Below are 56628 nucleotides of genomic sequence, written 5' to 3' on the forward strand. Positions count from 1 at the left end.
GAAACTCGATCACCTGGGCCCTGGCCTGGGCGTCGTCCGTCGCGATCGGCAGCGCGCGGCGGTCGAGCGCGGCCTGGGGTCGGCCGTCCTGCAAAAGGTCCTGGGCGAGAATGGCGTTGAACACCTTGACCACCCTCGATTGTGCAAAGTGCTCGGCGAGCAGGCGGCTGGTGGTGGTTTCAAAGCGATCCAGGACGGCGATATGGCCGTCGCGATCCGGATAGTAGTTGTTGGCGTCCCACAGGGTTTTCCCCGCCAGCCATTCGGGGTCAATGCTGGCGTAATGCTCGAAGGGAATCGCCACCAGCACCACCTCGCCAAACCGCGCCGCCTCCTCGGCCGTGCCCACCTCGCAGCCGCTGATCCCGCTGAGCACGCTGCTCATGGTGTGCGGCCCCCGGGAATTGCTGAGCATCACTGAATGCCCGGTCTTGAGCGCCAGTTGCGCCACGGCGCGCCCGATAAAACCTGCTCCGATAATGCCAATACGCATGTTGTTCTCCGCTGTTGGGGTAAGAAGGCCCTATGATGATTGGCTACCATAAGCAGATAAATCGTCACCCCTTACTTAGACTCATTACCAGGAGTATTGAATGGATCGCCTGACCAGCATGGGCGCCTTTGTGATGGCGGCCGACACCGGGTCCTATGCCCGCGCAGCCGAGCGCCTGGGAATGTCGGCGCAAATGGTGGCCAAGCATGTGGCCGCGCTCGAGCAGCGGCTGGGCGCGCGGCTGCTCAACCGCACCACTCGACGCCAGAGCCTGACTGAGCTGGGCAGTGCCTATTACGAGCGCTGCAAACACATTGTCAGCGAAGCCCAGGCCGCCGATTCCCTGGCGCAGATCATGAACGACACCCCTCGCGGCAAGCTGAAAATCAGCGCACCGGTGACCTTTGGCTCCTACAGCCTGATGCCCCTGGTCACCGACTTCTTGCGCCTGCACCCGGAGGTGGAGATCGATCTGCACCTGACCGATCGCTTCGTCGATCTGGTGGAGGAAGGCTTCGAGGTGGCGTTTCGCATCGGGCCCCTGGCCAACTCCAGCCTCACGGCGCGGCCGTTGGCGCCTTATCGACTGGTGGCCTGCGCCGCGCCGCGCTACCTGGCCGAGCGCGGCACGCCCCAGGTGCCGAGCGACCTTGAGCAGCATGAATGCCTGGGGTACGCCTACTGGTCGCGCCCGGCCGACAGCGAATGGACCTTCAACCAAGGCACCAACGTGCACCGGGTCCAAGTCAGCAGCCGCTTGCACGTCAACGAGAGCAGGGCACTGATGAGCGCCGCGCTGGACGGCTTTGGCGTGGTGCTGGGGCCGGAGGATTTTTTGGCGCCGGCGCTGCAACGGGGCGATCTGGTGCGCCTGCTGAGCGACTTCAGCGCGCCGAGCCGGCAGATGCATCTGCTGTACACGGCCCATCGGCAGAAGACCGCCAAGGTGCGGCACTTTATCGAGGCGGCGCTGGCGCGCTTTGGCGGGCGCTGATTCTGACAGGCATGCGCTTGGCCGGTTTTTTGTTGCGCTTGGCATGGCGCCTGCCCTTGCGCAGGTTTAGGCTGGCAAGCGGCGAGTTTCAACGCGCCTCTTGCCACCAGGATGCCGAACCGACATGGATTTTCGCCAACGCTTCACCCTCGCCGCCACCCTAATCCTCGCTGCCCTGCCGGCCTGGGCCATGGAAGGCCGAGGTTCCCCCTCCGACAGCTCCACCCTGTACAGCATCGGCGGCACCTTGCTCGCCAGCGCCTTCACCACCGAGCCGCGAACATTCCTCAGCTTCGCCAAAGACGACGCCACCAGCTTCGTCGCCTCGAACGGCGCGATTCGCGGCGCACAATTTGAACGCGCCGTGCGCGACTACCACAACCACTACCCCGCGCCGCACATGAGCGACGACCAACTGGCCCAGGCGATTGCCGCGCGGTAGATGCCACCGAGTCATGACGAATTCTGTAGCCGCTGCCGCAGGTTTGGGCCGCGTTCAGACGCGGTCCCTTTCACACGCCGGAGGTCCACCTGGAAAAACGAATCCCAGGGCCCATTACCACACCGCAATATGGGAATCCGCACGCGGTTCGGTGCCGCCACAGAGCACGCCGCTGTCCGGGTCGCGCAGGATGATCTGACCGCGGCCGTAGTCGGTCAGGTCGCTGGCGATTTCCACCTGGTGCCCGCGGCGGGCCAGGGCGTTGGCCAGGTCGCGGGAGGCGCCCTGCTCGATGCCGACTTTCATCTCCCCCAGCCATTGCCAGCGCGGGGCATCCAGCGCGGCTTGCGGGTTGAGGCCGAAATCCACCAGGTTCATGACCATTTGCACATGGCCCTGGGGCTGCATGTAGCCGCCCATGACCCCAAACGGCCCGAGGGCCTCGCCGCCCTGGCTGAGAAAGCCGGGAATGATGGTGTGGAAGGTCTTTTTGCCCGGGGCCAGGCAATTGGCGTGGCTCGGGTCGAGGCTGAATTCCTGGCCGCGATTCTGCAAGGCGATGCCACTGTCGGGCAGCACCACGCCGGAGCCGAAGCCGTGATAGTTGCTCTGGATAAACGACACCATATTGCCCTCGGCGTCAGCCGTGGCCAGGTACACCGTGCCGCTGGCATGGGGGTCGCCAGGCTTGGGGGGCTGCGCCTGTTCGCCGATCTGCTCGCGGCGCCGGACGCTGTAGGCATCGCTCAGCAGGTCGGCCACGGCCACGCGCATATGCTGCGGATCGGTGATGTAGTGCAGGCCGTCACTGTAGGCGAGCTTCATCGCCTCCAGCTGGCGATGCCAGGTCTGTTGGCTGTCGCGGTGATCGAAGTCGAAGCCTTCAAGGATCTTCAGCGCCATCAGCGCCACCAGGCCCTGGCCGCTGGGGGGGATTTCCCAGACGTCGACCCCACGGTAATTGATGTGGATCGGCTCGACCCACTGCGCCCGGTAGTCCGCCAGGTCAGTGGCCCGCAGGTAGCCGCCGGTGGCGCGGGAGTGGGCATCCAGGCGCTGGGCCAGCGGCCCGCGATACAGGCTTTCGCAAGCGCTGGCCGCCAGTTCCTCCAGGGTCCGGGCCTGGGCCGGGTTGCTGAACAGTTCGCCGACCCTGGGCGCGCGGCCGTCGATCAGGAAGGTGTCAAACCAGGGTTCCAGCAACGCGCTGCGGTGGGGGCTGAATTCATCCAGAGCGATCTGCCATTGATGGGCGACCACCGGCGACAGCGGGAAGCCGTCCCGCGCCAGGCTGATGGCCGGTTGCAGCAGGTCGGCAAACGGCAATTTGCCAAAGCGCCGCGACAGCTCGGCCCAGGCCGAAGGGCAACCGGGGACGGTGACCGGTTCCCAACCGTAGAGCGGCATCTGCTGATGGCCGGCGGCTTGCACCGCCTCGATGCTCAGGGCCGCCGGGGCGTGGCCGTTGGCGTTCAAGCCATGCAACTGGCCCTGGGTCCAGACCAGGGCAAAGGCATCGCCCCCCAGGCCGCAACCGGTGGGTTCGACCACGGTCAGGGCCGCGGCCGTGGCAATCGCGGCGTCGATGGCATTGCCGCCCTGGCGCATGATCTCGATCCCGGCCTCGGCCGCCAGGGGTTGCGAGGCGGCAACCATGCCCCGGCGAGCGAACACGCTCTGGCGCTGGGAGGGATAGGGGTACTCGTGGGCAGAAAATTTCAACATGGCAAACACTCGTCAATTCATTGGCCGGACTTGATCCGGTTCCACTCGCGGGTGATCAGGCGCTGGATCGGGTCCGGCAGATCGGCGGAAACAAAGGTGTGGCTGATCACCTCATCGCCGGGGTACACCCCGGGGTTGCCACTGACCTTGGGGTCCATCAGCGCGGTGGCGTCTTTATTCGGGTTGGCGTAGCCCACGTAATCGCTGATCGGGGCGATCACCTCGGGGCGCAGCAGGTAGTCGATCAGCTTGTGCGCATTGGCGACGTTGCCGGCGTCCTTGGGAATGGCCAGCATGTCGAACCACAGGTTCACCCCCTCCTTGGGAATCAGGTAGCGAATGTCGGTGTGCTTACCGGCCTCCCTGGCCCGAGTCTGGGCCTGCATCACGTCGCCGGAATAACCGATGGCCACGCAGATATCTCCGTTGGCCAGGTCGGCGGTGTATTTCGACGAGTTGAAGTAGGTCACCGACGGCTTGAGTTTGATCAGCAGCGCCGAGGCTTTTTTATAGTCCTCGGGGCGGCTGCTGTTGGGGTCCAGGCCGAGGTAGAGCAAGGCCTGGGGAATGATCTTCACCGGCGCATCGAGAAACGCCACTCCGCAGTTCTTGAGTTTGGCCAGGTTGGCCGGGTCGAACACCATCGACCAGGAGTCGAGCACCACGTCCTTGCCCAGGGCGGCGCGGACTTTCTCCTCGTTGTAGCCGATGCCCACGGTGCCCCACATATAGGGCACGGCGTATTGATTACCCGGGTCGGCGGCCTCCAGGCGCTGCATCAGACGCGGGTCCAGGTGCGGCCAGTTGCCCAGCAGATTGCGCTGCAACGGCTGGTAGGCTCCGGCGCGGATCTGCTTCGACAGGAACTGGCTGGAAGGCACCACCAGGTCGTACCCCGAGTGCCCGGACAGCAACTTGGCCTCAAGCATTTCATTGGTGTCGAAAATGTCGTACTGGACCTTGATCGCGCTGGTCTGCTCGAAGTTTTTCAAGGTGTCCGGCGCGATGTAGTCGGACCAGTTGTACACCTTCACCACCTGCTCGGCGGCCTGCACCTGGGGCAACACGGCGGCCATGCACAAGGCCGCGGCAAGACTGGATAAACGCATGGTCAACTCCCTGGAAAAGATCACAGCACACGGCTGAGAAAGGCTTGGGTACGGGGATGGCTGGGGCGGCTGAAGATCTGCTCCGGCGGCCCCTGTTCAATCAACTCGCCCTGGTCGAGCACCACCACGCGGTCCGCCACTTCCCGGGCAAAACCCATTTCATGGGTGACCACGACCATGGTCATGCCCTCCTCGGCCAGCTCCTTCATCACTTGCAGCACCTCGCCCACGGTTTCCGGGTCCAGGGCGCTAGTGGGCTCGTCGAACAGCATGGCCTGGGGTTTCATCGCCAGCGCCCGGGCAATCGCCACCCGCTGCTGCTGGCCACCGGAAAGCATCGACGGGTAGTGCCCGGCCTTGTCCGCCAGGCCGACCCGCGCCAGCAGGCCGCGTGCCTGCTCCAGGGCCTGGGCCCGCGGCACGCCGAGCACCTGGATCGGCGCTTCGATGATGTTTTCCAGGGCGGTCATGTGGGGGAACAGGTTGAAGCGCTGGAACACCATGCCGATGTCCCGGCGCTGGCGGGCAATGTTGCGTTCCGAGTCACGCACCAGGCTGCCGTCGGCGCGCTCGCGGTAGCCCATGGCCCGGCCGTTGACCCGGATACGCCCGCCCTGGATGTCTTCCAGCAGGTTGATGCAGCGGATAAAGGTGGTCTTGCCCGAGCCTGAGGCACCGATCAGCACCACCACTTCGCCGCGCCGCACCTGCAGGGAAATGCCCTTGAGAATCTGCAGCTCGCCAAAGGACTTGTGAATGTCCTGGGCATCGATGATCAGCTCTTCGCTCTTGTGCGCCATGCTTAGCGTCCCCGCAGCAGTTTCAGGGTGTGGCGGCCGAACATGCGGCTGCTGGCAGGCGGCGGCGTGGGCCGGTCCGACTGGCCGAAGCGTTGTTCCAGCCAGCGCTGGAAGAAGCCCCACAAGGTGGTGAGCATCAGGAAGTAGATCGCCACCACCAGGTACAGCTCGAAGACGCGGAAGGTGGCCGAGGTCACCATCTGCGTACTCAGCAGCAGCTCCTGCACGCCGATCACGCTGACCAGGGTGGTGTTCTTGAGCATCACGTTGAATTCGTTGCCCAGGGGCGGAACGATCACGCGGAAGGCCTGGGGCAGCACGATGCGCCGCATCAGCTTGCCGAAGGTCATGCCCAGGGAACGCCCGGCCTCGTACTGGCCCTTGTCCACCGCGCCGATCCCGGCCCGGATGATCTCGGACATGTAGGCGCCTTCATTCAGGCCCAGGGCGATGATCGCCGCCTGGATATTGCCCGGCACCACCAGCCCGAACAGCTCCAGGTCTTCGAAGCGGAAAATCCCCCCCGCCGCCAGGGCGGTGTAGAGAAAGACGATCTGCACCAGCAGCGGCGTGCCGCGCATCAACCACACGTAAAAACGCACCGGCAGATGCAGCAGGGGGTTGCGCGACAGGCGCATCAGCGCCGCCACCAGCCCCAGCGCACAGCCCATCAACATCGCCAACACACTGATCAGGCAGGTCAGCCAGAGCCCGGTGAGGTACACCCCGCTGGGCTGCAACAGGTACTGCCAGAACACATCCCAATTGAAATTCATCAGGGGCACGCCTCAGTCGAGTTGGTCGCTGGCCACATGCCATTTGGCCAGCAGTTGGCTGTAGCTGCCGTCGCTGCGCATGTCACTGATGACGTGCTGCACCGCCGCCGTCAGTTGCGGGTCATCCTTGCGAATACCCAGCCCGGTGAGAATCCGGCTGAAGGCCGGCACCCCTTCCTCGAACAGATCCGGGGCCATGGCCGCGTAGTAGCCGGCGGTTTCCACGGTGGTGCCGTAGGCGTCGACCTGGCTGATGCGCAAGGCCTGGAAGGCGTCGGTGTCGGTGTTGTAGACCACCAGCTTCATGGGCGGCTTGCCGGCCTTGGTCAGGGTCTCGTTGTGTGCGTCGAGCAGGGTCTTGATGGTCGAGCCGTTGAGCACCGCCACCTTGTGCGTGGACAGCGCGTCCAGGGTCCTGATGCCTTTGGGATTGCCCTTGGGCACCACCACCGACTGGCTGGAATACATGTAGTTGACGATGTCGATCACCTCGCGGCGCTCGGGCTTGTCGAACAACTGGTCGACGATCATGTCGCACTGCTGGGCCAGCAACGCCGGCAGCAGCCCGGAGAACGGAATCACCCGCCACTGCACCTGCTTGTTGCCCAGGCGCTTGGCGATCTCCAGGCCCAGGTCCACGGTCAGGCCCTTGGGCTTCTGCGCCTCGTCGAACGACACCAGGGGTGGCGAATCCATGCCCGAGCAATAGGTCAACTTGTCGACCTTTTGCAATCGCTCCGGCACCACGGGCGCGGCGAGCGCCCACTGTGCACAAAGTCCAAGGGATACCGCGGCAAGCAAGGCGCTTGTTTTGTGCATGACCAGACACTCCAGTTCGGTTAGTAACGGGGGCAGTACTCAAAGTCACAACAGGGTCGGGCTCGGGGCCCGCTTCTTGGCTTATTTTTCGGCTTGCAGAAACTTGATCAGCTCGGGGACCGTGCCTTCGATGTGCTCGCGCACCACGGCCTCGGCCTGATCGGCATCGCCGGCACGAATCGCGTCGAGGATCACCGCGTGCTCCTGGCGCGCGCTCAGGGGTTTATCGACGTGTTGCAGCCACAGGCGCATGGGCGCCTCGATCAGCGAATACAGGGCCGAGATCTGCTTGAGCAGCCGAGGCCGACCGCTGAGGCTGCACAGGTATTCATGGAATTTGCGGTGGCGGCTGACCCATTGCGCGCTCTCGTCGCGGTAGTCATCCATCTCGTCGAGCAGCCGCTCCAGGGCCGCCAGCTGGCGCTCGCCGATATGGTTCACCGCCACCCGCACGGCCAGACCCTCCAGGGCGCTGCGCATCTCGAACACTTCATGCAGCTCGGCGATATCCAGGCCACTGACGATCGCTCCCCGGTTGGGCCGCAACGTCACCAGGCCCTGGGCATCGAGGCGGCGAAAGGCTTCACGCACCGGCATCCGGCTCATGCCGATTTCACCGGCAATATCCTCGGCAATCAGCCGATCGCCCTTGCAGTAACGGCCGCAGCAGATCGCTTCGAGGAGAAAGTTGTAAGCCTCCTCCTCGGCGGTCAGGGGCTGACGTTCAACGTAAGCGGGAGCGAATTGCATGGCGGGCACCTTTTGTATTTTTGTATCCAATTATCCATAAATTCAAAAATGCAGAAGCCGTGCCAGGTTGCCCTGAAAACATTCAAGTGACTGATTTGCAATGGTTTAGACCCGTGGGCCAGGCGCGACGGCCCTGACGGGATACCCAGAAGACGGGAGATTTGCTACCAAATGGCCCAGCGAGCGGCCCATAAGTGGGCAGGAAAGTGCCTGAGTAACAGCCAGCGACAGGAGCGCGCAAAAACACAAATCCCGTAGCCGCTGCCGAGCTTGGCGAGGCAGCAGCTACAGACACTGACGTTCAATACACCCGATCTTCGGCCTTCATTGAGGCAATCCGATTGATCGTCCATGCCGAGATCCCCAGAAACAGCAGCACCAACAGCAATGCAGTGGCCATGATGTAAAAGCTCATGCGGTAGGTATGCAGTGCCGAGGACAGGCTGCTTACCGACGGAAACCAGGCCGAATACTGGATATCAATGGGGCCACCGACGTCGTATGCAGGGTGCTCATCGTAATAAGCATCGAAGTAGCTGTTTTCGTGAACCTGGCCGTCATGGTCGGTGTAGGTGTAATGAATGGTGGCGAAGCGGCTGTTTTTCTCGAATCGCTCAATCTGGGCGACTGTGCCCACCGCCTCGTTAGGGCTTAGATGAATGGCACCGTAGATAACACCTGACCCTCGGGCCATGAAGGCGAATGCCAGCAGCACGCAGCAGGCAATCGTGAGGAGGATGACCCGATTGTAGAGATGATCTTTTTCGGCTTCGCGGGGGTAGTACATGAACCGTCCTTATTCGTGAAAGCTGACTGTTTATCAAGCGACCGGCAATGACGATCAACGTCCCTTCTTGGCCCTTGTATCAGGCCCGACCGTTCAGGTTGCAGACCCTAAAGTAGCGGCACTTTGATTTCAACGATTCCCCCATCAAAAACCTGCCCTACTGCGCCCTTTCCCCACCCGCTATCAAGCTGACAGCGGTGACAGCTCCTGGCCCCACATGGGGCCGGGCAGGCCCTCGCCCGGCACCACCCAACCGCCCTCCCCGCTAGAACTTGTGCAACAGGTTAAACACCAGCTTGTTGCCCTCGGTGCGGTTCTCGGCCTGTTGCTCGAAGTAGGCGTTGACCGACAGCACGTTCTCTTTATTGAAGGCATAGAGCACGCCCGGGCCGATGGCCCAGACCTTTTCCCGGCGGCCGCTGACGGCGTGGCCGTCGACTTGGGTGTCGGTGAATTGCTTGAGCCAGTAGCCGTTGAGCCCGGCGCTGAACTGTTCGCTGAAGGCGTATTGCAGGGTCAGGTTGGCGTGCAGGGCCTGACCGGCCTGGGTGTCGGAGACATCGCCGAAACCGGCTTGCGGGTCGTGATTCTTGCCGTTCCACAGGTACATGAAGCGACCGCTGGCCGACCAGCGCGGGGTGAACCAGTAGGTGGCGGCGTAATACGGGTTGAACGACCAGAAGTTGCTGCCGGGGTTGATCGAACGGTTGCGGTCGTAGGCGCCCACCGGCACCGAGACATCGGCCTCGATCCGCTGGGTCAGCCACGGGCTGCCGTCGGCGCGGGTCAGGGTGGGCAGTTGCACAAAGGCGCCGAGGATCAGGTCGCCAACACCGGCGCGGGCACTCAAGGCGGCGTTGTTCAAGCCATCGTCGACGTCGACATGAGCCAGGGAAGTATTGATCAGGGTAAAGCCCGGCATCGCGCCATTGGCCAGGGGCTGGCCGACGTAGATGATCTGGGTGGTCGGGGCCACCACCTCCAGTTGCTGCCTGGGCAGGGGCAGCTTGTTGCCGTTGGCGTCGTTGAAGCGAGTGGCCCGGGAATAGCTCAGGTACTCCTCCAGGTACCAGCCGGGCCCCGCCGGCACCGGCGAGCCGTCGTAGAAGCTGGTACTGCCCAGGTTCAACCCGGGCAGGTCGTAGGCGTAGGCGCTGCTGCACAGCGCGACACATACCGCGGCCGCAAGGGTCCGCAAGAATGGCTTGGGCATCTTGTTAGTCCTGTATTTTTGTTGTTGTTCAAGACCCCCGGCAGGGCCGGGGTTTATGGCATCGGCTGGGGTTACACGTAGGTCGCCGCGAGCCCGCCATCCACCGGCAGGTTGACCCCGTTGACCCAGCGCGCCGCGTCCGAGCAGAGGAAGGCAATCACCGCCGCCACCTCATCGGCCAGGGCCGGGCGCTTCATGCGCACGCTGTCGCGGGCCACCCGTTCCTCGCCGAGCATGCTCACGAAATCACCAAGGATCGGCGTCAGCACCGGCCCCGGCGCCACGCAGTTGACCCGTACCGAATGCTCGCGAAACCAGCTCTGGGATTGCAGGAAGCTCCAGACAATCAGCGCCTCCTTGAAGTACTGGTAGCAACTGCCCTGGGGCACCGGGTTGGCCGCCAGCCATTGCTGCCCGGCGCTGTAGGACTCGGTGGCGGCCAGGGCCTTGTGCAGCGCCAGGCGCTCGGGCCATTGCGCCCCGAGGATCGAGGCCACGTTGACGATGCTGCCCCCCGGGCTCATGCGTGGCAGCAGCCCCTGGCTGAGGTGGCGCAGGCCCAGGTAGTTGACCTGGGCCACCGCCTGCACCGGCGACGTGCCGGGCACCCCGGCGACATTGCACAGGGCATCGATGCGTTGCGGCAACTGCGCCACCAGGGCGTCGATGCTCGCCGGGTCGCCGAGGTCGGCCTGGAAGAAACCGTCCAGGGTCAGTTGCGGTTCATGGCGATCGATGCCGATCACCGTCGCCCCCTGGAACTGCGCCAGGCGCGCCAGCTCGGCACCGATGCCGGAAGCGGCGCCGGTGACCACCAGGATTTTGTTGTGCAGGTTCATGTTCAAGCCCTCTTATTGTTGTGTAGGCACAGGTTTTTCGGAAATCAGAAGGGATAGGCCGGCGCAGTGTTTTTCACCGTGACCCATTGCCATTGGCTGTATTCATCCCAGTCCGCCGGGCCGCCGACGCTGCCGCCATTGCCCGAGGCGCCGCGCCCGCCGAAGGGGTTGATGCATTCGTCGGCCACAGTCTGGTCGTTGATGTGCAGCAGGCCGCACTGCAGGCGATCGCCAATGGCCATGGCACGCCCCACCGACGGCGAAATCACGGCCGCAGACAAACCGTACTCGGTGCGGTTGGCCAGTTCGATGGCCTCCTCGTCACTGGCAAAACTCACCACCGTGGCCACCGGGCCGAAGACTTCATCTTCAAAGGCCCGCATGCCCGGACGCACGCCGCTGAGCACCGTCGGCAGGTAGAACAGGCCGCGGGCTTCGCCACCGGCTTCCAGGCGCGCGCCGGCGGCCAGGGTGTCGCTGACAATCTGCTGCACCCGCTGCAATTGCCGCGCGTTGATCAATGGGCCAAGGGCGGCCTCTCCACGAGCGGCATTGCCCACGGTCAGGGCCCGGGCCTTGTCCGCCAGCTTGCGGGTGAATGCAGCGGCAATGGACTCATGAACCAGGATCAGGCCGCTGGCCATGCAGATCTGCCCCTGATGCAACCAGGCGCCCCAGGCGGCGTTGCTCGCGGCCAGGTCGAGGTCGGCGTCTTCGAGAATGATCAGCGGGTTCTTGCCCCCCAGCTCCAGGGCCACTTTTTTCAGGTGACGCCCGGCCACTTCAGCGACCTTGCGCCCGGCGCCGGTGGAACCGGTAAAGGCGATCATCTGCACATTGGGGTCACGGCACAGCGCTTCGCCGGCATCCGCAGCCCCGGGCAATACCTGCAACAAGCCCTTGGGCAAGCCGGCGGCCTCAAACAGGCAGGCAATCAGCAAACCACCGCTGACCGGGGTCTGCGGGTCGGGCTTGAGCACCACCGCATTGCCCGCCGCAAGGGCCGGCGCCACCGAACGCAGGGACAGCACCAGGGGAAAGTTGAACGGCGAAATCACCCCGACCACGCCGTGGGGCTGGCGCCGTGCATAGGACAAACGCCCGGCTTCGCTGGGCAGTACCAGGCCGTGGGGCTGGGACAGCGACCCCGCGGCCTGGTGCAGCAGGACAATGGCCTCGCGCACTTCGTGTTCGCCCTTGAACAACGCGCCACCGGTTTCCCGGGCCACAAACAGCGCCAACTCGTCGAAGGCAGCCTGGGCCCAGCCCGCCGCCTTGCGAAACACCTCGGCGCGCTGGCGTGGCCCGAGGGCGGCCCAGGCCGGTTGGGCCAACGCCGCGGCGCGGCAGGCGGCGGCCATATCGGCCGGGTCGGCCATGGCGCTGTGCAGCAGCACCTCGCCGGTGGCGGGTTCAAGAACCGCCTGCACCGGGGCCGACCCGGGCACCCAGTCGCCGTTGAACAAGCAGTGGGCCTCCAGGGCCCGCCGCAGTAATTGCGTGGTTTCAGACACAGTCATTGCACACTCCAGGTTCTTGTCATTGTGTTCGTCGTCGCCGCCCGAGGGCTTGGTGCAACGCCGTACCAGGCCTTGAGCAAGGGCTGTGCCGGTTTCGCCAAGGGACTCGCCGAGGCTGCCGTGATGGCTCTAACTCAAGGCTTGCACCAGCGCCCTCGGGAATGAGTCGCCGCTGGCGGGCGTCGCTCGCTCCGGGCGCGCTTGTTCAATTGATAAAGTTATGTTTAATAACTATCTCGCCAATTGCTCATATCGAGCACTCAAACGCCCGGGGCCAAAACAATGACCATTCCCCACTGCCCGCTGCCCGATCCTCAACTGACCCGCGAGCCCTACCGCCCCCGTGGCGACAGCAGCGAACTCAGCGCCAGCAGCTCGCCGACCCCTGCCGAACTCAATGACTGCCTGTTCTTCTCCCCCGACGACGGCCGTATCTGGCTCAACGACCAGCGCATGCTGTTGCTGCACAGCTCGTCGTTCGGCGCCCTGCGGCGGGAGATCATCGAGCGCCAGGGCCTGGAGCAGGCGCGCGGCCTGTTCACCCGCACCGGCTATGCCTGTGGCGCGCGGGATGCGCGGCTGATCCGCGAGCGCTGGCCCCAGGCCGATGCGGCGGCGGTGTTTCGCGCCGGCACCCACCTGCACAGCCTGGAAGGCATGACCAAAGTCGAACCGCTGCATTTCAAGTTCGACGCCGACTCCGGTTTCTATGACGGCGAGTTTCTCTGGCACCACTCCTGCGAGGCCGATGAACACGTGGCCGCCTATGGCATCGGCCAGGACCCGGTGTGCTGGACCGAACTGGGCTACGCCATCGGTTTTGTCAGTTGCCTGTTTGGCCAGATGGTGATTTTCCGCGAGGTGGAATGCCGCGGCATGGGCCACGCCAATTGCCGGGTGCTGGGCAAGACCGCCGCCCAGTGGGGCGATGTCGAGCAAGACCTGAGCTACCTGAACGTTTCGCCGTCGCCAGCGCCCACCGCCACCGTCGCCCCGAACAGACCCTCGAGCGTCCCTGCGCCCGCCTCCAGCCAGCAACCACTGATTGGCACCAGCGCCGCGTTCAATGCCGCGACCCAGGCCTTGCAGCGCGTGGCCGCAACCCCGGCCACGGTGCTGATCAGCGGCGAATCCGGGGTCGGCAAGGAGCTGTTCGCGCGCCAACTGCACCAGCTCAGTCCGCGCCGGTCTGGGCCTTTTATCGCCCTCAACTGCGCGGCGATCCCCGACAACCTGATAGAGGCCGAGCTCTTCGGGGTCGAACGCGGCGCCTTCACCGGTGCCACCCATTCGCGCCCCGGACGCTTCGAACGGGCCCAGGGCGGCACCTTGTTCCTCGATGAAATCACCTGCCTCAGCCTGGCCGGGCAAGGCAAGCTGCTGCGTGCCTTGCAGGAACGGGAGATCGAGCGGGTCGGCGGTGGCCACGGCATCGCCGTGGATGTGCGGGTGGTGGCGGCGACCAATATCGATCTGCGCCAGGCGGTGGCCGCCGGCGAATTTCGCGCCGACCTGTTCTACCGGCTCAACGTCTACCCCATCGCCCTGCCGCCCCTGCGCGAACGCCGCGACGATATTCCGCTGCTGATCAACGCCTTCCTCCAGCGCTACTGCCACGAATACGCGCGGACCCCGGCCGGGCTGACCATGCGCGCCCTGAAGGTGCTGTTGCGCTATGACTTCGCCGGCAATGTGCGCGAACTGCAAAACCTCATCGAACGCGGGCTGATCGCCAGCGAGGACGGACAGGCGATTGACCTGGTGCACCTGTTTCGCAACGAACCCTTGCCCGAAGAGGCCTATTCCCTGGACGACCACGGCGGCCTGTCCCTGGCCCCGGGCGCGCGCCCCGAGGCCGAGGCGACCCTGCTCGACAGCCTCAACCAACGGGACCCGGACTTTTCCATCGAAGGCCTGGAGTCACGCCTGATCAACGAAGCCCTGGAAAAAAGCGCCGGCAACCTGTCCGCCGCCGCCCGCCTGCTGGGGCTGAGCCGGGCGCAGTTTGCCTACAGGTTGAACAAGCACCGCCGCGCTGAAGGCTCAAGCACAGGCTTTACAAGGCTGGACAGCTGAGCCAGAGTTCGCCACCGCGGCGTGCTCCAGCGCCGCCCACCGCTTGCCAAGGACCCCCGCCATGGACTGGAACGCCCTGCAGAACGCCCTGTTCGACAGCGCCCGCGACGCACTGGAAACCCTGTTGAACGAGGGTATTCCCGCGCCCTATGCCGTGGCCTTCCATGCCAGTTACCGCGAAGAGGATCGGGTTATTGACCTGCCTTCCCTCGCCGTCAGCAGCGAGGCGACCCTGGAGGAAGATCATGGCCCGGGCCAGCCCCGGGACATCAGCGGCGTGCGCTGGAACCCTGCCGATTGGCGCTGGGATTGGGAGCTCGATGACTACGCCAACCCGGCGCTGCAAGCCTGGGATCAGCCGTTGCAAATCGAAGCCAACCGCGAGGGCCCGCAACATTGGCAGGCGGTCGAAGCGCAGTTCGTCGCCAGCGTGGCGCAGGCGGCCCGGGCCTTGCGCGAACACTTCTAGGACGATCCTCGGGTCGATCGGCATTTCGTCGCGCTGTTCCATGACTTCAACGACGAAGTCGGCATGGCCCGCGCCAGCATGCCCCCCGAGCTGTTTGCCTGGCACTTTCCCGAAGAGGTCGCCACCGACCGCCTGCGCGAAGAAATCGCCGCCTTGCCCTATGCCGAACAGCTGAGCTTTTACCTCGACCGCCTGCAACGCACTCAACGCATCGGTTCCGAAGAAGCCCAAGCCTGGCTGATCGCCCAAGGGCCCCGTGCCAGCAGCGCCTTGATAGAACGCCTGCACCAGGTCAAAGACCCCTATGCCATCGCGCGCATCCTGGGCCTGGCCGGGCATGCCGACACGGCAGTGATCGAGGCCTTGCGCCTGCGCCTGGGCCAGGCCCAACAGGAAACCACGCGCCATTGGTGCGCAAGGGCCCTGGCCTGCCTGGGCGATGTCGAGTGGTTGCTGGGACAGGCCGACGACGTGGCAGTGGAGGGTCTTTGCACGCCGTTGAGCCACCTCAACGATAAGCGCACGCAACCGGCGGCCCTGGATTACTGCGTGCTGATCAGCCTGCTCGAACAACGTCCGGGTCTGACCGCGGCCGTGGAAGAGGCCCTCAAACCGGGCAGCTCCTTCACCACCATCAGCGATCAGGACCTGCCCCAAGCCCTGGCCGGCCTGGCCTCGCCCCACCGGGTGATCCGCCGCCACGCCGCCTGTGTGCTGAACAACCGCTGGCTCGGCGCCGCCGCCCAGGCCCAGGCCATCCAGGGCTTGCTGCAAGCGCTGCAGGACGACGACGAAAAGGTCCGCTACCTGGCACAACTGGGCCTGGAAGGCTTGCGCCACAGCTGAAAGACCCGTCAGTTTCCCAGCATTTTGTAAAACTTCTGCCGCACCGTCCGCCGAATTCCACACGCGCGGCGGCGGCAGTTCTGTTAAAACCCGTCATCTGTGTTCTCTGTGTGGTGACCCCCTCCATGACTGCATCCCTGCTCAAGCGTGCCGGCCGTCGCTGGCTGTCCCTGCTGTGCATGGCCCTTTTTCTGGTCGGGGTGCCGGTGGGCTGCCAGGTGCTGGAACACCAGGAACGCAAGCTGGTGTTTCGCATCGAGCCCGGTACAGCCGGCTGGTACCACGGCCTGCCCAAAACCGTGCGCGAGCTGGAGCTCACGCCCAAGACCCTCAAGGCCGGGCAGAACATTCATGCCTGGTGGTGGCCGGCGGCCCGGGCCGATGCGCCGGCGATTCTGTATTTGCACGGGGTGCGCTGGAACCTCACCGGCCAGCTGTTTCGCATCGAGCAGCTGCACGCCCTGGGCTATTCGGTACTGGCCATCGACTACCGTGGTTTCGGCCAAAGCCAGGGCGACCTGCCCTCGGAACGCAGCGTGTACCAGGACGCACGCATCGCCTGGGAAAAACTCCTGGTATTGCAACCCGACGCCCGCAAACGCCTGATCTACGGCCACTCCCTGGGTGGCGCGGTGGCCGTGGACCTGGCTGCCGAACTCGGGCAGCAAGCCGCGCGCAACCACACGCCGGTGGCCGCGCGCGGGTTGATTATCGAGTCCTCCTTTACCAGCCTGGCCGATGCGGCCGCCGCTATCGGCAACACCTCGCTGCCGGTGCGCTGGCTGCTGTCGCAGAAGTTCGACTCCATCGACAAGATCGACCGCATCGGCATGCCGCTGCTGGTGGTCCACGGCCTGGAAGACCGCTACGTGCCGTCGCGCTTCAGCCAGCAATTGTTCAACGCCGCGCAAGAGCCCAAGCAACTGCTGCTGATCCGGGGCGGCACCCACAACAACAGCATGAGCCTGGCCGGCAACCGCTATCGCCAGGCCATCAACACCCTGATGCAGGCCAAGCCACCGGCCAAAATGGCCGGTGCCCTGCCTGCCGCGAAACCTACCGGATGAGGCCATTGCCCGGCGCTGGCCCTCAGCCCTTGAGCGCAGTTGCCACCGAGTCGGCGATCGGCGTGGTGCCGCGCCCAATCAGCCGGCTCAGTTGCTGGCCGTCATCGAACAGCGCGCCCTTGGCCGCCGCCGCGTCGGAGTCGGCCAGCAGTACGGCGAACCCTTCGGTCAGGCCAATGCCCAGCAGCGCAGCCTGGTACTCCTCCTGGGATAGATTCTGATACACCAGGGGCTTGCCGGACTGGCGAGCGGTTTGCGCCACCAGTTGCTCAAGGGTGTAGGCGCTGTCGCCGGCCAGTTCGTAGACGCGCCCGGCCTGGCCTTCGCTGGTCAGCACCACGGCGGCGGCCTCGGCGTAATCAGCACGAGCCGCCGAAGCGATGCGGCCCTGGCCGGCGGCGCCCAGCAACACACCGTGCTCCAGGGCCGTGGGCAAACCGGCGCTGTAGTTTTCGCTGTACCAGCCATTGCGTAGCACCACATGGTCCAGGCCCGAGGCGCTCAACGCCTGTTCGGTGGCGAGATGTTCCGCCGCCAGCCCCAGGGCCGAGGTGTCGGCACGCAGCACACTGGTGTAGGCCAGCAGCTTCACCCCGGCGGCCTTGGCCGCATCAATCACCGCAAGATGCTGCGCGGTGCGCTGGCCGATTTCGTTCGAGGAAATCAACAACAGACGCTCGACGCCGGCCAAGGCCGTAGCCAGGGTTTGCGGCTGGCTGTAATCGGCCTGGCGCACGGTGACACCCAGCGCAGTCAGGTCCCGGGCCTTGAGGGGGTCGCGCACCAAGGCCAGCACTTCGCTGGCGGGCACCCGTTGCAATAACGCATCGATCACCAGACGACCCAACTGTCCGGTTGCACCTGTGATAGCAATCATGGGGAAAATCCTTGTGTGAAGACGAGAGAGCGCCCACCCTATCGCCCTGGCTAACTTTTAGTAAGTACGTACAAAAAGGTAAGTACCATGAGCGTTTCCGAAGACCTGCCCCTGCCCTTGAGCGCCAAGCTGCGACGCGGCGAACTGATGGACGCCCACTGCCCGTCCCGGGATGTGCTCAAGCACATGACCAATCGCTGGGGCGTACTGGTGCTGGTGGTGCTGCTTGGCGGCACCCAGCGCTTCAGCGACCTGCGGCGCAAGATCGGCGGGGTCAGTGAAAAAATGCTCGCCCAGACCCTGCAAGGCCTTGAAGGCGATGGCCTGGTACACCGCCACTCGTTGCCGGTGGTGCCACCCCATGTTGAGTACAACCTCACACCCCTGGGCCAGGAAGCTGCGCAACGGGTCGAGGCGCTGGTGGACTGGATCGAGGAAAAACTGCCGTACATCATGAGCTTTCGTCGCGAGCGCGAGGCCGACGCACTCGAGAACGACGCCGAGGCTTAGCCGAGGCTTAATGGCGGAAAACTCCCACTCGCCGACCGTTCCCGACCTTCTGTAGCACGCGGGCGGCGACTAGATTGAAGCCCCCGCCACCGGCCACGGAGCTACAGTGACCGGGCCTGCGGACCAAGGTTTATTCAAGGGAGAACGGCATGACTGACCAACACAAAATTCACCAGGGCAGCTGCCTGTGCGGCGCGGTGCGCTACCAGATCAACGGGCCGCTGAACGATGTACTGAACTGCCATTGTTCGATGTGCCGCAAGCTGCACGCAGCCGCGTTTCGCACCCGGGCCAAAATCGCCAGCGCGGATTGGACCACCACCGCCGGGGCGCAGTTGATCACCTTTTACGAATCATCCCCAGGCGAGCACAAAGGCTTTTGCTCACGCTGCGGTTCCAGCCTGCTAACCCGTTTCGACACACAGCCCGAGATTCTCGGCGTGCCTCTTGGCACCCTGGACACCGACCCCGGCGTGCGCGCCAGCCGCCATGTGTTTGTCGCCAGCAAGGCGCCCTGGTTCAGCATTACCGACGACTTGCCGCAGCATCCCGAGTATTGAAAAAGCTGTTGGGGGTAACGGTAAAAGATGCGGTGTTTAGCGTCTTGTAGCCGCTGCCGCAGGCCATCTGAACCGCCGCAAATACACCTGACACTCCACGGCGCCCTCAAGGGCCAGCGCAGCCTCGTTCCTCGGCAGCGGCTACAGAAATTCAGACGAGCCTAGGCGAGGCACCGAGTGGTGGGGCAAGAGCGCTTTGGTTACTTTCGCGCTTTTCGAAAGTGACCCGCCGTAAGGGCAGAACCTATACCCGCCACACCCGCAGCAACGGATATGCACACCCAAAAAACCGAGGCGCCAGGTTTCAGCGCCGCTACGCGACCCAGCGGGAGCAAGCTCCCTCGCCACAGGGGCTGGACGGCCAGCGCAGCCTCACAGGCTCAGCAGCAGCCACACAAAAAAACACCGGGCAGGTGACCAAACCTGCCCGGTGCGCAACGACCGTTGACCTGGAACCGTGACCGCTAACCCAGGGTGTTGAGGCACACCACTTTGGGTTGGGTCATTTCTTCATAGGCGAAACGCACGCCCTCACGGCCCATGCTGCCGTACTTGGAGCCACCGAACGGCATGGCGTCGAAGCGGTAGTCGGATGAGTCGTTGATCATCACCCCGCCCGCCTCGATGCGTCGTGCGGCGCTCATGGCGGTGGCCAGGTTCGAGGTGAAGATCCCGGCATGCAGGCTGTATTCCGGTTCGTTGGCCAGTTCGATGGCTTCATCGAAGGTCTCGAACGGCTCCAGCACCACCACCGGGGCGAACACCTCGTTGCGCCACAGGCGGCTGGCGTGATCGACGTTTTCCAGCACCGTGGCGGCGTAGCACGAAGCCTCGCGCCGGTGCCCGCACAGCAGGCGTGCGCCCTGCTCCAGGGCTTCGTTGACCACCTGTTCGGCATTCTGCGCCGCTTGCACGCTGATCATCGGCCCGATGTCGCTGCTGGCCAGCAACGGGTCACCGGTCACCAACTGCTGCGCCAGGCTGACAAAACGCTCGCGGAACGCCTCGTAGATCGAGGCCTGGATCAACAGGCGCTGGGTGCCGATGCAGTTTTGCCCGGCGGCCCAGAAAGCGCCGGACAGGCAACTGTCGACCGTCGCCTCCAGGTCGCAATCGCCCATGACAATCACCGGCGCATTGCCGCCCAGGTCCATGGCCAGCTTTTTCAGGCCGGCGCCGCGGGCGATCTGTTCACCGGTGACAAAACCGCCGGTGAAGGAAATCATCCGCACCTCACGGGCCGCCACCAGGGCCTTGCCCAACTCGGCACCGCCGGTGGCCACCGTGACCACCGATGGCGGCAGGCCGGCCTCGACCAGGCACGCCACCAGCTTGAGGGCCGACAGCGGCGCCAGCTCCGACGGCTTGAGAATCACCGCGTTGCCACCCGCAATCGCCGGGCCGAGCTTGTGGGCCACCAGGTTCAACGGATCGTTGTAGGGGGTGATGGCCACGATCAGCCCCAGGGGCTCGCGGGAGAACCAGCCCTGGCGCGACTCGGAACCTTCGTAAGCATCGAACGGCACCACTTCCCCGGCATTACGCCGGGCTTCCTCCGCCGACAGCTTGAGGGTGTTGACGCAGCGCTTGACCTCCTTTTGTGCCTGCTTGAGGGTCTTGCCGGCCTCGTCGACGATCAACCGGGCAAAGGCCGGGGCGTCGCGTTCGACATTCAGGGCCGCCTGTTCGAGGATCTGCGCGCGGCGATAACGCGGCAACCCGGCGCACACCCGCGCGCCGCTGCGCCCCTGTTCCAGCAACTGCGGAACCTGGGCGGCACTCATGTCCTCGACGCTGCCCACCAGGCTGCCATCAAAGGGGTTCAGTACATCAATCGGCGATTCGACAACCGCCAGGGCCAGACGCGATAGGTTCACAGGCCTTCTCCTAGTGCTGCGCAACGCGGCGGTGGATGGCGATGATGTCCGAGAGCAGAGCGAACGCGGTTTCCATGCGCCCGGCGCCCGGTCCGGAGACCGTGACCGCGCCCAGCAGCTCGCTGTTGAACGACACCGCATTGGTGGCGCCGCTGATCCCGGCCAGCGGGTGATCGTTGCCCAACAGGCGCGGCTCGACGCTGGCACTCACCGAACCATCGGCGTGGCGCGTGGCGGCGCCGATCAGTTTCCAGCGTGCGCCGTCGGCGCGGGCCTGTTCGATGTCGGCCAGGTCGAGGGCGGAAATACCGTTGCAGCTGACATCGCTGACGGTGAGTCTGGCGCCCAGCAACTCGTTGGCCAGGATCACCACTTTGAGGCGTACGTCATGCCCTTCGACATCAGCCGTCGGGTCGGCTTCGGCGTAACCCAGGACCTGGGCTTCCTTGACCGCCTCGGCAAAGCCCAGGCCGCCTTCCATGCGGGTCAGGACGTAGTTGGAGGTGCCGTTGAGGATGCCCTCGAAACCGCTCAGTTCGCTGCCGGCCAGGGTCTGCTTGGCGAGGCGGATCACCGGGGTTCCGCTCATCACCGCACCTTCGTATTCGAAGCCGACGTCATGGCGCTGGGCCAGGGCCTTGAGCTCTGGACCGTGCAGGGCGATCGGGCCCTTGTTGGTGGTGACCACGTGCTGGCCGTTTTCCAGGGCCCAGCGGCAGAACGACGTGGCCGGCTCGCCGTCCACCGGGTTGGTGAAGGTGGCCTCGGCAATGATGTCGGCGCCGGAGTCTTTGATCACTGCCGCGTTCTGCGCCTCGGCGCTGCCGCCCGGCAGTTGGGCAAAGGCCCCCTTGACCGCTGGCAGGCGTGCCAGCACCCCGGCATCCAGGCCTTCGCGGCCGATCAGCGAGCCGAGGAACAGGTCGGTCACGCCGACGATTTTCAGGGTGAAGCCGAGCTCGGTTTTCCAGCGCGCATTGCGCTCGGCAATCAGTTGGGCCAAGGCCCGGTTGACACCACCGAAGCCCACCAGCGCAAGTTTGTATTCAGTCATTTTGTTATGGCCCTTGATCCGGGTGAGGGGTTGTTGGGCACTAGATTAGGGACGCGGCCAGGGCAGTGAAATAGGCCAATTTGCTCTATTTATTGAGCGTTTTGACCAGGGCGCGGACGTGTTCCGGGCCGGGGCACCTGTAGCCGCTGCCGATAGGCTGCGCTGGCCATTGAGGGCGCCGAGGAGCGTCAGGTACAGGGCGGGTGGTTGGGTTCGCAGGCTCGATAGCGGCGTGTACCGTGGCGAGCGCGAAACGGGCCCAAAACAGATACCGCGTGCATTCAGGCAGAAACGGGTAGCAGGGTTTGCGGCTGCTGCGCAGCCGAGCGGGAGCAAGCTCCCTCGCCACAGGTCGGTTGCCGCTGGGCTGCGTGCGGACGCGGGCTCTGCAAAGCGATGCGGTCGCCTGATGCGTCACCGGCGTATGAGAGGGCCAGCGCAGGCTGCGCCTTTTAGGCAATCGGGGTTAGACCACCGAGGACAACACGAAGGAGGTCACGGTGTTTTCGACGCCGGGCAGCGCGGCGATGTCGTTCCAGACTTGGTGCACGCCCTGGGCCGAGGCGGCGCCGACGCGCAGCATCAGGTCGAATTCGCCGCTCATCACGTCGCACTGGGTGACTTGCGGCATGGCGCGCAGGGCTTGCAAAACTTCGGCGCCGCGCATGCGGTCGTAGCGGTAGACGAAGATCACCGCATTGATCGTGGCCGATGCCTGCCGCCCTTCCCCTTCACGCACGGTGTAACCCTGGATCGCACCGTCGCGTTCCAGGCGCTCGATGCGCTGGCGCACGGCGTTGCGCGACAGGTTGACCTTGGCCGCCAGCTCCGCATGGGCAGCCCGGGCATTGAGCCGCAGCTCGGCGATGATGCGCTCATCCAGCGGGTCGAGAATTCGCTTCACAGAACCTCCCGGTGCGGCGCGTTCACAGCGCGCCCAGCCGTTGATGAATGATGTCCAACTGGTCCGGACGCAGCCGATACACTTGGTCCGACGCCGAGGTCGATGTCACGGGCCGGGCCGGCGGTGCCGGGATCTCCAGCTCGGCCAGCAACAGCGCCGACTTGCCCGGGCAGATCTCGCCCAGGGTCACCATCGGCGCCACCAGGCTGCGCCGGTACAGGCGCGCCGCCAGCACTCCGGTGGCGGTGTGCGGGTCGATGACGTAGCCGGTGTCGCGGTACAACGAGCTGATCTCCTCCAGGGTCTGGTCATCGCTGACCGCATAGGAGTCGATGATCATCCGCGCCTGCAGCCAGAACTCGTTGCCGAGGGTCATTTCGCCGCACGCTTCGAACGCCGCCATCAAGCCGCTGACCGCCTGGCCGTCGTGGCCGTAGAGTTCCCAGAGGAAGCGCTCGAGGTTGGAAAAGATCGACAGGTCCATGGCCGGCGACAGGGTTTTATTGGCCCGCGAACGGGAGTAGTGATTCTTCAGGAACAACTGGTGCAGCGCGTCATTCTGATTGGTGGCCACGATCATCTGAGTGATCGGCAGGCCCATCTTCTGCGCGATGTAGCCGGCATAGACTTCAGCGAAACTCGCCGCCGGCACGCTGAACCCGATGGGCCGCTGGCCGCCCCCCAGTTGCAGCACCGCATGAAAATAAAACACCAGCTGCGCCAGTACCCCGACCCAGTTGCTGGAGTTGAAACTGATGGCTTCGTAGCCCGCGCAGGGCCAGTGCCGGAACAGCTGGCTGACGATGGTCTGGCACTCGTCAAAACTGCCCTCCAGCTCGAACCGATGCACCCGGGGGTGGGCCACCGCCTGCAACTCCCGCAACTGCTGCGCCGGCACCGCCGCAGGTGGATAGAACACCACGACCTGGACCTGCTCGCAGTGCTTGAAGGCGTCGATGGCCGCCAGCCCGGTATCGCCATTGCTGGCCCCCAGCACCACGCCGCGACGCTGGCGTTTACCCAGGAAGTACTGCACCAGCTGCGCCTGCAGGCGCGCGGCAAAATCCTTGGAGGACCGAGTCGGCCCATGGAACAGCTCCAGCACCCACTCGTTGCGGTCGACCTGATGCAAGGGCGCCACGGAACGATGGCTGAAACCGCTGTAGGCCTGTTCCAGCAGTTGCCTGAGATCGGCGTCGGGGATGGACTCGCCCACAAACGGGCGGATCACCCGATAGGCCAGCTCGGGGTAGGCCAGGGTCGACCAGTTGCCGATGTCCTGGGGGCTGAACAGCGGCAGTTCCAGGGGCACGAACAGCCCGCCGTCGTCGGCTATTCCGGACAACACCACCTTCTCGAAATCGGCCTGCAACGCCGAACTCCGTGTACTGACATAACGCATGGGTGGCTCCAGCCATCTATTTGAAACGGTGTGCCTGCTCAACCAGCCAGGTGGAAAACATCACGGCATCGGGGTGTTGATCGGCCCCGGAACCGCGTACCAGATAGAACGATTCGCTGGCTTCGATGCGCTGGGTAAACGGCTCGATCAAGCGCCCGTCAGCCAGCATTTCATCGACCATCGACGAGCGCGCCAGGGCTATGCCCTGCCCCAGCTCGGCCATGCGCAGGGTGGAAATCAGGGTGTCGAACTGCATGCCGGTGGACGAGTCCACGCCCTCGGCGCCGACCATGTTCAACCAGTAGCCCCAGCCCTCTTCGTAACCCAGCACGTGCAGCAGCGGATGCTCGCCCACGTCTGCCGGCACCCGCAGCGGCGAGCGCGCCATCAGCGCCGGCGAACACACCGGGAACAGCGTGTCCCAGGTCAGGCGCTGGGACACCAGCCCCGGCCATTGACCGTGGCCCCAGCGGATTTCCATGTCGTCCTCGCCGTCCAGTTCCTTGACCCAGATATTGCTGATGTAGCGGATATCGACGTGGGGATGGGCCTGGCGAAAATCCACCAGCTTGGGCGCCAGCCAGTGCACGAAAAACGACAGGCTGCCGCGCACCTTGAGCGGCCGGCGCTTGTGCTGGCCGAAAATTTCGTTGGTGCCCACCGCCAGCCGGGTGATGGCGTCCTGCACCACCGGCAGGTAGGCCTGGCCCTCTTCGGTCAGGCCCAGGCCCCGGGGCAGGCGCTTGAACAGCGCCACCCCGAGGTGACTTTCGAGCTGGCGGATCTGCTGGCTGACCGCGCCCTGAGTCAGGAACAGTTCCTCGGCGGCGTGGGTGAAGTTCAGGCAGCGGGCCGACACCTCGAAGGCCCGCAGCCAGTTCAGTGGCGGTAATGTCTTTTGCTTCATGACCCGAACCTCATTGACGCCCCCGACACCGAACGCGCGTGTTCAACCCGTGGAGCGCGCCTGGAGCGCATCTGCCGGGTGTGCCGAGGAAGCAAGCGACAAGCGTCGCTCGCGGCTGGTGCGGGTAATGTAATACACGAAATAGCACCAGGCGATGAACGGCAAACCGAAGTACAGGGCCACGCGCTGCTCCGGGTCGAAGGCGATGCCGACACAGGCCAGGGCGCAGCACGCCAGCGCTCCCAGCGGCACCCAGGGGTAGCCGCGAACCCGGAACTTGAGGTCGCGGATATCCCCGCCATTGGCCACATAGTGCCGACGAAAGCCGATCTGGCTGGCGGCGATGCTCATCCACACCACCACCACCGCCAGCCCGGAGATCGACACCAGCGCCAGGTAGATGGTGTCGGCGGCGAACACGCTGCTGAGCAACGACGCGGCGCCGCCGGCCATGCTCACGATGATCGCGTTGAGCGGCGTGCCCATGCGGGTCAGGGCCGAGAACTGCTTGGGCAGGTGGCCCTGGTCGCTCAGGGTCCAGAGCATGCGCGAGGCGGCATACAGCCCGGAGTTGGCGGCCGACAGCAGCGCGCTGATGATCACGAAGTTCATGATGTCAGCCGAGTACGGAATGCCGATGTAGGTGAACACCGTGACAAACGGGCTCTCCACCAGGCCGGCCTGCTCCCGGGGCAACAGGGTGGCGAGGACGAAGATGGTGCCGACAAAGAAGATCGCCAGGCGCAGCACGGTGGTGCGGATCGCCCGCGGCACATTGCGCTGCGGGTCCTTGGTTTCACCGGCGGCGATGCCGATCAGCTCGGTGCCGGAAAACGCGAACGACACCGCCAGCAAGGTCATGGCAATCGGCATGAAACCGGTGGGGAACAGGCCCTCGCGGGTGAAGTTGCCAAGGCCGATGCTGTGCACCTGATCGATCTGCAACAGGCCGAGAATCGCCCCGCCACCGATCAGCAGAAACACCACCACGGTGATCACCTTCACCAGCGACAGCCAGAACTCGGTCTCGGCAAACAGGCGTACCGACACCACGTTGGTCAGGAACACCACCCCGGCGAACAGCGCGCTCCAGATCCACACCGGGGTGTCGGGAAACCAGCGCGACATGAGAATGCCGGCGGCGGTGAATTCCGAGCCGATGGCCACGGTCCAGGTCAGCCAGTACAGCCAGGCCACGGTGTAGCCGGTGCCCGGGCCGAGAAAGCGCGTGGCGTAGGTGCTGAAGGAGCCGGTTTCCGGCATCTGCACCGCCAGTTCGCCCAGGCACATCATGACCATGTAGACCATCAGCGCGCCGATGATGTAGGCGATCACCGCGCCCAAAGGACCGGCCTGGTTGACGGTGTAACCGGAGGTCAGGAACAGCCCGGTCCCGATCACGCCGCCCAAGGCCAGCATGACGATGTGGCGGGTCTGCATTTCCTGCTTGAAGCCGCTGCGCGCGGCGATTTGTTGTGGGGTACTGGACATGATTTTTCTCATGAAAGGGGTCAGGGCAAGGGTCGACGTCTGCGTCACAGACACGGGCAGAAATCAAAGGCGATGCCGACAGGTTTTTATTTTTTTTGGCTCTTCATGGAGAACTCACGGCGACCTTGCCGTGAGGGGGTGTGGCTGAACTCAGTTGGCGGCCTCAACGCAGGGTTCGGCCAGGGATGTCTGGACCGCAGCGTCCGGCTGCAGTGAACGTCTGACCCAGGCGAAAGCCTGCTTCAGGTCGGCGAGCAGATCGTCGGTGTCTTCAATGCCCACCGAGACCCGCACCAGGCCTTCGGAAATGCCCAGGGCCAGGCGTTCTTCGAGGGTATTTTCAACGTGGCTGGTGGTGCGCGCCGGACCGTAGATGGTTTCCACCGCCCCCAGGTTGCCGGCGCAATGGGCATAGCGCAGGCGCGGCAGCAGCAGCTTGACCGTGTCCATGCCGCCCACCAGCACAAAGCTGACGATGGCGCCAAAGCCGCGCATCTGCGCACAGGCCACGGCGTGATTCGGGTGGTTGGGCAGCCCCGGGTAATTCACCGACTCCACCAGCGGCTCGCTGCCCAGGAACTCAGCCAGGGCCCGCGCGCTATGCTGCTGCTGGCGCACGCGCAGGGCCAGGGTCTTGATGCCGCGGATGATCAGGTACGCCGAAAACGGGTCGAGGGCGGCGCCGTTGATTTCCCGGTAGTGCCGCACCTGGGCCATCAGCGTTTCGCTGCCACACACCAGGCCGCCCAACACGTCGCCGTGGCCGCTGAGGAACTTGGTGGCGCTGTGGATCACCACGTCCACCCCCAGGGCCAGGGGGTGCTGGTTCAGCGGTGTGGCAAAGGTATTGTCGGCCACCACCAGCGCACCGACCTGTTTCGCCGCGGCCACCAGGCGCTGGATGTCGACGATTTTCAGGGTCGGGTTGGTCGGGGTCTCGAGGTACAGCACGTCGCAGCCCTTGGCGATTTCCCGTTCGATCTGCTGATGGTCGAAGGTTTCACACAGGGTCACCGCCACGCCCATGCGCGGCAGGAACTCTTCGAAAATCTTGTTGGTGCCGCCGTAGCTGTCCTTGGTCGAGACCACCCGTTGGCCATGCTGCAAAAAGCTGTAGAGCACGCTGCTGATGGCGGCCATGCCACTGCTGAAGGCCACGGCGGATTCGGCGTTTTCCAGGGCGCAGAGCTTGGCTTCCAGCACCTCCACCGTGGGGTTGCTCATGCGGCTGTAGATAAAGCCCGGTGCCTTGCCCAGCGCCACGTCGTACCACTGGTCGATGTCGTCGTAGCCGTAGGCGGCACTGGCGACAATCGGCGTCTGGGTGGCGTTGTAGGGGTGCTTGACCTGCTCGCCGCCCCAGACCACGCGGGTCCCGGTGCCGGCAGAGTGCAGCCCTGTGCTTTCAGGTTTCTTATTCATGGTGAAGGCTCACGCTAAAGGGCGCGCAGTCAGGGACTGCGCTGGATCTGCGGGCCAATATAGAGAAAAGCCCACGCCCCGAGAAACGATGTTATCGGGGCCAAAGGGGCGGTTTTTTTAATGGCTGGAAGGAGCCATGCACACGTCTGGAGTCAGGCCCCATTCCCCCCTCGGGCAAGGGTTGTTCAAACGCCGAGCTGCACGGCTATCCACTGCGCCACTTGCTGCCGGATGTCGGCCAGCGCCGAGACATGGCCCACAATCACCCGCTCGGATTGCCCCTCTTTGTCGAGGTAAGAACACAGTGGCTGAATGTCCTCGTCGAGCACCACCCTGAAGGTGTCGCCCGTGCGTTCATGTTTGGCGGAGAAGATCGGATTGCCGTCAAAAAACGGCTGGCCATTGGCGAACGTGGTCCTGTAGTACGGCGTTTTCATCAGGTTGGCGTCTGCCTGCCGGCGCTTGATTTCAGCCTGGAAAAACTCGCTGAAGTGGCGCTCCAGCGCCTGGTAGACGGCGGTATCCGTCCGGTATTCATCGAACATGTTGTGCCCCTTGCTCCTGCTGCCTCACGACGCGGACCTCAAGATCCGCTGCACTTCCCTGACCACTCCCGGGTCGCGTTTTGCATGGCGGGCAATGACATCCAGCCCCAGGGCCACGCCCTCTTGACCTTCGGCGCTGGCGCTGCGAAAGACCTTTTTGAAAAAGGCCATGGCCTGGGATTTTTCATAGTGCCGGGCAATCAGATCACCCAGGACCCAACATCCGTCCAGGGAGGTGTAGCGAGGGTAGTTTTCGCCGGCCACCTGCAACAACGCCTGTCGTTGTGCCAGCGACAACTGGTGCATGTCGGCGGCCAGGTTCACCAGGAAATACTCGATGCCGCGCTTATTGAACAACGCATCGACCGTGAGTATCTCCAGCAGCAGGGCAAAACCCGCGTCGGGGTAATGCTCGTGACTCAAGGCCAGGCTGGCATGCTCGATGGCCAGTGCCTGCACGCGCTTGCCGACCTTCTTGCCGGTGGTGGCGTACAACGCGGCCCTGATGGTTTCTACTGCGACTGCGTCTTGCACAACGCGCTCCTTGGTTCGTCATGGACATCCGGATCAAGCACTTTGATTTCAGGCAGGCATACCGCTGATGGATAACGGCCGCTCAGCGATACTCCAAGACCCGGGCCCAGTCGCCCAGGCCTTGGGCGAAGGTCCGGTCCGCGTGCAATGAGGCAACCGCATCACGGTACAGCGGCATCCCGGCGATTGCCTGCTCATCCTCGACACTCAACACCACCGCCTTACCCTGCTTGCGCTCAAGCACATACTGTTGCCCTGCCCCATAGTCATAGGCATCGACGATAGCGCTTTCGGCTGCGCTCAAACTGGCGGGCGTGGCCTCGGAGAAAAACATCGCGAAATCGGCAAGCGCATACAGGTAAAGGTTTTTCAGAATCTCGGCGGTGCCTGCGCCCTGCTCATCGACCACTGCTGCGTCTATGGCAGCGTCCAGGGCCTGCGTGTTCAAGGTCGCAGCTCCCGCCGCCAGGCAGCCCCAGGCCAGGTCGATAAAGCGATGCGCCTGCTGCGGCAGTGCGATGCCCTGCCCTTCAAGCCAAAAACCCAACCTGTCGAAGGCCTTGAGCAGGACAAACAGCGCCACCTGTTCCGAGTCGTTCACCGTGTTCCCTCATCAACGTTTGGCGCGCAGGATAATTGACTGCGCCTGATCGCGTCCCGCGAATGATCGCCCGCCTGGCCGGCCTTGAAAAAAAGGCGCTTATTTCTTGCGCCGCGATCCTGGGCGAGGCCAAGCTGTCGCCCTTGCCCAGCGACCACGACCTGCAGGACTGCACCATGACCCGCACCGAACACCTGTGCCTGATGGCCCACTACAACCAGTGGATGAACCACAACCTGTACACCGCGGCGATGACCCTGCCGGACAGCGCCATCGCCCTCGATCGCCAAGCCTTTTTCGGCTCGATCCTCGGGACCTTGAATCACCTGCTGGCGGGTGACATCGTCTGGCTCCAGCGTTTTGCCGGACACCCGGCGCGGCACGAGGCACTGGAACCGCTGCGGCAGATGGCGCCGCCGGTGAATCTCAAGGCGTTGCTGGCGCCCGACATTCGGGCCCTGTGGCAACAGCGTCAGGCACTGGACCAGGCGTTGCTCGACTGGACCCAGGCCCTGAGCGAAACCGACCTCGACCACGACCTGCAGTACCGCAACCTGCAAGGCGAAACCGGCGCGCGCAACCTCTACGCCCTGCTGCTGCATTTTTTCAATCACCAGACCCACCACCGGGGCCAGGCCACGACTCTGCTGACCCAGGCCGGGGTGGAGGTGGGTGATACCGACCTGGTGGGGTTGATCCCCGCGCGCTGATCAGCCTGCAGCCAGGCGCCCGAGCAGCAGCGGCAGCGCGCTTTCGCGCCAGAACTGCGGGGAAATGCCGCCGCTGCTCATGCCGCCATGGGCGAAGGTTTCGACGAAAAAATGGGTTGGCGTCGCCAGGGGTTTGCCAGTCAGCCGCTCGAACGCCTGGGTGATCGAATCCTCAAGTTCTGCCGCCGTTGCCGGCAGCGGCGTATCGGCAAAATGCGCGGCCATGGCCCGCCATAAATACGGGTCGCCGCGCAGGCCCCAGGGCATGGGTTCTTCGATAAATAACTCACCTGTGGTGCGGTAAATCGTCATCGCCAGCCAGCTCCCCGGTGTTAGTCGTTGATTGAGGGCGAACAATCTAGCGTCAAGCCCAGGCTTCTGCGACCATGCGCGCGGAAAAAACCGCTCGCTAAGGAATGGCCTCATCAAAACGCTCAATATCCTGCTCGTGCTCTGCCTGGTGTCCCTCACCGGCTGCGGCACCTTTATTGCCCGCCTCAGCTCCAACGCCAGCGGTTCGGGGACCTACCAGGGCACCTCGGCCAACGTCGCGCTGCTCACCACCTACGGCGCACGCGGCTACGACGGCTACGCCACGATCTTCTGCTGGTTCACCATCGTCTGCCCGGTCGTGGCCATCGTCACCTTGCCGGCCGATGTGGTGGTCGACACCGTGATGCTGCCCGTCGACGCCTGACCCGCGTTCAACCCGTTGCTCGCCCGGTGCTGCGCCGGGTGTCTTGCTGTCCGGCCCTGCTCCCTGGAAACCTCATCATCAAGATTCTCGCCCGCTTGCTACTGCTCAATACGCTGCTGCTTTCCGGCTGCGGCACCTATATGGCCCGGGTTCCGGGGACCTACGACTGGCGCGACGACCGCTATTACCGTGGGACCAAGACCAGCGCCCAGCTGCTCACCGGGTATGAGATGGGCTACGGCAAAATCCTGCGGGGCATATGCTGGGTCACGGTGGTGTGCCCGGTCTATATCGTCGTCACCCTGCCGGCGGATGCGCTGATCGACACCGTGCTGCTGCCTTACGATGCGGTCCAGCCAGAGCGGCCAAAAATGCAGCCCTATGACTACGACCCCGCCCCCGTGGCCCCGCTGACGCCCGAGGAGATATACGAGCTGCAGCACCCATCGGAACACTGACCCCGGAGCCCGGGCCTCAGGCAGTCAGCGGGCGATCACGCAAGCGACAACTGGCGCCCAGGGCGTCGGCCCGGGGCCGGCCGAACAGGTAACCCTGGCCCCACTCGCTGCCGCAGGCGGTGGCCAGGGCCAGGTCGGCCTCGGTTTCGATGCCTTCGATAATCACGCAGGGCGCCAGGGTCTTGCACAGTTGCACCAGGTGGCCGAGGGTCTGGGCGCTATTGGTTTCCAGGCGGGCGCGCTGCAGGTAGCCCTGATCGATCTTGACGATGTCGGGGCGGGTCTTGCGGATGAATTCCAGGGTGCCCAGGCCCGAGCCGAAATCATCGATGGCCACCCGGCAACCCAGCTCGCGCAAGCACAGGACAAACTCGATGGCCGCCCCGGTGCTGGGCGGGCGGGCGCTTTCAGTGATCTCGATCACCAGCCGCGAGGCCACCGAGGGCGTGCCCCGCAGCTGGGTCAGAATCTCCTGCCAGAAGGTGTCGATGATCGCGCTCTGCGCAGAGATATTGCAGCCCAGGCGCAGGTGCTCATCGGCCAGCAACCGGTCGATCACGCACTGCACCACGCTGCGGTCGAGGTCGCGCATCATCTGGTGCTGCTCCATCAGGGCGAAGGGATAACTCTCGGGCCCCTGGGCATCGGCACGGCGCAGCAATCCCTCCTGATACAACACGCGGCTGCTGCCCGGCAGCCACACCACAGGCTGGAAGGCCAACAGCAACTGGCCCCGTGACAGCTCCCGGTAAAAGTCCCTGACTCTTTGCATGACACGTCCATAGGCAGGGCCACGGCGAGTTGCGCGCCGCAGCCATGGTTGATTGCCGGCCATGATCGACCCTCGGAGAGCTGCCCGGAAGTGTTCCCGGGTACCTTTCGCTTGTCCTGGGAAACGCGCATACCCGGTTAATCGACTGCGGCCATTTGTTTATTGCGATCATGCAACGGCCCGCGCGATATCACTTAGCCACTAGTCCAGGAAGAACTATGCACAGAATGACCAGCGCCAGTTTTCGGGTGCTTGCCCATGCCCTGAGTGATGCAGGAGCTAACGTTGACGCTCTGCTCAAGCATTTCGACAGTGGCGAGGACGTCTATGCAAACCCCAAGGGCGTCAAACTGGAACTGGTCTACAAGGTCATGGAAGAAGCGGTACAACGCACCGGCAATGCCGACCTCGGGCTGTTGGCCTATACCCGTGCACACCCGGCCAATCTGGAGGTGCTGGGTTACGCGGTGATGTCATGCGCGACCCTGGGCGCGGCCTTGCAGCGGCTGGTGGATTACCACTCGCTGGTCAGCAATGGCTTTTGCATGTGCCTGGAACGCAAACCCCATGCGTTGAAGCTGATCGGCTTCGACATCACCAACGAACCCTCGCTGACCCCGCGGCCGTTTATCGACGCAGGCACCGCGCAGACCCTGGGCCTGGTGCACTGGCTGCTGCCCAACCACAAGCCCCAGCCCCTGGCGGCGGCCTTTACCTACCCCGAACCTGAGGACACCCGCCTGTTGCGGCGCCTGCTGGGCAACAACCTGCAGTTCGACGCCCCGCACAACAGCCTGACCTTCAGCGCCAGCGATTGCGCGATCGCCCTGCCCAGCGCCGACCCGGCCCTGGACGTGCTGCATGTGGAATACGCCCGCACCCGCCTCAACCAACTGCTCAGTGGCTCGATGACCGCCCAGGTGCGGCGCGTGCTGTCCGAGCGGCTGGCCCAGGGCGGGTCGAGCAACCTGGACCATATCGCCCAGGTGGTGGGGGTCAGCGCCCGCAGCCTGCAACGGCGACTGGGGGATGAAGACATGCATTTCTCGGCGCTGCAGGATGAGGCGCGGCTGATGCTCGCCCATAACTTCCTGCGCAACTCGACCCGCAGCGTCAAATACATCGGCGCCCTGCTGGGCTTTCGCGACCAGAGCAGCTTCCACAAAGCCTGCCTGCGCTGGTTCGGCATGACCCCAGGGCGCTATCGCGCACGATGCTGAAGGCCGGTTGTCCTGACCCAATGCCGGCGTTCTCCAGGGTCAGCGCAGCCTCGCGGGCTCGGCAGCGGCTACAGCGTGCATATTCACCTGGCTGGGCCCATAGGGCGCCGCCGATCGCCTCGCATGGCAAAAACTGCCGATCTCTTGCTCTGCGTCATCCTGGCAGCAGGACTGCGGCTGGTGCAGGCCCGCCAGCAACTGGTAGCCTGCTTCGCGGCTTCAGGTCTCGGCTCCGGCATTGAGGCCATCCGCCGCCCGATGACCGCCTCGCCCCTTACTCTTTCACGCTCAAGGTGACGCCTTTGATCAGCAGCACCCCTTCACTTGCCCGCGATATCGACGGCAAGGCCATTTCTGCCCTGGTCCTCGACGAGGTCCGGGAAGAGGTCCTGGCCCTGGCCGGGCAACAGATTTTCCCTGCCCTGGCGGTGGTCCTGGTCGGTGAAGACCCGGCCAGCCAGGTGTATGTGCGCAACAAACTGCTACGGGCCAAGGAAGTCGGGATCCGCTCCCTGGAATACCTGCTGGCCGCCAACGCCAGCCAGGCCGAAGTCCTGGCGCTGATCGCCCGGCTCAACGCCGACGTCACGGTCAACGGCATCCTGGTGCAACTGCCGTTGCCGGCCCATATCGATGAACAGGCGGTGATTCATGCCATCGACCCGATCAAGGACGTGGACGGTTTCCACCGGGAAAACGTCGGCGGCCTGGTGCAGGGCATCGACGTCCTGACCCCGTGCACGCCCAGCGGCTGCATGCGCCTGCTGCACGAAACCTGCGGTGACTTGAGCGGCCTGCACGCGGTGGTCATCGGCCGTTCGAACATTGTCGGCAAACCCATGGCCACCCTGCTGTTGCAGGCCCATTGCTCGGTCAGCGTGGTGCACTCGCGCAGCGTCGACGCCCCGGCGCTGTGCCGCCTGGCAGACATCGTGGTGGCGGCCGTGGGCCGGCCGCAGATGATCGACGCCAGCTGGCTCAAGCCCGGAGCGGTGGTGATCGATGTCGGGATCAACCGGATTGCCGGCGAGTCCGGCAGCCGCCTGGTGGGCGATGTGGACTACGCCAGCGCGCGCACCGTGGCCAGCGCCATCACCCCGGTGCCGGGCGGCGTGGGGCCGATGACCATTGCCTACCTGCTGAAAAACACCCTGGTCGCCAGCCAGTTGCAGCGCGCCGCCCAGGCCGCATCCCAGCCGGCACGTGGCACTCCTGAACCGGCTCTGTAACCGCTGACCCGCCGCGCAGGCTCGGGCACGCGGCGGCACGCCCTGTTGCTGGTCGCAGCCTCGCGTGGCGGGTCAGCGGCTACAGGGCGTGGATGGGCGGATGGGCGAAGGTGTGAGTGCGGTTGCGGCCCTGGGCCTTGGCCGAGTACAGCGCCTGGTCCGCCAGTTCGATCAACTGGCTTGGGTCGCAGGGCTCATCCTGCGCCACCCAGGTGGCCACCCCCAGGCTCACGGTAATGATCCCGAACGGGCTGCCCAGGTGCGGCAGGCCCGCGCGCTCAATGGTCTGGCGGATGGTTTCGGCCACGGCGCGCGCCCCGGCTTCATCGGTATTGGGCAGGACCACGGCAATCTCTTCGCCGCCGTAGCGCGCCACCCGGTCCCCGGGGCGCCGCACGCACTCCTCGATCAGGCGGCTGATGCTTTTCAGGCATTCATCCCCTGCCAGGTGCCCGTAGTGATCGTTGTAGCGCTTGAACACATCGACATCGATCAGCACCAGCGACAACGGGTTGCCCGTGCGCCGAGCACGCTTGAATTCGATGTCCAGGAAGCCGTCGAAACTGCGACGGTTGGCCAGCCCCGTGAGCTTGTCCTGGGAAGCCAGCACCTCCAGGGCCTGGTTCAGTTCCAGCAGGGTGCCCTGGCTGGCGAGCAGCGCCTGCTCCGCGCCAATCCGCCGGTTGATATGGGTGATCAAACGCCGCCCCAGCACCAGAACCAGCCCCAACAGCAGCAGGACCACCGCCATCGATTGCCGGGTCTGGCTCCACCAGCCTTGCAAGGCCTCGTCACGGCCCACGGCAACGGTGGTCACCAGCGGGTATTGGTCGCTTTTGCGAAAGGCATACAGACGGCGCATGCCATCGACCCTGGAGGCGAAATCCGCAGTGCCCCAATCCTGCTCCTCCAGCGCCTGGGCAAAGATCGGCGCCGAAGACAGGTCGCGGCCGATGTCCGCTTCGTGAAACGGATAACGCAACAGCAGGCGCCCCTGGGACGAGGTCAGGCTGATAACCCCGGTGTCGCCGACGTGGATGCGCTTGTAGAAACCCAACAGGTAATCCAGGCCGATGCTGACCGACACTACCCCGGCAAAGGAGCCATCGGGATAGTCGATGCGCCGACTCACCGGGATCACCCAGTCGCCGGTGGCACGGCTGCGAATCGCCGGGCCGATAAACGCGGTCCATGAGCGGTGGTCGCGGTGGTAGGTGAAAAACTCGCGATCGGTGACATTCATCGGGCCCAACGCCGTCACCGTGGAAAACTTCAGATCGCCCTGGGCGTCGTACCAGAACATCGCATTGAGCTGCGGCAACGCCGCCATCTGCTGCGCCACCACCCCCCGCAAACGCGACATCTGGCGCGGATCATCCTCCAGGTGCTCGACCCGCTCGGCCAGGCCGATCAGCACCAGCTCGCTCTGCTTGAAGATGCCGTCGGTGTAAGTGTTGAGGGCGTTGGTCAGGTTGACCGTATCGGTCTGGATATCACTCAGGGTGTTGTCGCGAGCGGTCCAGACCTGCCACAGCGTCAACAGAATGACCGATGAACACACCAGGTAGGTCAACAGTGAGGCAAGCCGAAGATCGCGTTTCAATAGGGCAGCACCGGTGCAATAGGCAATCGTCAAAAAGGCGCGAAGCTCAGGATCGTCACCCCCAGGGGCAGTGACAAACCCCAGGGCCGAGCAACAGCGCCGTCATGCTGAACACGCCGCCAGCGGGCGGTCCAGCAGAACCATACACCCTGTATCGGCGCCTTGGGCATTTGCTGCAATGCCACAGGCCTGGTCGCCAGGATAAGGCCCACAGCTGACGGTATTAAAAAGGCATGCCATGATCCGCGCGCTGTTGACTGCCCAGCGAGTCCTGGGCAAATGACGCCACGGACCTTTCAACCCTGATACGGAAATCCCATGTCCTTTGTTCCCCCATTTGCCAACTTGCTGCTGGCGCACCTGCAACAGGAAGAACGCCAGCGCGTGCTCAAATCCATCGTCGTCACCGTCGCCCCCGAGCTGTGGCTGAGCCTGGAATCGGCCGCCTTGCTCGACATTCACCGCGACAAACTCAACCTCGGCGGCCAACTCGACGAACGCATCGACTACCGCCTCTCAGGCGACCTGGCCGCGCGCACCAACGTCCCGCGCTGGCTGATCGCCGCCGAGCGGCGCAAGGTGGATATCTGGGTCGAGGACAGCTACGCCGAACAGCCCTCCACCGCCCTCGAATTCAAGGTGGTGCACAACAACAAAAATACCTACGACAAGATCTGGCAAATCCGCAACGACCTGGCCAAGGCGATTCCCCGCACCTCCCCCAAGGAGCGCATCGAACGCTGGGGCATCGTGCTCCTGACCTACTCGCGCTTCTACAGCGACCAGCAAGGCGGCTACAGCTACGGCAAATTCGACAGCTGCCAGGCCTTCCTCGACGCCTTCAGCCACGGGCTGAATGACCCCGACCCCTGGTACGAAGGTGCACCGCAACTGGAACTGGTGATGGCGCCGACCAAGGTCACGGACCTTGAAGATGCGCACTACATCGAGCCCGGGAAAGAAGCCGGGGTGTATCTGGCGCTGGTCAGGTGCAAGGATCAGGGGTGACACGGAACGGGGCGTAGTGGTGTTCGCTTGCAATGCCAACCGCGCCCGCCACCATCTGCCTGCGCGATAGCGCCATCTCAATTCTGCACGACCCACACCCCCTGTATGCAGTTAGGATATGGGCAACTCCCCCGCCCCGGGCCCACGGCCAAGCCGCCGAACCCGAGGAACAATAAAACCGGAGACTGCTCGATGCTGCCCACCGCCACCGCTACGCCTGCTTCCCCGCCACTGCCCAACGCCCTGCTGGATGAACTGACGCTGTTGCTGGGCCCACGTTTCAGCACCTCGGCCAGTGTTCGCGAACACCATGGCAGCGATATCTCCGCCCTCGACCCCATGCCGCCGCAAGCCGTGGCCTTCGTCAACGGCCTGGATGAAATCGTCGCCGTGCAGCAGGCCTGCCACCGTCACCGGGTGCCGATCATTCCCTACGGCAGCGGCAGTTCCCTGGAGGGTTGGGTGCATGCACTGCATGGCGGGGTGTGCATCGACCTGTCGGCGATGAACCAGATTCTGGACGTGCGCATCGACGACATGGACGTCACCGTGCAACCCGGGGTGACCCGCAAGCAGCTGAACGCAGCGCTGCACGGCACCGGCCTGTTCTTCCCCATCGACCCCGGCGCCGATGCCTCCCTGGGCGGCATGGCCGCGACCCGGGCCTCGGGCACCAACGCCGTGCGCTACGGCACCATGCGTGAAAACGTCCTGGCCATGACCGCGGTATTGGCCGATGGCCGGGTGATTCACACCGGGGGTCGGGCGCGTAAATCCGCGGCCGGCTATGACCTGGGCCATCTGCTGATCGGCTCCGGCGGCACCCTGGCCACGGTCGCGGAACTGACGGTCAAGTTGCACCCGATCCCGGAAGCGATTTCCGCCGCGGTGTGCAACTTCCCCAGCGTCGACCAGGCGGTGCGCACGGTGATCCAGGCTATCCAGCTGGGGGTGCCGATTGCCCGTATCGAGCTGATCGACGCCCTCACCGTCCGCGCTCTGAATGCCTACAGCAAGACCCAGTTGCACGAGGCGCCATCGCTGTTTTTCGAGCTGCATGGCTCCGAAGCCAGCGTCAAGGAACAGGTGGAGACCATCCGCATGCTGGCCGATGAACACGGCGGCCAGGACTTCGACTGGGCCGTGCACCCCGAAGACCGCAGCCGCCTGTGGCAGGCGCGGCACGACGGTTATTTTGCCGCCATCGCCCTGCGCCCCGGCTGCCGGGCCTTGACCACCGACGCCGTGGTGCCGATCTCGCGCCTGGCCGAATGCATCGAAGCCACGACTGCCGACCTGGAGCAAAACGGCCTGCTGGCGCCGATCTTCGGCCATGTGGGCGATGGCAATTTCCATGCGGTTATCCTGGTCAACCCCGAGGACCCGACCGAAGTGCAGCGCGCCGAAGAGGTGGCCCATCGCTTGGCAGAACGGGCCATCGCCATGAACGGCTCCTGCACCGGCGAGCATGGCATCGGCCTGACCAAGCAAGGTTTCATGAGCCTGGAACACGGACAGAACGCGGTGGATATCATGGCCGCGATCAAGGCCGCCCTCGACCCGCAGCAGCTGATGAACCCGGGCAAGATCTTCGTCCGCGGCACGCCAGTCGAATAGGCGTCGGCCCTCAGCGCGCAAGGAAGGCTTATGGAAATCAGGCAACTCAAATACTTCGTCGCCGTGGTCGATGCCGGCAGCCTGTCCCGGGCCTCGCGGGAGGTGCACGTGGCGCAATCGGCCCTGAGCAAGCAGATGTCGGCCCTGGAAGCCGAACTCGGCGCGGTATTGTTCCATCGCAGCAACAGCGGCATCGTCGCCAACGAGGCGGGCAAGGTGTTCTATGAATACGCCCAGGGCATCCTCAAGCACCTGAGCGCGGCCAAGGCCGCGGTCAACCCGCAAGCGGCGACCCTGAGCGGTTCGATCGTGCTCGCCTTGCCGCAAAGCGTGGCCACTATCGTCGCCCTGCCGCTGATGCAGGCCGTGGCCCGCACCTACCCCCAGGTGCAACTGCACTTGAATGAAGAACTCACCGGCAACCTGGTGGACCAACTGGTGCGCGGCCGGGTCGACATCGCCCTGTTCACCGATATCGGCCTGCCCTCGGAAGTCAGCTTCAGCCCGCTGATCGAAGAAGACTTCTACCTGATCCACCGCGCCGGCGCCCCGCACATGCCGCCTCCCGGCGACGTGACCCTGGCCCAGGCGGTGGCGCAGCCCCTGGTGTTCCCCAGCCGCGCCCACAGCCACAGCACCCGCGCCTTTGTCGACCAGGCCGTGGCCCAGCAGCAGTTGCCGCCGGCGACCGTGGCCATGGAAGTCAACTCGGTGCACATCCTCAAAAGCGCGGTGGAGGCCGGCATCGGCCCGAGCATCATGCCGCTCAACCTGGCCCTGCGCGAAGTCGCCGAAGGCCGGCTGGTGGCCCACGCCATCACCCCGCGCGTGGTGTTTCGCACCCTGGGTATCTGCGTGTGCGAGGCCCTGCCCGGCAGCAACCTGCGAACCCTGATCGCCGCCCTGATCGGCCAGGTGGTGCGCGACATGTGCCGCTCCGGCGAATGGCCCGCGACCCGCCTGCTGCCCGAAGGCTGAACCGCTGTTTCACCCATTGCTTCGACAACAAGAATAAAGAGGCTAGCCATGAATCAACCTTCCCCGCCGCCCGCGGCCCTCGACGACGCGGCCCTGCACTCGGCCTACCGCAAGACCGCCTGGCGCATCATCCCGCTGCTGGTGCTGTGCTACCTGGTGGCCTACCTGGACCGGGTCAACGTCGGCTTCGCCAAGTTGCAGATGCTCGACGACCTCAAGTTCAGCGAAGCGGTGTACGGCCTCGGCGCCGGGATCTTCTTCGTCGGCTACCTGCTGTTCGAAATCCCCAGCAACATCGCCCTGCACCGCTTCGGCGCGCGACGCTGGATCGCGCGGATCATGGTCACCTGGGGCCTGCTGTCGGCGGCCATGATGTTTATCGAAACGCCGCTGACCTTCTACGTGCTGCGGCTGCTGATCGGCATTGCCGAAGCCGGCTTCTTCCCCGGCATCATCTTCTACCTCACCACCTGGTTCCCCAGCCAACGCCGGGGGGTGATGACGGCCCTGTTCATCATGGCCCTGCCGATTTCCAGCCTGTTCGGCTCACTGATCTCCGGCCTGATCCTGCAACACCTCAACGGCGTCTCCGGCTACGCCGGCTGGCAATGGCTGTTCGTCATCGAAGGCCTGCCCGCCGTGGCCCTCGGCGCCGCGGTGTTCTTCCTCCTGCGCGACCGCATCGCCGACGCCCACTGGCTCACCCCGGAAGAACGCCACGGCATGCAAGCCGCCATCGACCGCGAAGCCGCACACAAACAAAGCCACCGCCTGCGCGACGGCCTGCTCAACCCACAAATATGGCTACTGGGCGCGGTGTACTTCTGCCTGGTGCTGGGCCAATACGTCATCAGCTTCTGGCTGCCCACCATCATCCGCAACAGCGGCGTGCAGCAGCCCTGGGCCATCGGCGTACTCACCGCCCTGCCCTACGCCGCCGCAGCGGTGGCCATGGTCATCGTGGGCCGCAGCTCGGACCGCCACGGCGAGTACCGCTGGCACCTGGCAGTCTGCGCGGGGATTGGCGCGCTAGGCGTGGCCTTCGGCACCTTCTTCGGCGACAACCTGATGCTGGCCATGTTCGGCCTGATCATCGGCACCGCCGCCATGATCAGCAGCCTGCCGGTGTTCTGGGGCTTGCCCACCGCTGTGGTGGGCGGCGCCGCAGCCGCTGCGGGCGTGGCGTTGATCAATACCCTGGGCAATGTGGCGGGGTTCTTCAGCACTATTGTGGTGGGGTGGCTGACCCAGGTGACGGGGAATACCCAGGCGGCGATGTACTTTATGGCGGCGATATTGCTGGTGGGTGGCGGGTTGGGGCTGTTGGTAAAACGCGTTCATAAAGCACCCCGGCTGCAGATTGCCTGAAACGGCACGGCTCATCGGCGGGGACAGAATTGTCCAACAGCTTGTTGGACAATTGCCTGGGCGCATCGCCCCTCAATGACCCAAAGCTGCCGGGCTACTTGGTCGCTTACTTGATCGGTTACTTGGTCGCTTTGGCTACAGTCCGGTCACTCCAACCACCAATTCAACAGCGTCTCGTCCTCATCATCATCGAGGTTTTTATAGACGTTCGCGTAGTACCACTGGATCCCGGTTTTTTCGCGGAAGCGGTCGAAAAACCTGTTGATGTTCTCCATCCCGTTTTTTGCAGGAACAGCCAACGCCAAATTGCCTTCGCACACCCCATCCAAGGTGCCCTTCAACTCACGAATGACATCGTTTTCAAGTGCGCTGATCACCTCCGGATCAATGTAATCGGCATAGATCTGAATGCAGAAATTACCGCCCCGACGCAGCACTTCAGCCGGTGCATCGGGATTGCGGAGTGAAACGATATCGCCCCGCGCCAGGTTTTGCGCCAGGCCCGGGGAGGACAGCAACTCGTAAGTGTCCTCATCGATCTGCCGCGCCAGCAGCTCCTCGCGAACGGCGCCATCGTCATCGGCCATGTACACCTGAATCAGCACCGGTGATGGTTTATCCAACATAGGGAGCTCCACAGATTAACTGGCAGGTTCTGATCAGCCTCACGGCAACACCTCAAACCGCCCGCTGCCTTTATTCCACGCATACCCCGGCAACGTGCAGCCACTCAAACTGATCCCCACGCGATCCCCCTCGGTCTGCACCTGCAACGCATCCACGCCCTGGTTCGGGCACCCCGGCTCGGAGAGCGCCAGGGTCTGCAAGGGCTTGCCCGTGGCCTTGCTCAGCACCTCAATGGCCGTCACCCGCCGATCATTGCCCTGCATCGGCAACTGGAAATACCAACGCGGGGTGGATGCACTCTGCAACAGCGCCGTGCTCGGCTGCGGCCACGAACGGTCCGAATCCACCAGGCCCACCAGCTTCAGGCTGATGGGCAAAGTCTTGCCGGTGCGATAGCTGGTCCAACTACCGCGCACCTGCTCGCGCTGACGGCTGACCATCAAGTCGTTGAACTGCAAACGCGCCACCGGCAAGCCCTGCTCGTCCAGCTCATCCATGGCCAGCACCTGATTGCTGAAACTGAAGGTCGGCTTGAGCCGGATCGGCGTGCGATAGCGCTGGTAGGCATAAGTGCCCTGGTACACGGCGTTCTGGTTACCCAGGGTCAGCACAATCGCCTGCTTGCCCAGGGTGCCCTCATACACCCCATGGGCCGCCTGCGCCGGCAGCATCCACAGCACCAGCAGCCCCGCCGCCAATCCGCGATAAAAATCACCCCACCCCATCAGAAACGCTCCTCGCCCGACGACAGAAACTCCAGCCGATCCGGGCTGATCACCCGGTAATAATCCCAGCGCCGTGTGCGCTGATCGAAATTGATAAAGTCCTGCTTGCTGAACTCCATCTGGCCACTGGGCGAAAAGCGCAACGTACCGTCCACGGCGAACTGCTCCAGCAGCGGATGGCGCAGGTACTGCTGGCTTTCACGGTTGTACAGGTAGTACTGAGTGGGCCCGCACAACAGCCGGCCATCCGACTCCGCCAGGCGATAACTCTGGGCCTGAAAATCCATCGGCGACCCGACCTGGAAATGCCCGAAAGTCAGCGTCCCGGTGCCAACCGCAGGCATGCACCACGGCCCACTGATCTCCTGCACCTGCGCCCCCGTGACACGACTCATCACCCGAATACGGTCCACCCGCGCCACCTCCTCCCCGGCCTTGCGCGCGGCATGCACACTGAAATAGAAATCCTTGTCCTGCGCCGGCTGCAACAACTCCCCGTCAAAGGCATCCCGCTGACTGTCACCAAAACGCGTTACCCGCTGCAACCGCAACGGCTGCTGCGCGCCCGTGCGCAGATCGACAAACGAGCCCTGCAGCGCATCAGCACCTTCAGTGAACGGCTGCAACGACACGGCCGCTGCCGGCAGGGTCGGGTTGTCCATGATATTGATCAGCAGCCCCGCGCCCTGGCGAAACGGCGTCAGCTCCAAAGGAATGGGTAGGCGCTCGGCTTCGGTGAACCAATAACCGGAGAAGCCGCCGCCGTATTGCGAGTCGTAGGTCAGCGCCAGCTCAACCGGGGTGGCACCGAGGGTGCCGCGGTAGGTGGTGGTGGGGTTGGCTTGGGCTGCTGAAGTGGTTAGGGCGAGGCCTAGCAGGAAGGCTGGGGCCAGGAGGTGTGGCAGGTAACGCCGTTTGCCAGCCCTTGTTTGCGTACAGCCATCAATGGACGGGGTCATGCGGGCGTTCCTTGCTGAGGGGGAAAGGGGCGCAGGATAGCAAATCGTTCTGGTTTTTTCGGGTAAAGAAGAGGGTTCTTACAGCGATGCTGTTGGCTGCGATTATCCCAATGCCTAGAGTTTGAAACGTCAACTGATGAGTCAGTGGTGGGGTTTTGCAGCTCTATAGAAAGAACCCAGAACCTGCTCTGATTAGTAACGATGACTTGTAAACAGACGATCATAGATGGCAGCTATCGGCCAAGAGCAGACGCTCGACCATGAGGATGACTTAGCTAATCCGATGCAAACGGCTAGTTACGTCGAATGCAAATGGGTGGGTAAAGTCCGTGCAATTACACGACATGCTCAATTACGCTTTTCACCCCGCAACCTCATAAGTTCAGTAATAACTTTTGAAGTGTACTTTCCTCTAAGCTTAGCGACAAACAACGGCTCGACATCTTGGGCAAAACCTATGAGGCCCTGCAAAAGCGCAATCGACTTACGGTCAAGTTGGCCAAGTGTAAAATGATGAATCATTGCGCTAATCAACCGTTTTCTGTCACGACCGATAGTCACATTACCATCGTTGCTCAGCACTAGTCCGGTGACTCGTCGCTGGTTCTTTTTAGAGGCGTGAACTGTTTTATCTGCATTGAGCAAAAGCCCAGGCCCAGGTAACTCCTTGAGAGTACCCCGAAGAAATTCTTCTACAAGAAAAGTTCTGCCCTTTTCATTGGAGGAAAATGTTAGATCATCTGCATATCGCGAGTAGGTAATGTCACGCTCAAAGCACCACTGACTTACGACCGAGTCAAAGTTAAACATGACTGCATTAGACAACACTGGCGAAGACGGAGCACCAATACTAAGCGCCAAACGCCGTGTTACTTTATCGCGAATGCAGCTCATCCTAGCCATATCGGCAATGCTTCTTTCAGACAATTGCCCCTGAAATACTCTACACAGCAAAGTCCGTACATCGAATTCAGTTATTGACCCGAAAAAATTAACAAAATCAAATTTTGATATATATGAGCAGCCAACATGCCGCTCTGCGTTGTTTTTAATGCTTGCTCCGAGCTTATACGCCGCTGCGCATTCATGCACCGGCAACTTAGAGAACCAAAAACTCATCATAAAGTTCTGGATGATTTTAGTTTCTTTAGCAGGCTGAGCGATCGGCCTAATACCACCGTTTTTTTTCGGGATAGTATAGCGTTTGTAAGCATATGGAGCTCTGACCAGCAATCGAACGACTTCTTGTTCAGAAATCATAAACTCAGCTGAGAGGTGTTCACGAAAATTATATTCGCTCATTTCGCAACCCCTAACTTTGCTTGTTCAATAGCCCTATTGCGATTTCGTTCGGATGTCGCTGCTTTGTAATAATCGACGCACTCTATTTTCAACCTTAATACATCAACCGTACCTCCCGTTTTAAGAGCGAAGCGGAGCGTATGAAAAGATTCGTTACCACAGGCGTAAAATTTTGAATCGCCGTACCCACCGATCTTCTTAATAAACTCAAACTCTTGCAATAAGAATATTTTTCGCCGCACATCATCACGATGTATCTCTTTACCCAGCCCCTTAATCGCCTCGACAATCTCGCTCTCCTTAAGAGCAACAAAAAGCCTAATCAACTCGTAAATCAGAACAACAATATGAATATTATTACCAAGAGACAGGCTTTGTGTTTTTTTCAGAGCACTAAGTTCTTCTACAATATCATCCATAACACCCGCAACAACATGTTCTGGAATCTCAAGCGGATACTTTGGATTCCAAGGATAAACCTTAACACCGCTTCCATGCCTTTCGTTTATATGCCTAAGAATTCCAAGATTAATAAAAGATTTATCGTCCGCATATTCTTCAGGTACAAATACTATGAGTTTTTTTTGAAAATCTGGTAACTGAGAAAACGCACCTAGCTCAGCAATGGAGCCGTCGCTCTCAACGGCGATTGCAATGAGTGAGCAGATGCTCGCAAGATCTGCTTCGAAATCCACCAGGTTTCGATAGACCCCATCTTCATGCCACGACTTAATCTCTTCTGGCCGAAAAATATGGGGGGCCTTCATCATACTGAGCGCTTTGCGCTTCAAAGCATCACGAAGAGAACGGACGGGAGGATCCATTGCATCTGCATGCTCTTTCTCAGGGACATAGCCCCCGCAGAGTAGAACAATCGGACTCTTGGAGAAATAAATTTTACTTTCATCCAAGTCTACATCAGCAAGAATATGTCGCGGATCCATGCGAAAAAGGGCTCTTTACCAAGGTTCAGCCGCAGACAAGATCTGTGGACCGGAGCGACGAAGGAGCGTAGGGCCGCAGATCTTGTCTGCGGAATAAAAGAACGCAATGCAATTGAGTCTGGCGAAACGCCTGACTAAGCCTTCAACGACTAGTATCTGGCTTTAAACGCGTAAAGAGACTTCCTTTCTAGGGCAGAACGCCAGCATTGTCAATTGTAAATTTCAGGCCTCATATCCCCACATATTCTCTTCCCGAGTGAGATTTGTGATGGCCACCAAGGATGTGAGCTGATCCCCTGGACGGAATCGACCAACCAACGCGAGGGGCTGCTTTGGGTTTATATTTGACCTTCTTGACCGTCTACTATTGGCCGATCTCGGCCCCACTCGACAGACTGCTTTTGGCCGGTTAAATCCGCAGCCAATAGCAGTCACTCCTCAATGGCGTCTAGCAAAATTGGGGCGATTCAATATCTGAAAAATAGCGGATGGATTTTAAATTCTTTACCAAAGTCACTTATGTCTAATTCTTGCTTTGAGAAGTCCGAGTAGATAGTGAGCGTATCGGATTTTTTTATTCCGATGACTCCAGCTATGAACCAGATATTTAGCAAGACGTTGAAATCCACTGCTATAGCTTCTGACGTGAGATTATTATCGAACTCAGTGTGTGCCAATATCTCATATTGTATTTTGTCTTTTGCTTCTGTGATATTGCTAATTTTAAAGTTGTTTTTTTCAATATGACAGAGCGTATCAATATATTTATTTATATGGGGATAAAGGCTTGCCCATTCTTTGTATAGAGCTTTTTTTCGGGAAACATAGAATTTCTCCTCGGCCTCTAGTAGGAAGTCTTCACATAGCTCTGTAGAACCGTCTGCCTCAGCCAAACACAGGTTGACAAAATCAATTGCATCACGCGGCCTGAGCATTGTTCTTTCAATAATGTAATTATCCGCCGGCTGGTCCTTTACCGTAAAGTTAAAAATATCGTCAAACTTTGTTATGGCGCTGCCTTGGTACTGATGCTTAATTAGGTAATTTACACGCTTATCCAGCATTTCTCTTATTTCTCTAACATCCCACTGAATCGGGAGTATCAGGGACTTGTCTTTCTCCTCTTGCCTAAGATTGTTGTCGTAAATTCCTTTTATGATATCAGAGCGAATGGAAATGATGACCTTCACCGTTCTGATGTCAATAAGTTCGCGAAAGGCATCGAGTAGTGCATTGATGAAATCGTAACGTATTGAGCTTGAGCTTAGCCATGACTTGTCGAGGTCGTCTATACTTATTATATATCTTAGCTGGCCCTCCTTTGAATTTTCCTCGATGAGAAGCTTTATTAGCTCCTTTTGCTTCCTGAGCAATTCACTGCTTATGTAGTGCGTCGTAGCTCGTTGAATTTTCTCACTAGTCTCACTCACTTCCTTTCCTGAAGCTTTTATAAAACCAGCACCTAAAGAGCCTGACAGGTCGTGCTGCATTTTCTCTGTGATTTCTGAAACAACATTATCATTGAAAAAATTATCTCGGAATTTCTCAATATATTCATTCGCTAGCGCTGAATTATATTTCTTTCTACCTCCACCCAAGTCAGAAAGCAGATCTAGAAAAGAGTTTCCCGGGTAAAGAAGCTCAATAACCCTGACAAGGAGCACATGAATCCAAAGTGATTTGTAGAATATTCTTAAGTCAATACCTTGCTCTATTAGGCTTGATATAAATACATTGTTTTTTATGTGCTCAAAAACAGTTGACTCAGCCTCTATTGTCGAGTGCTTTTTTATATTTTTATTTTCTGCGAGCTGTTTTAAAAGCGCTGTTTTTCCTGACCCAGTGCGACCAATGATGACTCTCTTAGGAAAATCCAAGCTACTTTCAAAGCTCAGCAAGTTTGAAAAAATGCTGGTTTCAAGAAAACAGGTTTCCAAAAAAGTGTCAAATTCTGCATCTAGGTTGCCAATTTGTGAGTTTTTTCTGAAAATATAATTGGCCACTTAAAACATCCTTGTATGATGAAAATTGAGTGAGTTTAGTCCAAGCCTCTACCCTAACGGGTTTCATTGAAAATAAAAAGCCAGCTTTCTGAGTTCTTGATGCCCGCTAACAACTCTCCGATCAAGTCTGAATCGCCCCGGGTTTTCTACACACTCTTCAGGCTCGCTGTGTAGAGTTTTTCAAACTCTACCGGCGACAGCTGATGGATGAACTGAGGGATAATCTGTGTGCTCTCACTCAGCCCATGAATAACCGTTTATGGCCGTTCCCTGCCCCTCAACAACAAAAATCCCCGACCAAAAATCAAACACTCACTCAAGCCTACAAAAATAGAACCCACTCAAACCGATAAAAGTTGGGACAGCTCGCCTTACCAAATCCCCCCCATAATCTGCCGCCACAAACACCTCCCCCTCAAATTTTCTCCCCCAAAAAACGAAATCTCCTACAATCCCCTCTCCGTTTTCCTACACAGCTCTCCTTCACACCAGCTGTGGTCAATCAAGAGGCGAGATTGTGAGCACCGCTGTTGACTCCCCTGCCCCACTGCTCGACATCAGCCGCCTGGCGGACGCACTCCAACGCTTTGCCGACGATCGCGATTGGCAGCAGTTTCACTCGCCCAAGAACCTGCTGCTGGCCCTCACTGGGGAGACCGGGGAGCTGTGCGAGATCTTTCAGTGGATGAGCGAAGCCGATGCCAAGGATGCGGCCAAGCGCCCCGAGACGGCCCAGGCGGTCAGGGACGAACTGGCGGATGTGCTGATGTACCTGGTGCGTTTGAGCAGTGTGCTGGGGGTTGATCTCAATGACGCCGTGACCAGCAAGCTCGCGCTCAACGGCCAGAAGTACCCGGTCGATAAAGCCAAAAGCACCAGTAAGAAGTACGACCAACTCTGACGCCCTGGGCTCTAAGGATTTTTCGTGATCGTTTACGCTGCGACTAAACAGCAATTTCTCAAAGACAACGATAACGACGACATTGAGGATGTGATCCTCAGGCACTTCAAGGAAGCCACCGGCAAGACGGTGGGGGCATCGGAGATCAGGTCCTGGCAAGGTTCGCTGACGTATATGGCCAAGGTCCTCAGGGATGAGGATTTACCTGACAATGCCGGGCTGGCGATTGAGTTGCACATCCCTCAGTCGTCGAAGCGCATCGACTTTTTGCTGACGGGCCACGATGAGTATCAGGCCAAAAGTGCGGTGCTGATCGAGCTCAAGCAGTGGAACAAGGCTACCGCCACCCGCAAAGATGCGATTGTCAGAACCGCAATGGGGGGCGGTATGGTCGAGACCATTCACCCGTCATATCAGGTCTGGTCATATGCCGCGTTGCTGGAGGGTTTCAATGAAGCGGTCTACGACAAGAGCATTGAGGTTCGTCCCTGCGCTTACCTGCATAACTACGTCAGTGATGGCGTGATCGATTCGGCGCACTACAAGGAATACATCAACAAAGCGCCGCTGTTCCTCAAAGGCCCCAATGAGCTGGCGAAGCTCAGAAACTTCCTGAAGAAACACATCTCTTACGGCGACAATCTGGAGGTGCTCTACGAGCTCTCCAACGGCAAGATTCGTCCGTCCAAAGCCCTGGCCGAAGCGCTGGGCGGGCTGATGGCTGGCAAGCCTGAGTTCGTTTTGATTGACGATCAAAAAGCGGTGTTTGAATCGGTACTCGCTGCGGTCACCGAAGCCTCAGTCGAGGCACCCAAGGTCCTGATTATTGAAGGCGGGCCGGGTACGGGCAAAACCGTGGTTGCGATTAACTTGCTGGTGAGACTCACCGCCTTGCGCCTGTTGAGCAAGTACGTCTCGAAAAATGCGGCGCCACGCAAGGTGTACGAAAGCAAGTTGGTGGGTACCATTAAACGCAGCCACTTCTCGAACTTCTTTTCCGGTTCGGGCGCCTTTATTGATACTGAACCCAATACCTATGAGGCGCTGATCGTTGACGAGGCTCACCGACTGAATGAGAAAAGCGGCCTTTACGGAAACCTTGGGGAGAACCAGATCAAGGAACTGATCGACTCCGCCAAATGCTCGATCTTCTTTATCGATGAAGATCAGCGCGTGACCTTGAGCGACATTGGCAGCAAAAAAGCCATTCGCGCCTTTGCCAAAGCCAAAGGTGCGACCGTGGAGGAATACACCTTGTCGTCCCAGTTCCGCTGCAGCGGTTCGGATGGTTACCTAGCGTGGCTGGACGACGTACTGGATATTCGCGACACCGCCAACCCGCTGCTGGATACCGGCGAGTACGAGTTCAAGGTGTTTGACTCTGCACAGGCCATGCACGAGGCCATCGAAGAGAAAAATCACGGTAACAAGGCGCGAGTCGTTGCTGGTTACTGCTGGCCGTGGCTCAGCAAGAAAGCCTCCCAGGCCTCCGACATCGTGATCGGCAATGACTACGCACGCCAATGGAACCTGGATCAGGACGGCAGCTTGTGGATCATCGCCCCGAACTCCGTGGAGCAGGTCGGCTGTATCCATACCTGCCAGGGCCTGGAGGTGGATTACATCGGGGTGATCATTGGCCCGGATCTCATCGTGCGCGATGGGCAAGTGGTGACCTCGCCCCATGCTCGGGACAAGCACGACAAGTCGATTCGTGGCTGGAAGAAGTTGATGAAGGAAAAGCCAGACCTGGCGCAACAGGAGACCGACCTGATCATCAAGAACACCTATCGAACGTTGATGACCCGTGGCATGAAGGGCTGCTACCTGTACTGCACCGATCCAGAGACGGCGCAGTATTTTTCCAGTCGGCTTGCGATTGAAACGGCGAGTGTGTAGCTGCCCTACAAGCACATTTCCGGTTGCGGCAACGGTGATTTCAATGCCGCAATCACGGGTGTGCTGACAAGGAAAAGGAGAGCCTTACGTTACATCCCGAAACCCAAAACCCACCCTCATTCCCCACCCAACGTAAGGCGCTTCGCTTTCCATTGAGCGACTTTTCCTAGAGAATCCAAACCGCTTGCGCCTGTGAAAATCGCTGTCTAGGCTCGGTGCGTCACTGCTTATCAGTGGCCGGGTTTAGCAGCTCGACACATCACATTGGCGCATCAACGTCACCTATCGGCAGACTTTCGTCTGCACGTTATGGCGGCTGTGCGCAGGGCACCTTCGGGTGCGCCGGGTTTCCAATGTGACCGGTCTGCTAACCTGCGTTCAGCTGCCACCCATTCGTTTAGCAGCGATACCTGGCAGCTCCACTCACGTTGGAGATGCACCATGAAAAAGCTTGTCCCCGACCCACCCCTGACCTTACCCGGGCAATTCAGAACCCCCGAACACGATCGCGACACCCAGCGTATTCGCCTGGCCCTGGCCGCGAACAACGCCGAGGCATCAATCCTCAGCTCTCTGAAAGACACCGCGCCCACTTCCATCGGCCGCGATTCGCTGTTCAACGTGCGCGCCGGTATCAGTGCCGAAGAAGCCTTGATTCATGTGTCGCTGCTGCTCGATTGCGCGGTGCAAGTCAGCGATGAAATCACCGAACGCGCCAGCGGCGTGGAACGTGGGTTGATTTGGTCGATGATCCATTCGGTGGAAATGGCCAGGGCGGTGGTGGATTCATTACTGGATGCAAACAAACCGGCGAAGCCTCTGTAACCGACTCAACACTCGATAGTTCGAAAAATAAGAAAACGGGGTAACGGCTGACTTATCCCGTTTCTTCTAGACCGCTTTCGCTGACAAGCCAGCTCCGACAGGTAAAGGTTGCTCTTAACTTCGCTGTAGCCCTTCGATATTGCTTAAGTACTTTCGATCAGTAGCGCACATCGCCGCGTGGCGAGAGCATCGCGCCCCTCCCCCTTCTACGCGCCTTTTCCTCCTCACTGCATAACTCCCAAATCCGTTAAGAAAAGAATATCCTTACGGCCCACTACGCTGTTTCTTACAGCGAATCGGGAAACCTACGGATAGCCCCCCGCATGCCCTCTGCACCTGCCAGCAACCAATCCAACCCTGCTTGGAGCCGCGACGAGCTCGTTCTGGCTCTGAACCTGTATCTGCTTCACCGCAGCGGTTTACCCGGTGTCAATCACCCGGATGTTTTGGCTTTATCACAGGCTCTCAATCTCATCGGCAATGCCACTGGCGTGAGCAAGAACCAGAGCTTTCGCAACACCAATGGTGTTTGCATGAAGCTCAATAACTTCCGGCGCTGGGACCCGAGCTATACCGGCACCGGTCGTACCGGTCTGGCGAAAGGCAATAAAGATGAAGAGTTGGTGTGGCTGGAGTTCGCTAATGATCCGGAGCGCCTCGCCGAAGTGGTGGCGGCCATCAACGCCAACGTCCAGACGACCCCAACGGCCCCCATAGACTTAAGCGTTGCGGATGATCCGGGCTTCTTCGAGGCCGAGGAAGGCAAGGTCCTGACTCGCGTGCACCGCGTTCGGGAACGAGACAAAAAAATCGTCAAACGCAAAAAGGACGACGTTCTCAAGCAAAACGGGGTGCTTCAGTGCGAGGCCTGCGGTTTCAACTTCAGTAAAACCTATGGTCCTGAGGTCGAAGGGGTGATTGACGTTCACCACACCAAGCCTCTGCATACGCTGCAACCTGGCGACAAAACCAAACTCACTGACCTGGCGTTGTTGTGTGCCAATTGTCATCGCGTGGTGCATTCACAGCGCAAGTGGCTGAGTGTGGAAGAAGTCAAAGCACGCTACGAAGCTCATTTAAAACCAAGCACCCTCTGACATTTACAGCAGCCACTCACCCCCGACTCCTGCGCGTTTTAGCACTAAGAAACGGCTTGGTTTTTTCATACTGCGTCATGTGAAACACCTAGGCGCAATTCCCACGCTATGCGTGGGAATACTCTGCTACCTAAGGCTTCTCAGCCTCCGTGCATCCCCTCAAAAATGCACCTTCACCAACACACTCAACGCATTCTGATCCGTCTTGAACCCCGGGCTGTCTTCGATCCCATATTTATCCGACCAGTAATCCCACTCCAGCCCCGCGTAAAACCGTTTGGCCTTCTGCCCCAGTGCCTTGCCCACGTCGTATTTAAGCTGCGGGTTGATGTGCAAGCTTTTGGCCACGAAGTTGGAGGTGCCTTTGGTGCCAACGTCGTTGACGTACCACTCCAGGTAGCCGTCGAAGAGGATGTCGGAGCGGCCCAGGGGAAGGGTCATGGCCCAGGTGGGGTTGATTTGCCATTGGCCGGCGGCTTTGCCGGTGATGCCGTCGGGTTGGCGGTAGTAGGTGTTGAGGGAGAAGCGGTCGAAGCCCGGCAGGTCGAGGTCGACGGCGGGGCCAAGGAGGTATTTGCGGTTGCGGTTTTCGCCGCGCTCATAAGTGGCGGCGATCAGCAGGTCTTTGACGATGCCGTAGCGCAGGGGCTGGCCGCTGATTTTGCCCAGGGACAGGCGTGGGGAGAATTCGCCGTAGTAGGTGTGGCCGTCGTTGCCGGAGAGGCCGTTGGACCATTTGTTGTCGACGAACAGGAATACGTCGCCCCAGGTCCAGCCGCTGGCGTGTTCGAAGGTGATGGTTTGCTGGGTGTCGTCGCCGGTGCCGTCGACTTTGAAGTGTTGGCCGTAGAGGTAGCTCAGGCTGTTGTCGTTCCACAGCAGGGGGCTGGCTTCGGCGCCGGCGCTGGCCAGGGCGCAGAGTGGCAGCAGGCTGCGGCGCAGGCGTGAAGGTACAGGTTTGGCGGTGCGGAGTGCGTTCATGGACGGCCCTTGATAGGTGATCGGGGGATATCACCGGCAAGGCATGCCCAGGCTGCGGACTGACCCTTGTTCTGGCCCTCAGCTTGCGCTGAGGCACGACCCTGCCGGGTGCGCGGCGTGATGCCGCCAGAGCAATGCCCTGCGCTGAGGTGTCCGGTGTCGGACCCGTTCAGTGCTGACCGCTTCTACTCGACTGGGGACTTAGCAGGGGTCGTGCCAAGTGATCGAATACAATCCGAAACACCGATTCAGCACAATCCATAGACAGAATGAACACTAAACATTAGGCGTTTACGCACCAACTTGAAGCTCGCCCGCCGCTGTTCGCACTGTAGCGATTCATCCCCTCCCGCCTCACCCTACCCACCGATGGTCGAACACCCGGGCTTGAGCGGCTGCGAGCACTTGGCACAGTTCTGGCTTTGGCTCCTGGCGAGTAGAAGCGGTTAGTGCCAGCGATGGCATAGGACATTGCTCTTGCGCTCCCTGTGGGGCGTACATCCGATCGGATGCTTGAACGCGGCGCCAGCGCCCCGGGCAAGAGAGAAGTGTCAGCCGTGTGTTCACGTCGTTGCGCCCTGGCGCCCTCTCTCTTCCCACGTTCTCTCCGACCGGCCTTCGCTGGCGTGCCGCTTTGGCGCGCGGCGGTTTTCGAATCGTTGTGGAGAACACATCATGAAAACTCGCTTTGCCTTGGGTCATCCGCTTCGTTCGCTGCTGGCCACCGCGCTGTTGCCCGCGGCCCTGGTGGCGCCCTCCCTGGCCCTGGCCAATGACAAGGTGGTGCTGCTCACGTCCTGGTACGCCCAGGCGGAACAGGGTGGTTTTTACCAGGCCCTGGCCGACGGTTTGTATGCAAAAGAAGGCCTGGACGTGACCATTCGCATGGGCGGGCCGCAGGTCAACGGCATGCAGTTGCTGGTGAATAAGCAGGCGGACTTTATCGTCAATTACGACCTGCAAATCCTCAAGAGTGTGGAGCAGGGCCTGCCAGTGGTGGCGGTGGCCGCGCCCTTTCAGGGTGACCCCCAGGGTTTGCTGACCCATGCCGATGTCAGCGGCCTGGACGGGTTGCAGAACAAGCAGGTGCTGGTGTCCACCTCCGGGCAGCAGACCTGGTGGCCGTGGCTCAAGGGCAAGTATCGGTTGCAGGACAGCCAGGCCCGGCCCTACACCTTCAACCTGCAACCCTTCCTGGCGGGCGCCGACACCACCCAGCAGGCCTATGCCAGCTCGGAGTTGTTCCAGGCGCTGAAGACCGGTGAGCAGGCCAAGTTCTATCTGTTCGCCGATGCCGGTTACCCGCCCTACGGCTCGACCCTGGTCACTCGCCAGGACGTGATCGAGCAACACCCGGAGCGGGTCCAGGCGTTTGTCCGGGCGTCCATGGAGGGCTGGAAGCGCTACCTGGACAACCCCAGTGCCAACCCCTTGATCAAGGCCGACAACCCGAACATGAGCGATGAGCTGCTGGCCTGGGGCTTGTCGACCCTCAAGCAATACCGCCTGGTGACCGGGGGCGATGCCGCCACCCAGGGCATCGGGGTGATGAGCGATGCGCGCTGGCAAGCCACCCGCGATTTTATGGTGGAAGCCGGCCTGCTCGGCGCCGATGCGCCTTGGCAAAAGGCCTACACCACGCGCTTCGTCCAGGACTTGAAGGTGCTGCCCGCCGCCGAACAGGCCGCCAGCCGCTGACCACGCCCTGCCAACCGCAATAGCCCCCGAAGCCAGGCCCCAGAGCCGGCTCGACGATGACCCTGAGGACACTTGTTATGTTGGTAACCAAACAACCTGTATTGCGCCGTTTCTGGTACGCCCTGCTGCCCATGTCCGCCCTGGATGCCGGGCCACAGCCCTTTACTTTGTTGGGCGAAGCCCTAGTGCTGTGGAAGCGCCCCGACGGCACCCCGGTGGCCATGCGCGACCGCTGCTGCCACCGCACCGCCAAGCTGTCCAAGGGTTTTGTCAGCGAAGACGGCAACATCGCCTGCGGCTACCACGGTTGGGAATACGACTGCACGGGCACCTGCGTGAAGATCCCGCAAAACCCCGCCGGCATGATCCCCAAGGGCGCGGCGGTGCAGGCCTTCCATTGCCAGGAAAAATACGGCTACGCCTGGGTCGCCCTCGACGACCCGCTGCAACCGATCCCCGAATTTCCCGAGGACGGCGCCCCGGGCTACCGGCGCATCTTCCAGTTTTATGAAGAGTGGAAAACCAGCCCGCTGCGGGTCATGGAAAACTCCTTCGACAACTCGCACTTTTCCTTTGTGCACAAGGCCAACTTCGGTCTGTTCGACCAGCCGCAACCGGCGGGCTACGAGTTCCGCGAAACCGACTACGGCTTCGAGGCGGAAACCCGGGTGCCGATCCGCAACCCCGAAGAAAGCTTTCGCATCACCGGCAGCACCGAGCCCATCACCCAGCGCCACCTGATCAACCGCTATTACCTGCCCTTCTCCCGGCGTTTTGGCTGCATGTACCCGGACAGCGGCATCCACCACATCATCTACAACTGCGCCACGCCCATGGAGGACGGGCGGCTGATGCTGGTGCAATGGCTGTATCGCAATGACAGCGAGGAACAGTGCTCGACCCGGGAGCTGATCGACTGGGACGCGGCGATCACCGCCGAGGACCGGGACATTCTCGAAGCCACCGATTACGACGCCTGTGTCGACACCCGACGCCGGGTGGAGCTGCACATGCCCTCGGACAAGCCCGGGCTGGTGATTCGCCGGCAACTGCTGGGCCTGCTCGAAGCCCACGGCGAAAGCGAAGTGTTCCTCAGCCACTGACCGCGCCCCGGTGCGCCGGGGCTTTTCCAGCCGCTCATGACCTCAGGGGAGAGCGCGATGTTGATGCAGACCATTACCCGGGCCAACGCCCAGCCACAGCCCTTGCCCGCCGCCGACAGCGTCGGCGTGCAAACGCCGCTGTTCGCCAACCAGGTGGAAAAAACCTACAGCAACGGCACCCACGCCTTGAGTAGGGTCAAGCTGGCGATCCAGCGCGGCGAGTTCGTGTCGCTGCTCGGCCCGTCGGGCTGCGGCAAAAGCACCTTGCTGAAGATGTTCGCCGGCCTGGAGCAACCCTCCGCCGGCCACGTGCGCTGGTGGGGCAAGGACCGCCCGGCCACCCACACCCCGGGGCGCAGCCTGGCCATGGTGTTCCAGGAGGCCACCCTGATGCCCTGGGCCCGGGTCAGCGACAACGTGCGCCTGCCCCTGGACCTGGCCGGCATGCCAAGGGAGCAGAGCCAGCCCAAGGTCGATGCGGCCCTGGCGCTGGTG

56 protein-coding genes (2 of these 56 running past the window's edge) are annotated in these 56628 nt (G+C 61.8%); 24 read left to right on the plus strand and 32 right to left on the minus strand.

Going from position 1 to position 56628, the window contains the following annotated elements; all coding sequences use genetic code 11:
• Positions 1–493, minus strand: partial view of an NADPH-dependent F420 reductase gene (locus tag AC19YX_RS26150; RefSeq protein WP_500607345.1) — the 5' portion only. 170 nt of this gene lie to the left of the window's left edge; 493 of the gene's 663 nt are visible here — the first part of the coding sequence; it begins with the start codon at positions 491–493; its stop codon lies beyond the left edge, outside the window.
• 100 nt (positions 494–593) lie between these two features.
• Here AC19YX_RS26150 and AC19YX_RS26155 point away from each other — a divergent pair, with 100 nt between their 5' ends.
• On the plus strand, positions 594–1487 hold the full coding sequence (locus AC19YX_RS26155) for a LysR family transcriptional regulator (protein WP_078468589.1): 894 nt from the start codon (positions 594–596) through the stop codon (positions 1485–1487).
• 124 nt (positions 1488–1611) lie between these two features.
• The gene (locus AC19YX_RS26160; RefSeq protein WP_500607346.1) at positions 1612–1929 is read left to right on the plus strand and encodes a DUF2388 domain-containing protein; all 318 of its coding nucleotides are present in this window, start codon (positions 1612–1614) and stop codon (positions 1927–1929) included.
• 114 nt (positions 1930–2043) lie between these two features.
• Here AC19YX_RS26160 and AC19YX_RS26165 read toward each other — a convergent pair whose 3' ends face one another.
• From AC19YX_RS26165 to AC19YX_RS26210, 10 genes are all read right to left on the minus strand, one after another.
• On the minus strand, positions 2044–3654 hold the full coding sequence (locus AC19YX_RS26165; protein WP_500607347.1) for a gamma-glutamyltransferase family protein: 1611 nt from the start codon (positions 3652–3654) through the stop codon (positions 2044–2046).
• A 17-nt stretch (positions 3655–3671) separates the two neighbouring features.
• On the minus strand, positions 3672–4763 hold the full coding sequence (locus tag AC19YX_RS26170) for a polyamine ABC transporter substrate-binding protein (RefSeq protein ID WP_500607348.1): 1092 nt from the start codon (positions 4761–4763) through the stop codon (positions 3672–3674).
• 20 nt (positions 4764–4783) lie between these two features.
• Complete coding sequence (locus AC19YX_RS26175; RefSeq protein ID WP_078468577.1) at positions 4784–5563, minus strand: amino acid ABC transporter ATP-binding protein; 780 nt, start codon at positions 5561–5563, stop codon at positions 4784–4786.
• A 2-nt stretch (positions 5564–5565) separates the two neighbouring features.
• Complete coding sequence (locus AC19YX_RS26180; RefSeq protein ID WP_078468576.1) at positions 5566–6339, minus strand: amino acid ABC transporter permease; 774 nt, start codon at positions 6337–6339, stop codon at positions 5566–5568.
• A 12-nt stretch (positions 6340–6351) separates the two neighbouring features.
• On the minus strand, positions 6352–7158 hold the full coding sequence (locus AC19YX_RS26185; protein ID WP_078468575.1) for an ABC transporter substrate-binding protein: 807 nt from the start codon (positions 7156–7158) through the stop codon (positions 6352–6354).
• Between the two features lie 81 nt (positions 7159–7239).
• The gene (locus AC19YX_RS26190; protein ID WP_500607349.1) at positions 7240–7908 is read right to left on the minus strand and encodes a GntR family transcriptional regulator; all 669 of its coding nucleotides are present in this window, start codon (positions 7906–7908) and stop codon (positions 7240–7242) included.
• Positions 7909–8209: 301 nt separating this feature from the next.
• The gene (locus AC19YX_RS26195) at positions 8210–8695 is read right to left on the minus strand and encodes a hypothetical protein (RefSeq protein WP_500607350.1); all 486 of its coding nucleotides are present in this window, start codon (positions 8693–8695) and stop codon (positions 8210–8212) included.
• A gap of 265 nt (positions 8696–8960) precedes the next feature.
• Positions 8961–9908 carry a SphA family protein gene (locus AC19YX_RS26200; protein WP_500607351.1) on the minus strand — a complete coding sequence of 316 codons (948 nt, stop codon included), beginning with the start codon at positions 9906–9908 and terminating at the stop codon, positions 8961–8963.
• A 71-nt stretch (positions 9909–9979) separates the two neighbouring features.
• A complete protein-coding gene (locus AC19YX_RS26205) occupies positions 9980–10747 on the minus strand; it encodes a coniferyl-alcohol dehydrogenase (RefSeq protein ID WP_078468572.1) in 768 nt (255 codons plus the stop codon).
• A gap of 44 nt (positions 10748–10791) precedes the next feature.
• Positions 10792–12267 (minus strand): benzaldehyde dehydrogenase, encoded by a 1476-nt coding sequence (locus tag AC19YX_RS26210; protein WP_500607352.1) that lies wholly within the window; start codon positions 12265–12267, stop codon positions 10792–10794.
• Between the two features lie 282 nt (positions 12268–12549).
• Between AC19YX_RS26210 and AC19YX_RS26215 the strand changes: the two genes are divergently transcribed.
• The 4 genes from AC19YX_RS26215 to AC19YX_RS26230 all read left to right on the plus strand — a co-directional run bounded on the left by AC19YX_RS26215 (position 12550) and on the right by AC19YX_RS26230 (position 16725).
• Positions 12550–14343: a sigma 54-interacting transcriptional regulator gene (locus AC19YX_RS26215; RefSeq protein WP_500607353.1), complete on the plus strand. Its 1794-nt coding sequence runs from the start codon at positions 12550–12552 to the stop codon at positions 14341–14343.
• Positions 14344–14404: 61 nt separating this feature from the next.
• Positions 14405–14812: a hypothetical protein gene (locus AC19YX_RS26220; RefSeq protein ID WP_500607354.1), complete on the plus strand. Its 408-nt coding sequence runs from the start codon at positions 14405–14407 to the stop codon at positions 14810–14812.
• Between the two features lie 63 nt (positions 14813–14875).
• On the plus strand, positions 14876–15658 hold the full coding sequence (locus AC19YX_RS26225; RefSeq protein ID WP_500607355.1) for a hypothetical protein: 783 nt from the start codon (positions 14876–14878) through the stop codon (positions 15656–15658).
• Positions 15659–15783: 125 nt separating this feature from the next.
• Positions 15784–16725, plus strand: coding sequence for an alpha/beta hydrolase (locus AC19YX_RS26230; RefSeq protein ID WP_500607356.1), 942 nt, complete (start codon positions 15784–15786; stop codon positions 16723–16725).
• A gap of 22 nt (positions 16726–16747) precedes the next feature.
• Here AC19YX_RS26230 and AC19YX_RS26235 read toward each other — a convergent pair whose 3' ends face one another.
• Positions 16748–17602, minus strand: a complete 855-nt coding sequence (locus AC19YX_RS26235; protein WP_500607357.1) for an SDR family oxidoreductase — start codon at positions 17600–17602, stop codon at positions 16748–16750.
• Between the two features lie 87 nt (positions 17603–17689).
• On the opposite strand from AC19YX_RS26235, the gene AC19YX_RS26240 reads away from it, so the two are divergent.
• Both AC19YX_RS26240 and AC19YX_RS26245 read left to right on the plus strand, forming a co-directional pair.
• A complete protein-coding gene (locus tag AC19YX_RS26240) occupies positions 17690–18112 on the plus strand; it encodes a winged helix-turn-helix transcriptional regulator (RefSeq protein WP_500607358.1) in 423 nt (140 codons plus the stop codon).
• A gap of 149 nt (positions 18113–18261) precedes the next feature.
• On the plus strand, positions 18262–18672 hold the full coding sequence (locus AC19YX_RS26245) for a GFA family protein (RefSeq protein ID WP_078468565.1): 411 nt from the start codon (positions 18262–18264) through the stop codon (positions 18670–18672).
• A gap of 464 nt (positions 18673–19136) precedes the next feature.
• Here the strand turns inward: AC19YX_RS26245 and AC19YX_RS26250 are convergent, their stop codons facing one another.
• From AC19YX_RS26250 to AC19YX_RS26295, 10 genes are all read right to left on the minus strand, one after another.
• Positions 19137–20549, minus strand: coding sequence for an aldehyde dehydrogenase family protein (locus tag AC19YX_RS26250; protein WP_078468564.1), 1413 nt, complete (start codon positions 20547–20549; stop codon positions 19137–19139).
• Positions 20550–20559: 10 nt separating this feature from the next.
• Positions 20560–21603 (minus strand): homoserine dehydrogenase, encoded by a 1044-nt coding sequence (locus AC19YX_RS26255; RefSeq protein ID WP_500607359.1) that lies wholly within the window; start codon positions 21601–21603, stop codon positions 20560–20562.
• 466 nt (positions 21604–22069) lie between these two features.
• Positions 22070–22507: an Lrp/AsnC family transcriptional regulator gene (locus tag AC19YX_RS26260; protein ID WP_078468562.1), complete on the minus strand. Its 438-nt coding sequence runs from the start codon at positions 22505–22507 to the stop codon at positions 22070–22072.
• Between the two features lie 22 nt (positions 22508–22529).
• The gene (gene thrC, locus AC19YX_RS26265; RefSeq protein WP_500607360.1) at positions 22530–23909 is read right to left on the minus strand and encodes a threonine synthase; all 1380 of its coding nucleotides are present in this window, start codon (positions 23907–23909) and stop codon (positions 22530–22532) included.
• A gap of 16 nt (positions 23910–23925) precedes the next feature.
• Positions 23926–24816 carry a LysR substrate-binding domain-containing protein gene (locus AC19YX_RS26270; protein WP_078468560.1) on the minus strand — a complete coding sequence of 297 codons (891 nt, stop codon included), beginning with the start codon at positions 24814–24816 and terminating at the stop codon, positions 23926–23928.
• 42 nt (positions 24817–24858) lie between these two features.
• Complete coding sequence (locus tag AC19YX_RS26275) at positions 24859–26307, minus strand: amino acid permease (RefSeq protein ID WP_078468559.1); 1449 nt, start codon at positions 26305–26307, stop codon at positions 24859–24861.
• A 150-nt stretch (positions 26308–26457) separates the two neighbouring features.
• Complete coding sequence (locus AC19YX_RS26280; RefSeq protein ID WP_500607361.1) at positions 26458–27729, minus strand: cystathionine gamma-synthase family protein; 1272 nt, start codon at positions 27727–27729, stop codon at positions 26458–26460.
• Positions 27730–27914: 185 nt separating this feature from the next.
• Positions 27915–28274 (minus strand): hypothetical protein, encoded by a 360-nt coding sequence (locus tag AC19YX_RS26285; RefSeq protein WP_500607362.1) that lies wholly within the window; start codon positions 28272–28274, stop codon positions 27915–27917.
• Positions 28275–28298: 24 nt separating this feature from the next.
• Positions 28299–28808 (minus strand): hypothetical protein, encoded by a 510-nt coding sequence (locus tag AC19YX_RS26290; RefSeq protein WP_500607363.1) that lies wholly within the window; start codon positions 28806–28808, stop codon positions 28299–28301.
• Positions 28809–28890: 82 nt separating this feature from the next.
• Positions 28891–29409: a hypothetical protein gene (locus AC19YX_RS26295; protein WP_500607364.1), complete on the minus strand. Its 519-nt coding sequence runs from the start codon at positions 29407–29409 to the stop codon at positions 28891–28893.
• A gap of 176 nt (positions 29410–29585) precedes the next feature.
• Between AC19YX_RS26295 and AC19YX_RS26300 the strand changes: the two genes are divergently transcribed.
• Positions 29586–30119, plus strand: coding sequence for a DinB family protein (locus AC19YX_RS26300; RefSeq protein WP_500607542.1), 534 nt, complete (start codon positions 29586–29588; stop codon positions 30117–30119).
• Here the strand turns inward: AC19YX_RS26300 and AC19YX_RS26305 are convergent, their stop codons facing one another.
• The gene (locus AC19YX_RS26305) at positions 30120–30431 is read right to left on the minus strand and encodes a hypothetical protein (protein WP_500607365.1); all 312 of its coding nucleotides are present in this window, start codon (positions 30429–30431) and stop codon (positions 30120–30122) included. It lies immediately after the preceding gene.
• Between the two features lie 148 nt (positions 30432–30579).
• Here AC19YX_RS26305 and AC19YX_RS26310 point away from each other — a divergent pair, with 148 nt between their 5' ends.
• A complete protein-coding gene (locus AC19YX_RS26310) occupies positions 30580–30816 on the plus strand; it encodes a YceK/YidQ family lipoprotein (protein WP_238596103.1) in 237 nt (78 codons plus the stop codon).
• A gap of 95 nt (positions 30817–30911) precedes the next feature.
• Entirely contained in the window at positions 30912–31274 is a 363-nt protein-coding gene (locus tag AC19YX_RS26315) for a YceK/YidQ family lipoprotein (protein WP_238596102.1), read from the plus strand.
• A gap of 16 nt (positions 31275–31290) precedes the next feature.
• Here AC19YX_RS26315 and AC19YX_RS26320 read toward each other — a convergent pair whose 3' ends face one another.
• Positions 31291–32046, minus strand: coding sequence for an EAL domain-containing protein (locus AC19YX_RS26320; protein WP_201131601.1), 756 nt, complete (start codon positions 32044–32046; stop codon positions 31291–31293).
• 218 nt (positions 32047–32264) lie between these two features.
• On the opposite strand from AC19YX_RS26320, the gene AC19YX_RS26325 reads away from it, so the two are divergent.
• Both AC19YX_RS26325 and AC19YX_RS26330 read left to right on the plus strand, forming a co-directional pair.
• Entirely contained in the window at positions 32265–33266 is a 1002-nt protein-coding gene (locus AC19YX_RS26325; protein ID WP_078468552.1) for an AraC family transcriptional regulator, read from the plus strand.
• Between the two features lie 293 nt (positions 33267–33559).
• Positions 33560–34495, plus strand: a complete 936-nt coding sequence (locus tag AC19YX_RS26330; protein ID WP_201131602.1) for a bifunctional 5,10-methylenetetrahydrofolate dehydrogenase/5,10-methenyltetrahydrofolate cyclohydrolase — start codon at positions 33560–33562, stop codon at positions 34493–34495.
• A 79-nt stretch (positions 34496–34574) separates the two neighbouring features.
• Here AC19YX_RS26330 and AC19YX_RS26335 read toward each other — a convergent pair whose 3' ends face one another.
• Positions 34575–36098 (minus strand): sensor domain-containing diguanylate cyclase, encoded by a 1524-nt coding sequence (locus AC19YX_RS26335; protein WP_500607366.1) that lies wholly within the window; start codon positions 36096–36098, stop codon positions 34575–34577.
• Positions 36099–36416: 318 nt separating this feature from the next.
• Between AC19YX_RS26335 and AC19YX_RS26340 the strand changes: the two genes are divergently transcribed.
• From AC19YX_RS26340 to AC19YX_RS26355, 4 genes are all read left to right on the plus strand, one after another.
• Positions 36417–37106, plus strand: a complete 690-nt coding sequence (locus AC19YX_RS26340) for a hypothetical protein (protein ID WP_500607367.1) — start codon at positions 36417–36419, stop codon at positions 37104–37106.
• Positions 37107–37298: 192 nt separating this feature from the next.
• Entirely contained in the window at positions 37299–38723 is a 1425-nt protein-coding gene (locus AC19YX_RS26345; protein ID WP_500607368.1) for an FAD-binding oxidoreductase, read from the plus strand.
• A 30-nt stretch (positions 38724–38753) separates the two neighbouring features.
• On the plus strand, positions 38754–39701 hold the full coding sequence (locus AC19YX_RS26350) for a LysR family transcriptional regulator (protein ID WP_078468548.1): 948 nt from the start codon (positions 38754–38756) through the stop codon (positions 39699–39701).
• A gap of 48 nt (positions 39702–39749) precedes the next feature.
• Entirely contained in the window at positions 39750–41069 is a 1320-nt protein-coding gene (locus tag AC19YX_RS26355; RefSeq protein ID WP_500607369.1) for an MFS transporter, read from the plus strand.
• 146 nt (positions 41070–41215) lie between these two features.
• Here the strand turns inward: AC19YX_RS26355 and AC19YX_RS26360 are convergent, their stop codons facing one another.
• The 6 genes from AC19YX_RS26360 to AC19YX_RS26385 all read right to left on the minus strand — a co-directional run bounded on the left by AC19YX_RS26360 (position 41216) and on the right by AC19YX_RS26385 (position 47629).
• Entirely contained in the window at positions 41216–41695 is a 480-nt protein-coding gene (locus AC19YX_RS26360) for a DUF4265 domain-containing protein (RefSeq protein WP_500607370.1), read from the minus strand.
• 39 nt (positions 41696–41734) lie between these two features.
• Positions 41735–42421: a hypothetical protein gene (locus tag AC19YX_RS26365; protein WP_500607371.1), complete on the minus strand. Its 687-nt coding sequence runs from the start codon at positions 42419–42421 to the stop codon at positions 41735–41737.
• A complete protein-coding gene (locus AC19YX_RS26370; protein ID WP_500607372.1) occupies positions 42421–43380 on the minus strand; it encodes a hypothetical protein in 960 nt (319 codons plus the stop codon). The genes AC19YX_RS26365 and AC19YX_RS26370 overlap by 1 nt, the downstream gene beginning before the upstream one ends.
• Before the next feature lie 348 nt (positions 43381–43728).
• Positions 43729–44682, minus strand: a complete 954-nt coding sequence (locus AC19YX_RS26375; protein ID WP_500607373.1) for a retron St85 family RNA-directed DNA polymerase — start codon at positions 44680–44682, stop codon at positions 43729–43731.
• Positions 44679–45626: a retron St85 family effector protein gene (locus tag AC19YX_RS26380; RefSeq protein ID WP_500607374.1), complete on the minus strand. Its 948-nt coding sequence runs from the start codon at positions 45624–45626 to the stop codon at positions 44679–44681. Before AC19YX_RS26380 ends, AC19YX_RS26375 begins: the two co-directional genes overlap by 4 nt.
• 467 nt (positions 45627–46093) lie before the next feature.
• The gene (locus AC19YX_RS26385; RefSeq protein ID WP_500607375.1) at positions 46094–47629 is read right to left on the minus strand and encodes a P-loop ATPase, Sll1717 family; all 1536 of its coding nucleotides are present in this window, start codon (positions 47627–47629) and stop codon (positions 46094–46096) included.
• Between the two features lie 517 nt (positions 47630–48146).
• On the opposite strand from AC19YX_RS26385, the gene AC19YX_RS26390 reads away from it, so the two are divergent.
• The 4 genes from AC19YX_RS26390 to AC19YX_RS26405 all read left to right on the plus strand — a co-directional run bounded on the left by AC19YX_RS26390 (position 48147) and on the right by AC19YX_RS26405 (position 52351).
• Complete coding sequence (locus tag AC19YX_RS26390; RefSeq protein WP_201131611.1) at positions 48147–48530, plus strand: MazG-like family protein; 384 nt, start codon at positions 48147–48149, stop codon at positions 48528–48530.
• A gap of 24 nt (positions 48531–48554) precedes the next feature.
• Entirely contained in the window at positions 48555–50429 is a 1875-nt protein-coding gene (locus AC19YX_RS26395; protein WP_500607376.1) for a DNA/RNA helicase domain-containing protein, read from the plus strand.
• 441 nt (positions 50430–50870) lie between these two features.
• Positions 50871–51254 (plus strand): DUF6124 family protein, encoded by a 384-nt coding sequence (locus AC19YX_RS26400; RefSeq protein ID WP_500607377.1) that lies wholly within the window; start codon positions 50871–50873, stop codon positions 51252–51254.
• 323 nt (positions 51255–51577) lie between these two features.
• Positions 51578–52351: an HNH endonuclease gene (locus AC19YX_RS26405; protein ID WP_500607378.1), complete on the plus strand. Its 774-nt coding sequence runs from the start codon at positions 51578–51580 to the stop codon at positions 52349–52351.
• Positions 52352–52510: 159 nt separating this feature from the next.
• Here AC19YX_RS26405 and AC19YX_RS26410 read toward each other — a convergent pair whose 3' ends face one another.
• Complete coding sequence (locus tag AC19YX_RS26410) at positions 52511–53332, minus strand: outer membrane protein OmpK (protein ID WP_500607379.1); 822 nt, start codon at positions 53330–53332, stop codon at positions 52511–52513.
• Between the two features lie 675 nt (positions 53333–54007).
• Between AC19YX_RS26410 and AC19YX_RS26415 the strand changes: the two genes are divergently transcribed.
• The 3 genes from AC19YX_RS26415 to AC19YX_RS26425 form a co-directional block, all read left to right on the plus strand.
• Positions 54008–55030 (plus strand): ABC transporter substrate-binding protein, encoded by a 1023-nt coding sequence (locus AC19YX_RS26415; RefSeq protein ID WP_500607380.1) that lies wholly within the window; start codon positions 54008–54010, stop codon positions 55028–55030.
• A gap of 77 nt (positions 55031–55107) precedes the next feature.
• Positions 55108–56133, plus strand: coding sequence for an aromatic ring-hydroxylating dioxygenase subunit alpha (locus tag AC19YX_RS26420; RefSeq protein ID WP_500607381.1), 1026 nt, complete (start codon positions 55108–55110; stop codon positions 56131–56133).
• A 57-nt stretch (positions 56134–56190) separates the two neighbouring features.
• On the plus strand, positions 56191–56628 hold the 5' portion of the coding sequence (locus AC19YX_RS26425; protein WP_500607382.1) for an ABC transporter ATP-binding protein. Its footprint extends 405 nt past the window's final position; only the first 438 of its 843 coding nucleotides appear in the window; its start codon is at positions 56191–56193; the stop codon falls past the right edge of the window.

It is taken from the genome of Pseudomonas sp. MF09150 (assembly GCF_059862355.1).

What these genes read in the sequence shown, in the direction of transcription:
- AC19YX_RS26155 (WP_078468589.1), top strand. Translation starts at nt 594, where the DNA reads ATGGATCGCCTGACCAGCATGGGCGCCTTTGTGATGGCGGCCGACACC.
- AC19YX_RS26160 (WP_500607346.1), top strand. Translation starts at nt 1,612, where the DNA reads ATGGATTTTCGCCAACGCTTCACCCTCGCCGCCACCCTAATCCTCGCT.
- AC19YX_RS26165 (WP_500607347.1), bottom strand. Translation starts at nt 3,654, where the DNA reads ATGTTGAAATTTTCTGCCCACGAGTACCCCTATCCCTCCCAGCGCCAG.
- AC19YX_RS26170 (WP_500607348.1), bottom strand. Translation starts at nt 4,763, where the DNA reads ATGCGTTTATCCAGTCTTGCCGCGGCCTTGTGCATGGCCGCCGTGTTG.
- AC19YX_RS26175 (WP_078468577.1), bottom strand. Translation starts at nt 5,563, where the DNA reads ATGGCGCACAAGAGCGAAGAGCTGATCATCGATGCCCAGGACATTCAC.
- AC19YX_RS26180 (WP_078468576.1), bottom strand. Translation starts at nt 6,339, where the DNA reads ATGAATTTCAATTGGGATGTGTTCTGGCAGTACCTGTTGCAGCCCAGC.
- AC19YX_RS26185 (WP_078468575.1), bottom strand. Translation starts at nt 7,158, where the DNA reads ATGCACAAAACAAGCGCCTTGCTTGCCGCGGTATCCCTTGGACTTTGT.
- AC19YX_RS26190 (WP_500607349.1), bottom strand. Translation starts at nt 7,908, where the DNA reads ATGCAATTCGCTCCCGCTTACGTTGAACGTCAGCCCCTGACCGCCGAG.
- AC19YX_RS26195 (WP_500607350.1), bottom strand. Translation starts at nt 8,695, where the DNA reads ATGTACTACCCCCGCGAAGCCGAAAAAGATCATCTCTACAATCGGGTC.
- AC19YX_RS26200 (WP_500607351.1), bottom strand. Translation starts at nt 9,908, where the DNA reads ATGCCCAAGCCATTCTTGCGGACCCTTGCGGCCGCGGTATGTGTCGCG.
- AC19YX_RS26205 (WP_078468572.1), bottom strand. Translation starts at nt 10,747, where the DNA reads ATGAACCTGCACAACAAAATCCTGGTGGTCACCGGCGCCGCTTCCGGC.
- AC19YX_RS26210 (WP_500607352.1), bottom strand. Translation starts at nt 12,267, where the DNA reads ATGACTGTGTCTGAAACCACGCAATTACTGCGGCGGGCCCTGGAGGCC.
- AC19YX_RS26215 (WP_500607353.1), top strand. Translation starts at nt 12,550, where the DNA reads ATGACCATTCCCCACTGCCCGCTGCCCGATCCTCAACTGACCCGCGAG.
- AC19YX_RS26220 (WP_500607354.1), top strand. Translation starts at nt 14,405, where the DNA reads ATGGACTGGAACGCCCTGCAGAACGCCCTGTTCGACAGCGCCCGCGAC.
- AC19YX_RS26225 (WP_500607355.1), top strand. Translation starts at nt 14,876, where the DNA reads ATGGCCCGCGCCAGCATGCCCCCCGAGCTGTTTGCCTGGCACTTTCCC.
- AC19YX_RS26230 (WP_500607356.1), top strand. Translation starts at nt 15,784, where the DNA reads ATGACTGCATCCCTGCTCAAGCGTGCCGGCCGTCGCTGGCTGTCCCTG.
- AC19YX_RS26235 (WP_500607357.1), bottom strand. Translation starts at nt 17,602, where the DNA reads ATGATTGCTATCACAGGTGCAACCGGACAGTTGGGTCGTCTGGTGATC.
- AC19YX_RS26240 (WP_500607358.1), top strand. Translation starts at nt 17,690, where the DNA reads ATGAGCGTTTCCGAAGACCTGCCCCTGCCCTTGAGCGCCAAGCTGCGA.
- AC19YX_RS26245 (WP_078468565.1), top strand. Translation starts at nt 18,262, where the DNA reads ATGACTGACCAACACAAAATTCACCAGGGCAGCTGCCTGTGCGGCGCG.
- AC19YX_RS26255 (WP_500607359.1), bottom strand. Translation starts at nt 21,603, where the DNA reads ATGACTGAATACAAACTTGCGCTGGTGGGCTTCGGTGGTGTCAACCGG.
- thrC (WP_500607360.1), bottom strand. Translation starts at nt 23,909, where the DNA reads ATGCGTTATGTCAGTACACGGAGTTCGGCGTTGCAGGCCGATTTCGAG.
- AC19YX_RS26270 (WP_078468560.1), bottom strand. Translation starts at nt 24,816, where the DNA reads ATGAAGCAAAAGACATTACCGCCACTGAACTGGCTGCGGGCCTTCGAG.
- AC19YX_RS26275 (WP_078468559.1), bottom strand. Translation starts at nt 26,307, where the DNA reads ATGTCCAGTACCCCACAACAAATCGCCGCGCGCAGCGGCTTCAAGCAG.
- AC19YX_RS26280 (WP_500607361.1), bottom strand. Translation starts at nt 27,729, where the DNA reads ATGAATAAGAAACCTGAAAGCACAGGGCTGCACTCTGCCGGCACCGGG.
- AC19YX_RS26285 (WP_500607362.1), bottom strand. Translation starts at nt 28,274, where the DNA reads ATGTTCGATGAATACCGGACGGATACCGCCGTCTACCAGGCGCTGGAG.
- AC19YX_RS26300 (WP_500607542.1), top strand. Translation starts at nt 29,586, where the DNA reads ATGACCCGCACCGAACACCTGTGCCTGATGGCCCACTACAACCAGTGG.
- AC19YX_RS26305 (WP_500607365.1), bottom strand. Translation starts at nt 30,431, where the DNA reads ATGACGATTTACCGCACCACAGGTGAGTTATTTATCGAAGAACCCATG.
- AC19YX_RS26320 (WP_201131601.1), bottom strand. Translation starts at nt 32,046, where the DNA reads ATGCAAAGAGTCAGGGACTTTTACCGGGAGCTGTCACGGGGCCAGTTG.
- AC19YX_RS26325 (WP_078468552.1), top strand. Translation starts at nt 32,265, where the DNA reads ATGCACAGAATGACCAGCGCCAGTTTTCGGGTGCTTGCCCATGCCCTG.
- AC19YX_RS26340 (WP_500607367.1), top strand. Translation starts at nt 36,417, where the DNA reads ATGTCCTTTGTTCCCCCATTTGCCAACTTGCTGCTGGCGCACCTGCAA.
- AC19YX_RS26345 (WP_500607368.1), top strand. Translation starts at nt 37,299, where the DNA reads ATGCTGCCCACCGCCACCGCTACGCCTGCTTCCCCGCCACTGCCCAAC.
- AC19YX_RS26350 (WP_078468548.1), top strand. Translation starts at nt 38,754, where the DNA reads ATGGAAATCAGGCAACTCAAATACTTCGTCGCCGTGGTCGATGCCGGC.
- AC19YX_RS26355 (WP_500607369.1), top strand. Translation starts at nt 39,750, where the DNA reads ATGAATCAACCTTCCCCGCCGCCCGCGGCCCTCGACGACGCGGCCCTG.
- AC19YX_RS26360 (WP_500607370.1), bottom strand. Translation starts at nt 41,695, where the DNA reads ATGTTGGATAAACCATCACCGGTGCTGATTCAGGTGTACATGGCCGAT.
- AC19YX_RS26365 (WP_500607371.1), bottom strand. Translation starts at nt 42,421, where the DNA reads ATGGGGTGGGGTGATTTTTATCGCGGATTGGCGGCGGGGCTGCTGGTG.
- AC19YX_RS26370 (WP_500607372.1), bottom strand. Translation starts at nt 43,380, where the DNA reads ATGACCCCGTCCATTGATGGCTGTACGCAAACAAGGGCTGGCAAACGG.
- AC19YX_RS26375 (WP_500607373.1), bottom strand. Translation starts at nt 44,682, where the DNA reads ATGAGCGAATATAATTTTCGTGAACACCTCTCAGCTGAGTTTATGATT.
- AC19YX_RS26380 (WP_500607374.1), bottom strand. Translation starts at nt 45,626, where the DNA reads ATGGATCCGCGACATATTCTTGCTGATGTAGACTTGGATGAAAGTAAA.
- AC19YX_RS26400 (WP_500607377.1), top strand. Translation starts at nt 50,871, where the DNA reads ATGAAAAAGCTTGTCCCCGACCCACCCCTGACCTTACCCGGGCAATTC.
- AC19YX_RS26405 (WP_500607378.1), top strand. Translation starts at nt 51,578, where the DNA reads ATGCCCTCTGCACCTGCCAGCAACCAATCCAACCCTGCTTGGAGCCGC.
- AC19YX_RS26410 (WP_500607379.1), bottom strand. Translation starts at nt 53,332, where the DNA reads ATGAACGCACTCCGCACCGCCAAACCTGTACCTTCACGCCTGCGCCGC.
- AC19YX_RS26415 (WP_500607380.1), top strand. Translation starts at nt 54,008, where the DNA reads ATGAAAACTCGCTTTGCCTTGGGTCATCCGCTTCGTTCGCTGCTGGCC.
- AC19YX_RS26420 (WP_500607381.1), top strand. Translation starts at nt 55,108, where the DNA reads ATGTTGGTAACCAAACAACCTGTATTGCGCCGTTTCTGGTACGCCCTG.